The 57,671-nt window shown below is 62.7% G+C and carries 52 protein-coding genes (1 of these 52 running past the window's edge); 43 read left to right on the forward strand and 9 right to left on the reverse strand.

All coding sequences use genetic code 11. The features are described 5' to 3' along the window. The 34 genes from AC07X6_RS13910 to tatC form a co-directional block, all read left to right on the forward strand. Nucleotides 1–520: energy transducer TonB family protein (locus tag AC07X6_RS13910; protein ID WP_494791353.1), on the forward strand; the 520-nt coding region annotated here is incomplete at its 5' end. Nucleotides 521–557: 37 nt separating this feature from the next. Continuing rightward, nucleotides 558–2,291, forward strand: coding sequence for a putative porin (locus tag AC07X6_RS13915; RefSeq protein ID WP_494791354.1), 1,734 nt, complete (start codon nt 558–560; stop codon nt 2,289–2,291). A 9-nt stretch (nt 2,292–2,300) separates the two neighbouring features. Beyond that, nucleotides 2,301–2,996: a hypothetical protein gene (locus tag AC07X6_RS13920; protein WP_494791355.1), complete on the forward strand. Its 696-nt coding sequence runs from the start codon at nt 2,301–2,303 to the stop codon at nt 2,994–2,996. Nucleotides 2,997–3,025: 29 nt separating this feature from the next. Continuing rightward, nucleotides 3,026–3,514, forward strand: coding sequence for a YbjN domain-containing protein (locus AC07X6_RS13925; protein ID WP_494791356.1), 489 nt, complete (start codon nt 3,026–3,028; stop codon nt 3,512–3,514). 209 nt (nt 3,515–3,723) lie between these two features. After that, a complete protein-coding gene (locus AC07X6_RS13930; protein WP_230542033.1) occupies nt 3,724–6,828 on the forward strand; it encodes a DEAD/DEAH box helicase in 3,105 nt (1,034 codons plus the stop codon). A gap of 51 nt (nt 6,829–6,879) precedes the next feature. Beyond that, nucleotides 6,880–8,007, forward strand: coding sequence for a PAS domain-containing sensor histidine kinase (locus tag AC07X6_RS13935; protein WP_494791357.1), 1,128 nt, complete (start codon nt 6,880–6,882; stop codon nt 8,005–8,007). A gap of 137 nt (nt 8,008–8,144) precedes the next feature. Further along, nucleotides 8,145–8,825: a response regulator transcription factor gene (locus AC07X6_RS13940; protein WP_034753797.1), complete on the forward strand. Its 681-nt coding sequence runs from the start codon at nt 8,145–8,147 to the stop codon at nt 8,823–8,825. A gap of 155 nt (nt 8,826–8,980) precedes the next feature. Continuing rightward, on the forward strand, nt 8,981–9,688 hold the full coding sequence (locus AC07X6_RS13945) for a transposase (protein WP_494791358.1): 708 nt from the start codon (nt 8,981–8,983) through the stop codon (nt 9,686–9,688). A gap of 194 nt (nt 9,689–9,882) precedes the next feature. Beyond that, the gene (locus AC07X6_RS13950; RefSeq protein ID WP_494791359.1) at nt 9,883–14,583 is read left to right on the forward strand and encodes a glutamate synthase-related protein; all 4,701 of its coding nucleotides are present in this window, start codon (nt 9,883–9,885) and stop codon (nt 14,581–14,583) included. A 79-nt stretch (nt 14,584–14,662) separates the two neighbouring features. After that, nucleotides 14,663–16,126, forward strand: a complete 1,464-nt coding sequence (locus AC07X6_RS13955) for a glutamate synthase subunit beta (RefSeq protein ID WP_278317324.1) — start codon at nt 14,663–14,665, stop codon at nt 16,124–16,126. A 259-nt stretch (nt 16,127–16,385) separates the two neighbouring features. Continuing rightward, entirely contained in the window at nt 16,386–17,195 is an 810-nt protein-coding gene (locus AC07X6_RS13960) for an ABC transporter ATP-binding protein (protein WP_230542028.1), read from the forward strand. After that, on the forward strand, nt 17,192–17,974 hold the full coding sequence (gene mlaE, locus AC07X6_RS13965) for a lipid asymmetry maintenance ABC transporter permease subunit MlaE (RefSeq protein ID WP_152255879.1): 783 nt from the start codon (nt 17,192–17,194) through the stop codon (nt 17,972–17,974). The genes AC07X6_RS13960 and mlaE overlap by 4 nt, the downstream gene beginning before the upstream one ends. Nucleotides 17,975–18,053: 79 nt before the next feature. Beyond that, nucleotides 18,054–18,524 (forward strand): outer membrane lipid asymmetry maintenance protein MlaD, encoded by a 471-nt coding sequence (gene mlaD, locus AC07X6_RS13970; RefSeq protein WP_070219660.1) that lies wholly within the window; start codon nt 18,054–18,056, stop codon nt 18,522–18,524. Then, nucleotides 18,521–19,402, forward strand: coding sequence for an MlaA family lipoprotein (locus AC07X6_RS13975; RefSeq protein ID WP_230542026.1), 882 nt, complete (start codon nt 18,521–18,523; stop codon nt 19,400–19,402). The genes mlaD and AC07X6_RS13975 overlap by 4 nt, the downstream gene beginning before the upstream one ends. 72 nt (nt 19,403–19,474) lie before the next feature. Next, nucleotides 19,475–20,110 carry an MlaC/ttg2D family ABC transporter substrate-binding protein gene (locus AC07X6_RS13980; RefSeq protein ID WP_230542025.1) on the forward strand — a complete coding sequence of 212 codons (636 nt, stop codon included), beginning with the start codon at nt 19,475–19,477 and terminating at the stop codon, nt 20,108–20,110. Nucleotides 20,111–20,162: 52 nt separating this feature from the next. Continuing rightward, on the forward strand, nt 20,163–20,510 hold the full coding sequence (locus AC07X6_RS13985; protein ID WP_230542024.1) for an STAS domain-containing protein: 348 nt from the start codon (nt 20,163–20,165) through the stop codon (nt 20,508–20,510). Nucleotides 20,511–20,720: 210 nt separating this feature from the next. Next, entirely contained in the window at nt 20,721–21,638 is a 918-nt protein-coding gene (locus AC07X6_RS13990) for an ABC transporter ATP-binding protein (RefSeq protein ID WP_494791360.1), read from the forward strand. Next, nucleotides 21,635–22,396, forward strand: coding sequence for an ABC transporter permease (locus tag AC07X6_RS13995; protein WP_076569463.1), 762 nt, complete (start codon nt 21,635–21,637; stop codon nt 22,394–22,396). Before AC07X6_RS13990 ends, AC07X6_RS13995 begins: the two co-directional genes overlap by 4 nt. A 58-nt stretch (nt 22,397–22,454) precedes the next feature. Beyond that, nucleotides 22,455–22,691 carry a BolA family protein gene (locus AC07X6_RS14000; protein WP_034753824.1) on the forward strand — a complete coding sequence of 79 codons (237 nt, stop codon included), beginning with the start codon at nt 22,455–22,457 and terminating at the stop codon, nt 22,689–22,691. Nucleotides 22,692–22,695: 4 nt separating this feature from the next. Then, on the forward strand, nt 22,696–23,946 hold the full coding sequence (gene murA / locus AC07X6_RS14005; RefSeq protein WP_070257789.1) for a UDP-N-acetylglucosamine 1-carboxyvinyltransferase: 1,251 nt from the start codon (nt 22,696–22,698) through the stop codon (nt 23,944–23,946). Between the two features lie 12 nt (nt 23,947–23,958). Then, complete coding sequence (gene hisG, locus AC07X6_RS14010; protein WP_035823105.1) at nt 23,959–24,639, forward strand: ATP phosphoribosyltransferase; 681 nt, start codon at nt 23,959–23,961, stop codon at nt 24,637–24,639. 29 nt (nt 24,640–24,668) lie between these two features. Beyond that, a complete protein-coding gene (hisD, locus tag AC07X6_RS14015) occupies nt 24,669–25,994 on the forward strand; it encodes a histidinol dehydrogenase (RefSeq protein ID WP_230542022.1) in 1,326 nt (441 codons plus the stop codon). Then, nucleotides 25,991–26,959, forward strand: a complete 969-nt coding sequence (locus tag AC07X6_RS14020) for a DNA-methyltransferase (RefSeq protein ID WP_494791361.1) — start codon at nt 25,991–25,993, stop codon at nt 26,957–26,959. The genes hisD and AC07X6_RS14020 overlap by 4 nt, the downstream gene beginning before the upstream one ends. Before the next feature lie 33 nt (nt 26,960–26,992). Then, nucleotides 26,993–28,087 carry a histidinol-phosphate transaminase gene (hisC, locus tag AC07X6_RS14025; protein WP_494791362.1) on the forward strand — a complete coding sequence of 365 codons (1,095 nt, stop codon included), beginning with the start codon at nt 26,993–26,995 and terminating at the stop codon, nt 28,085–28,087. Between the two features lie 19 nt (nt 28,088–28,106). Next, a complete protein-coding gene (gene hisB / locus AC07X6_RS14030; RefSeq protein ID WP_010402123.1) occupies nt 28,107–28,697 on the forward strand; it encodes an imidazoleglycerol-phosphate dehydratase HisB in 591 nt (196 codons plus the stop codon). Between the two features lie 38 nt (nt 28,698–28,735). Beyond that, nucleotides 28,736–29,374 (forward strand): imidazole glycerol phosphate synthase subunit HisH, encoded by a 639-nt coding sequence (gene hisH, locus AC07X6_RS14035; RefSeq protein WP_230542020.1) that lies wholly within the window; start codon nt 28,736–28,738, stop codon nt 29,372–29,374. A 55-nt stretch (nt 29,375–29,429) separates the two neighbouring features. After that, entirely contained in the window at nt 29,430–30,203 is a 774-nt protein-coding gene (gene hisA, locus AC07X6_RS14040; RefSeq protein ID WP_230542019.1) for a 1-(5-phosphoribosyl)-5-[(5-phosphoribosylamino)methylideneamino]imidazole-4-carboxamide isomerase, read from the forward strand. Between the two features lie 60 nt (nt 30,204–30,263). Further along, nucleotides 30,264–31,025: an imidazole glycerol phosphate synthase subunit HisF gene (gene hisF, locus AC07X6_RS14045; protein ID WP_070290307.1), complete on the forward strand. Its 762-nt coding sequence runs from the start codon at nt 30,264–30,266 to the stop codon at nt 31,023–31,025. Nucleotides 31,026–31,051: 26 nt separating this feature from the next. Beyond that, entirely contained in the window at nt 31,052–31,489 is a 438-nt protein-coding gene (hisI, locus tag AC07X6_RS14050) for a phosphoribosyl-AMP cyclohydrolase (RefSeq protein ID WP_494791363.1), read from the forward strand. Further along, nucleotides 31,486–31,857, forward strand: a complete 372-nt coding sequence (locus AC07X6_RS14055; protein ID WP_034753849.1) for a phosphoribosyl-ATP diphosphatase — start codon at nt 31,486–31,488, stop codon at nt 31,855–31,857. Before hisI ends, AC07X6_RS14055 begins: the two co-directional genes overlap by 4 nt. 15 nt (nt 31,858–31,872) lie before the next feature. Beyond that, on the forward strand, nt 31,873–32,244 hold the full coding sequence (locus AC07X6_RS14060; protein WP_230542017.1) for a histidine triad nucleotide-binding protein: 372 nt from the start codon (nt 31,873–31,875) through the stop codon (nt 32,242–32,244). An 80-nt stretch (nt 32,245–32,324) separates the two neighbouring features. Beyond that, a complete protein-coding gene (gene tatA / locus AC07X6_RS14065) occupies nt 32,325–32,561 on the forward strand; it encodes a Sec-independent protein translocase subunit TatA (protein ID WP_230542016.1) in 237 nt (78 codons plus the stop codon). A 48-nt stretch (nt 32,562–32,609) separates the two neighbouring features. Continuing rightward, on the forward strand, nt 32,610–33,143 hold the full coding sequence (gene tatB, locus AC07X6_RS14070) for a Sec-independent protein translocase protein TatB (RefSeq protein WP_494791364.1): 534 nt from the start codon (nt 32,610–32,612) through the stop codon (nt 33,141–33,143). Next, complete coding sequence (gene tatC / locus AC07X6_RS14075; RefSeq protein ID WP_494791365.1) at nt 33,140–33,898, forward strand: twin-arginine translocase subunit TatC; 759 nt, start codon at nt 33,140–33,142, stop codon at nt 33,896–33,898. The genes tatB and tatC overlap by 4 nt, the downstream gene beginning before the upstream one ends. A gap of 83 nt (nt 33,899–33,981) precedes the next feature. On the opposite strand, the gene AC07X6_RS14080 is transcribed toward tatC, so the two are convergent. From AC07X6_RS14080 to AC07X6_RS14100, 5 genes are all read right to left on the reverse strand, one after another. After that, entirely contained in the window at nt 33,982–34,383 is a 402-nt protein-coding gene (locus AC07X6_RS14080; RefSeq protein ID WP_494791366.1) for a hypothetical protein, read from the reverse strand. A gap of 171 nt (nt 34,384–34,554) precedes the next feature. Further along, nucleotides 34,555–36,414: a DUF885 domain-containing protein gene (locus AC07X6_RS14085; RefSeq protein ID WP_494791444.1), complete on the reverse strand. Its 1,860-nt coding sequence runs from the start codon at nt 36,412–36,414 to the stop codon at nt 34,555–34,557. Between the two features lie 167 nt (nt 36,415–36,581). Then, the gene (locus AC07X6_RS14090) at nt 36,582–37,070 is read right to left on the reverse strand and encodes a hypothetical protein (RefSeq protein ID WP_494791367.1); all 489 of its coding nucleotides are present in this window, start codon (nt 37,068–37,070) and stop codon (nt 36,582–36,584) included. A 52-nt stretch (nt 37,071–37,122) separates the two neighbouring features. Next, nucleotides 37,123–41,304: a DEAD/DEAH box helicase gene (locus AC07X6_RS14095; RefSeq protein WP_494791368.1), complete on the reverse strand. Its 4,182-nt coding sequence runs from the start codon at nt 41,302–41,304 to the stop codon at nt 37,123–37,125. Beyond that, nucleotides 41,301–43,244 (reverse strand): dipeptidyl-peptidase 5, encoded by a 1,944-nt coding sequence (locus AC07X6_RS14100; RefSeq protein WP_494791369.1) that lies wholly within the window; start codon nt 43,242–43,244, stop codon nt 41,301–41,303. Before AC07X6_RS14100 ends, AC07X6_RS14095 begins: the two co-directional genes overlap by 4 nt. A 201-nt stretch (nt 43,245–43,445) precedes the next feature. Between AC07X6_RS14100 and hemE the strand changes: the two genes are divergently transcribed. The 3 genes from hemE to AC07X6_RS14115 all read left to right on the forward strand — a co-directional run bounded on the left by hemE (nt 43,446) and on the right by AC07X6_RS14115 (nt 47,428). Beyond that, nucleotides 43,446–44,531 carry a uroporphyrinogen decarboxylase gene (gene hemE, locus AC07X6_RS14105; RefSeq protein WP_072457493.1) on the forward strand — a complete coding sequence of 362 codons (1,086 nt, stop codon included), beginning with the start codon at nt 43,446–43,448 and terminating at the stop codon, nt 44,529–44,531. A gap of 372 nt (nt 44,532–44,903) precedes the next feature. Next, complete coding sequence (locus AC07X6_RS14110; RefSeq protein WP_230542009.1) at nt 44,904–45,185, forward strand: hypothetical protein; 282 nt, start codon at nt 44,904–44,906, stop codon at nt 45,183–45,185. A gap of 188 nt (nt 45,186–45,373) precedes the next feature. Continuing rightward, nucleotides 45,374–47,428, forward strand: a complete 2,055-nt coding sequence (locus AC07X6_RS14115; protein WP_494791370.1) for a primosomal protein N' — start codon at nt 45,374–45,376, stop codon at nt 47,426–47,428. Here the strand turns inward: AC07X6_RS14115 and AC07X6_RS14120 are convergent. Next, complete coding sequence (locus AC07X6_RS14120) at nt 47,425–48,315, reverse strand: ArgP/LysG family DNA-binding transcriptional regulator (protein ID WP_494791371.1); 891 nt, start codon at nt 48,313–48,315, stop codon at nt 47,425–47,427. The two genes, AC07X6_RS14115 and AC07X6_RS14120, sit on opposite strands and share 4 nt — an antisense overlap. Nucleotides 48,316–48,444: 129 nt before the next feature. Between AC07X6_RS14120 and AC07X6_RS14125 the strand changes: the two genes are divergently transcribed. Together AC07X6_RS14125 and AC07X6_RS14130 are read left to right on the forward strand one after the other, a co-directional pair. Next, a complete protein-coding gene (locus AC07X6_RS14125) occupies nt 48,445–49,893 on the forward strand; it encodes a dihydrolipoyl dehydrogenase (RefSeq protein WP_494791372.1) in 1,449 nt (482 codons plus the stop codon). Between the two features lie 164 nt (nt 49,894–50,057). After that, nucleotides 50,058–51,179 (forward strand): HD-GYP domain-containing protein, encoded by a 1,122-nt coding sequence (locus AC07X6_RS14130; protein ID WP_494791373.1) that lies wholly within the window; start codon nt 50,058–50,060, stop codon nt 51,177–51,179. 9 nt (nt 51,180–51,188) lie between these two features. Here the strand turns inward: AC07X6_RS14130 and AC07X6_RS14135 are convergent, their stop codons facing one another. Continuing rightward, nucleotides 51,189–51,674: an SRPBCC family protein gene (locus AC07X6_RS14135; protein WP_230542004.1), complete on the reverse strand. Its 486-nt coding sequence runs from the start codon at nt 51,672–51,674 to the stop codon at nt 51,189–51,191. A gap of 209 nt (nt 51,675–51,883) precedes the next feature. On the opposite strand from AC07X6_RS14135, the gene AC07X6_RS14140 reads away from it, so the two are divergent. Next, on the forward strand, nt 51,884–53,944 hold the full coding sequence (locus AC07X6_RS14140) for a UvrD-helicase domain-containing protein (RefSeq protein ID WP_070219613.1): 2,061 nt from the start codon (nt 51,884–51,886) through the stop codon (nt 53,942–53,944). A 7-nt stretch (nt 53,945–53,951) separates the two neighbouring features. Here the strand turns inward: AC07X6_RS14140 and AC07X6_RS14145 are convergent, their stop codons facing one another. Together AC07X6_RS14145 and AC07X6_RS14150 are read right to left on the reverse strand one after the other, a co-directional pair. Beyond that, complete coding sequence (locus AC07X6_RS14145; RefSeq protein ID WP_494791374.1) at nt 53,952–54,308, reverse strand: addiction module antidote protein; 357 nt, start codon at nt 54,306–54,308, stop codon at nt 53,952–53,954. Then, nucleotides 54,305–54,685: a type II toxin-antitoxin system RelE/ParE family toxin gene (locus AC07X6_RS14150; RefSeq protein WP_494791375.1), complete on the reverse strand. Its 381-nt coding sequence runs from the start codon at nt 54,683–54,685 to the stop codon at nt 54,305–54,307. Before AC07X6_RS14150 ends, AC07X6_RS14145 begins: the two co-directional genes overlap by 4 nt. Nucleotides 54,686–54,843: 158 nt before the next feature. Between AC07X6_RS14150 and AC07X6_RS14155 the strand changes: the two genes are divergently transcribed. From AC07X6_RS14155 to AC07X6_RS14165, 3 genes are all read left to right on the forward strand, one after another. After that, a complete protein-coding gene (locus tag AC07X6_RS14155) occupies nt 54,844–55,062 on the forward strand; it encodes a SlyX family protein (RefSeq protein ID WP_034753936.1) in 219 nt (72 codons plus the stop codon). A gap of 120 nt (nt 55,063–55,182) precedes the next feature. Further along, on the forward strand, nt 55,183–57,318 hold the full coding sequence (locus AC07X6_RS14160; RefSeq protein ID WP_494791376.1) for a M3 family metallopeptidase: 2,136 nt from the start codon (nt 55,183–55,185) through the stop codon (nt 57,316–57,318). 227 nt (nt 57,319–57,545) lie between these two features. Beyond that, nucleotides 57,546–57,671, forward strand: the beginning of a protein-coding gene (locus tag AC07X6_RS14165; protein WP_494791377.1) for a M3 family metallopeptidase. 2,028 nt of this gene lie beyond the right edge of the window; only the first 126 of its 2,154 coding nucleotides appear in the window; it begins with the start codon at nt 57,546–57,548; the stop codon falls past the right edge of the window.

A 57,671-nucleotide genomic window follows, 5' to 3' on the forward strand; every position in this document is an offset into this window, starting at 1 on the left:
GCCCCCGCCTCCGCCGGAACCGGAAAAGCTGCCGGAACCGACGCCCGACAAGGTGGTGCCGGAAGTGTCGGAACCGGAACCGACGCCGGCCGACAAGCCCATGGATGATGCGCCGGAAAGCCCGTCGCCGGACAAGGGCGACCCCGTCACCATCGACGGCGCGGCGCAGGCTGGCAGCGATGCGTTCGGCATCCAGGCCGGGCGCGGCGGCGGCATGACGGGCGGCGGCGGTGGCGGCGGTCTCGGTGCGGGATCGTATGGCCGCTATGTGGCCAACGCCCTGCAGATGGCCTTTGCCCGCGACCCGCGCACGCGCCAGCTGGCGTTTGCCGACATCCGCGTCGACCTGTGGCTCGATGCGGAAGGCAAGACGACGAAGGTGCAGCTGGTGCAGGGCACGGGCAATGCGCAGACGGATGAGCAAGTGCTGGCCATGGTGCGCGATTTCCGCGCCGATGAGCGGCCGCCCGCGTCCCTGCGTTTCCCGGCCCGCGTATCCATTAAAGGCCGCCGGCCATAGCGTCCTTAATTCATATTAATTTTTACCGAAAGAAGCGATGAACCTCATATTTTCTTCCCCACAGCGCCTGCGCCGCCTTCCGCTGGCGCTGGCCGCTTTCGCCCTGAGCGTGGCGGCAGGCGCGGTACAGGCGCAAGCGCCGGCCGACAGCACCATGGTCAAGCTGATTCGCGGCCTGATCCAGAGCGGCGCCCTGAACAAGGATGCCGGCGAAGCCTTGCTGGCGCAGGCGCAGAGCGAAGCGCTGGCCGCGGCGCAAGCCCGTCCGGCCGCCGCGCCGGCCGCCCTGGCGCAGGTGCAGCCTGGCGACGTGCGCGTGCCGTATATTTCGCAAACCGTGCGCGAGCAGATCCGCGACGAAATCAAGGGACAAGTGCTGGCCGAGGCCAAGGCGGGCGGCTGGGCGGCGCCGAATGAAACGCCGGCCTGGACCAAGCGCATCCGCCTGGAAGGCGACGTGCGCGCGCGCTACGAATCGCGCTACTACGACATGGCCAACAGCAATATCGAGATCGACTGGCGCTCGCTCAACAGCGGCAGCGGCTACGACGTCAATTCCAACACCAATTTGGCCCTGCCGGCGCTGCTCAACACGCGCGAAGACCGCAAGCACTTGCTGCGCGCGCGCGCCCGTCTGGGCATCCTGGCCGACATTTCCGACAGCACGCAAGCGGGCATCCGCCTGGCCAGCGGCAACGACGATAGCCCGGTCTCGACCACGCAAACCCTGGGCGGCGGCCTGGGCAAGAAAAACATCTGGCTGGACCAGGCCTGGCTGTCCTACCAGCCCGCTTCCTGGCTGAAACTGACGGCGGGCCGCTTCGATAACCCGTTTGTTTCCAGCGATGAACTGTTTTCCAGCGAACTCAATTTCGACGGCATCGCCGCCAAGGTGCAGCAGCCCGTCGGCGCGAGCAAGGACGTCACCGTATTCGGTACCCTGGGCCTGATTCCGCTCGAGTATTCGTCCGACAACGCGCCTAGCCGCAGCCAGGCAAAAATGTCCAGCGAAAACAAATGGCTGCTCGGTGCACAAGTGGGCGCGTCGTGGAAGATCAATAGTGACCATCAATTGCGCGGCGCCGTGGCCTACTACAACTTCCGCAACATCAACGGCGAATATTCGCAGCCGTGCGCGCTGTACGCGGGCGCCGATGGCTGCAGCACGGACTGGTCGCGTCCGTCGAGCATGCAAAAGGGCAATAGCTTGATGTTGCTGCGCAATATCGCCCTGAATCCGCTGGACCCGGCGAACACGCCGCAGCCGCAATTCGTGGGCCTGGCGTCGAAATTCCGCCTGGCCAACCTGAATGCGCGCTGGGATAGCAAGGTGGCCGGCGGCACGGACTTGCGCATCGAAGGCGATTATGTGCGCAACATGGCCTACGACAAGAATGAAATGTGGGCGCGCGCCAAGGGCGGCATCATGAACAACTTCGGCGGCACGGGCGGCGTCTCGCAAGCCGATTTCAGGAGCGGCGGCAACGCCTACATGCTGCAGGCGACCCTGGGCAAGGCGAATACGCAAGCGCGCGGCGACTGGAACGTGCTGCTTGGCTACAAGCGCATCGAACCGGATGCCTTGCCTGACGCCTACAACGATTCCACCTTCCACCTGGGCGGCACGAATGCGCGCGGCTACTACCTCGGTGGCGCGTATGCGCTCGACAAGAATACCTGGCTCAATGGCCGCTGGACGTCGAGCCGCGAAGTGTTCGGTTCGGCACTGTCGATCGACACCCTGCAAATCGAATTGAACGCGCGTTTTTAAGGAGCCATGATGTTGATATCCAACAAAATGCGCTTGCCGCTACTGCTGCTGAGCTTGCTGGCCGCCAGCACCGCCCAGGCGCAGGGACAGAAGGGGCAAAGCATGGAAGAGCGCTTGCGCGCCGAGTTGCGCAATGTCACGGCGCAGCTGCAGCAGACGCGCGGCGAGCTGGAATTGCTCAAAGCCAAGGGCGCGCCGGTCGCCACGGCCGCACCAGTCGCCGCGCCCGCCAGCGATGGCTTGAAGAAGGAACTGGCGCGCAGCCAGTCGCAACTGGCGCAGGAACGCGCGCAGCGGGAAAAACTGGCAGCCGAGCAACAGCGCGGCGCCGCCGCAGCGCAAGAGGCCAGCGCCAGTCTGGCGCAGTACCGCCAGGCCGGCGAACAGCTGGCCGCCACGGGCAAGCAGCTGGCAGCGGAGCGTGCGCGCCTGGACGGCGAAGTGGCGGCGCAGCGCGGCGCCCTGGCGCGCTGCGAGAGCAAGAATGCCCAGCTGTATGCGGCCGGGCAGGAAATCCTGCAAGCGTATGAAGGCCTCGACGTGCTGGACGTCATGAAGGCGCGCCAGCCGTTCGCCGCGCAAAGCAGGGTGAAACTCGAACAGATTGCCCAGCAGTACGGCGACCAGCTGTACCAGGGCCGCTTTGATGCGCGTCAAACCGACGCGGCAGCAACGCCGGCCGCCCCCGCGCCGGCCCCCCAATAATTTTACTTTTTGAAATGAATGGAATGACGATGGAAAACACGAACAGCTTGCTGACCACCCTGAATGCGGAACAAACGGCCGAGGCCATCAAGGCGGCCGGCTGCGCCGTCACCAGCATCGAGCACGACGGCGTCGTGCGCCTGCATAGCGCCAGCCATGGCATCGGCTTTCAGGTGCTGTGGGGTAACGAAGCTGCGCCGGGCCAGTACGCCGACCTGACCCTGAGCTGCCCGCTGCGCGTGCAGGGCGGCGACTTGCCGGCCGGCTTGCTGGCCGAATGGCACCGCAGCAAGCGCTTCGCCCGCGTGGCCCAGCATGGCGATTTCGTCGTGCTGGAAATGGATGTGCTGGTCGCCGGCGGCGTCAGCCGCGAGTACCTGAATATCAATCTGCAATTGTGGACGCAGATGATGGGCCAGTTTTTCTTGTTCTTGCGCAACTTTACCCCGGCCGATACGCGCACCGCACCGGTAGTCGAGGCCGCCAGCGTGGCCGAAGAAGAAACTGTGCCGGCCTGATAATCCCTCCACAGGCGGCGAAAAAAGGCCCATGACGGGCCTTTTTTGCCGTCAGCGAACCCCAAGTGTCGTATTAAATACTTATTTTTTAGGCATCGCGCATTAAAACTGCTCAAAGAGCGTGTGTGAATCAAGCCAGCAACGGCTGTATGGCGGATAATATTGCCTGTTGCCGATTTGGATACGACCTTTACACAAAAATGCGCCCCATGGATTTTACCCGCGACGAAACCAGTGAAACCCCAGTTGCCCCGGCCAGCGCGCCGGGAGCGCCTTTGCCGTACGCCGTCGCCACCTGGCTGCAGCGGGTGGAGGCTGCCGCCCATCCGAAGGCCGTGCTGACGATTGCCGAGCCCGATCCCAAACTCAACCAGCATCGCCTGATCTACGTGCTGGCGCCCACCAGCGGCGGCCGCCACGTGGCCCTGTGCCTGTACAAGGCGCGGCTGCGGCCGAATGGCGACGTGGCGGCGGCGTCTCCCATCAGCGAAATCTTTTCCCTGCTGTCGGCGCCGCCCACGTTTTTGACGCCGGCCGACGAAGACCTCGTGCGTTTCTTCGTGGCCATGCGCAGCGGACAGAATTCGCAGACGGGCAGCGCCACGGAGCCGAAGGGCAAGGTGGGCGCGGCCCTGCTGAAAATGCTGGCAGAGCAGGATAAATTGCTGTGGGCCAATTCCTGGGCCGACGTCGGCAATGGTCTCGTGTATCCATTGAAGGAAGGTCCCGTGCGTCCCGCCCGCCTGTTCTGGCGCGACGAGGGCAAGACCATGCGCCTGGGCTGGCAGGTGGACCCGCCGGAAGGCGCGAAGCACCATGGCGCCGACCAGATCGACTACATGCTGCCCACCGATCCGCCGTGGTATATCGACAATCTGTCGTGCGGCGTGCTGGAACTGAACCAGGGCGGCTCCGACATTTCCCTGGCCGACTTGCAGGCCCTGGTGGCGCAGGCGCCGCCGTTGAACGCGAACGACAAGGTGCGCGTGTCGCAGCTGCTGCTGGCGCAAGGCTTGCAGCATTTGATGCCGCTGCCGCAGCCGTTGCCGCAGCGCTTGCGCAAGGATGTGCCGGCGCAACCGGTCTTGCTGCTCGATAGCGCCATGCTGGCCGATGGCAGTGCGCAGCGCTGGAGCGACTTCGCCGTGCTGTCCTACGATTACGATGGCGAAAGGGTCTCGTTCGACCCGTCGCAGCGCGTGGTGCGGCAAGTGGGCGAGGTGACGGAAATTATCCAGAGAAACACGGTCGACGAAGCGCGCGCGCTGGCGACATTGGCCGAGCTGCAATTCAAGAAGCCCGGTTCCGCCCCCCTGAGCGGGCTGAAAGGCGCCTTGCTGCTGCCTTCCCAGGCGGAATGGCTGCGTTTTGCCGAGTCCGGCATCGATACCTTGCTGGCGCAGGGCTGGATCGTGGAAAAGACGGCCAAGTACCGCTACGACGTGAGCGACGTGGGCGACTGGTACGCGGAAATCGACGACCAGGACCCGGACAGCGGCAACGCCTGGTTCGAACTGGAACTGGGCATCGTCGTCAACCACGAGCGCGTGCCGCTGCTGCCCGTGCTGGTGCAGCTGATCCGCAACGCGCCCAACGATTTCAACCCGAAAGTCATCGAAGCGCATGCCGACGATGACCAGATGCTGGCGACCTTGCCGGACGGCACGCGCGTGGCCCTGCCGTGGGGCCGCGTGCGCCCGATTTTGAACACCCTGGGCGAACTGTATTTCGGCGACAAGATCAGGCATGCCGTGCGCATGTCGACGCTGGACGCGGCGCGCCTGGAAGAGCTGGCGCGGGGCCTGGAGATGCAGTGGACGGGCGGCGAGCAGCTGCGCGCCATGGGCCGCAAGCTGAGCCAGTTCGGTTCCGTGCAAAAAGTGGCGGCGCCGGCGGGCTTGCAGGCCACCCTGCGCGATTACCAGGCCGATGGCCTGGCGTGGATGCAATTCCTGCGCGACCATGACTTGGCGGGCATCCTGGCCGATGACATGGGCTTAGGTAAGACCGTGCAGACGCTGGCGCATATCCTCGTGGAAAAGGAAGCGGGCCGCCTCACGCATCCGGCCCTCGTTATCGCACCGACTAGCTTGATGGGCAACTGGCAGGACGAGGCGGCCAAGTTCGCGCCCAGCCTGAAGGTGTTGCTGCTGCAAGGCAAGGACCGCGCCCAGCAATTCGACCAGATCGATCAATGCGACCTGGTGCTGACCACGTACGCGCTGTTGCCGCGCGACGAGGAAACCTTGCGCGAGCATGATTTCCACCTGGTCATCCTCGACGAATCGCACTACATCAAGAATACGCGCAGCAAGGCGGCGCAAAGCGCGGGCCTGCTGCGCGCGCGCCACCGCCTGTGCCTGTCCGGCACGCCGCTGGAAAATCATCTGGGCGAACTGTGGTCGCAATTCCACTTCCTGCTGCCGGGCTTGCTGGGCGACGAGAAGACCTTCAATACCCAGTTCCGCCATCCGATCGAGCGCCAGGACGATCCGCTGCGCCGCATGCTGCTGAACCGCCGCATCAAGCCGTTCCTGCTGCGCCGCACGAAGGACAATGTCGCCAAGGAATTGCCGCCGAAGACGGAAATGGTGCGCAAGGTGGAGCTCACGGGACCGCAGCGCGACCTGTATGAAACCGTGCGTCTTGCGATGGATCAAAAAGTACGCGAAGAAATCGACAAGAAGGGCGTGGCGCGCAGCCAGATCGTCATCCTCGAAGCGCTGCTGAAACTGCGGCAAGTGTGCTGCGATCCGCGCCTCGTGAAATCCCTGCCGGCGAAGAAGCAGTCGGCCGGTTCGGCCAAGCTGCTCGACCTGATGCAGATGGTGGAAGACTTGCTCGACGAAGGGCGCAAGATCCTTGTCTTCTCGCAATTTACCAGCATGCTGGAGCTGATCGAGGAAGAGCTGGAATCGCGCGACATTCCCTACGCCTTGCTGACGGGCGAAACGAAGGACCGGGGCGCGCAAGTGGCGGCCTTCCAGCAGGGCGCCGTGCCGATCTTCCTGATCAGCCTGAAAGCGGGCGGCGTGGGCTTGAACCTGACGGCGGCCGACACGGTCATTCACTACGACCCGTGGTGGAATCCGGCGGCGGAAAACCAGGCCACGGACCGCGCCTGGCGCATCGGCCAGGACAAGCCCGTGTTCGTCTACAAATTGATCGCGAAGGGCACCCTGGAAGAAAAAATCCAGTTGCTGCAGCAAAAGAAATCGGAGCTGGCGCAATCGATCCTGGCCGAAGGCGAATCGCAGAAGATGGCCCTCACGCAGGAAGACTTGCAGCAGATTTTTGCTCCACTGGAAGATTAACGCAGCAGCACGCTTATACTTGGCGCATTCCATTCACGCCAGGTATAAAGCATGCTGCCCATTTTCCTCCTGCTGCTTGCCGGCGCCATCCTCATGGCGCTGCGTTTCGTCCAGTTGCGCCGCGCCCTGCTGCGCGCGCGCGCGGGCGAACAGCAGTTCCGCCTGCTGCTTGAACACGGCCGCGATGCCGCCTTTCTGCTCGACGCCGCTACCCTCGAATTACTCTACATCAGCCCCGCCGCGCAGCGCATGACCGGTTACGACCTGCCTGCCCTGCGCGCACACGCGGCGCAGCTGGCGGCGGATGTGCCGGCACGGCTGCAGCGCTGGCGCGATGGCGATACGAGCCGTTTGACCCTGCTGCGCGAAGCGGAATTGGCGCATGCCGACGGGCACCTGCTGGCGCTGGAAATCAGCTCAACCATCGTGCCTGCCGCGCAAGGGCGCGGCGTCACCGTGGCGGGCACGGTGCGCGACGTCAGCGCCGCCCAGGCCCAGGAAGCCGAGCGGGAAAAGGAGCAGAAGCGCTTTGCCTCGATGCTGTCGCATGAATTCCGCTCGCCGCTGGCCACCATCGACGGCGCCATCCAGCGCCTCGTCTCGACCTCCAGTGACGCCGACGAGGCCACGCGCAAGCGCTATGTGAAGATCCAGACGGCCGTCGACCGTTTGTTGGCCATGGTCGACGACTATCTGTCACCTGAACGCATGGCGGCCATCGGCCGCGAGCGGGCCGCCGACGGCATCGCGCCGCTGGCCTTGCTGCAGCAGGCAGCCGCCGGCGTGCCCGCCAGCCACCGCGTGCGGCTGGAACTCGACGAAGACTTGCCGGCCCGGCTGCGCTGCGACGTGCCCGGCATGGCCCTGTGCCTGAAAATCCTGCTGGACAACGCCGTCAAGTTCAGCCCGGCCGGCAGCAGCATCACCGTGGCGGGGCGGCGGGCCAGCGGCGGCGGCGTGGAGCTGTGCGTGCGCGACCAGGGTCCCGGCGTGCCGGAGGCGGAACTGGCGCATATCTTCGAAAAAAGTTTCCGTGGAACCCATGCCACGCATGCGGGCGCGGGCCTGGGACTGTACATGGCGCGCGCCGTCGTGGACGTGCATGGCGGGAGTTTGCAGGGGCATAATCTGCCCGAAGGCGGGGCAGTTTTCCGGATTTGGCTGCCGCTTCCTGTCTAGACAAGGAAAAGCCTTGCTTCCGCTGAAGTCAACCGTGATAATTCCTTGACGTAAACCTATCAGCCCGTCCATCATGGTGCAGAAGTGAATGGCATGGTTTGCCCACGGTTTGCTTACTAACAAAGAATGGCGTAGCAATGACGAAAATATTGATCGTCGAAGACAATCTGGACTACGCCGAAGACATGGCGGAATTCCTCGTTGAGCTCGAGCACGAAGTCCATATCACCAGCTCCGCTGGCGGCATGTGGACTGCATTGAGCCATGGTAATGTCGGCGTGGTGGTGCTGGACCTGGGCTTGCCCGATGAAGACGGCTTCAACGTCATTCCCCGCATGCGCCAGCTGTATCCGCAAATCGGCGTGCTGGTGCTGACGGGGCGTGTCGCCTTCGACAGCCGCATCCTCGGCTTGCGCCTGGGTGCCGACCACTATCTGACCAAGCCGATCAAGTTCCCCGAACTGGCCGCCCACATCGAGGCGCTCGACCGCCGCGTGGGGCCGCAAGACCCCGTGCCCGAGCCAGGCAAGTGGACTTTGAAAGTAAGCGCTCGCCAACTCGAGCTGATGGGCGCCGTGATCGCCCTGACGGAAAAGGAATTCAACTTCCTGCACTTGCTGACCATCAACACCCGTCCCGTGCCGCGCGACGTCATCGTGGCAGGCATGGGTGGCGAAGACCCCGATGCGGGCCGCCGCGTCGACATGCTCGTGTACCGGCTGCGCAAGAAAGCCAAGACGGGCCTGGGCCAGGACTTGCCGCTGCGCAGCGCGTATGGCGAGGGCTACAGCCTGTCGGCCAGTTTCAATCTGTCCTGATCGCGCATATTGCGCCGCCCGCGAGCGGGCGGCAGCATAAAAGGGACAGAGTCAACCGCTTTTTCCCGTATTTCAAATAAAACAGGGTCAGAGTCGCGTCTGCACTCCGGAGTGTGTAAAATCAAGGCCTTAGCCTTCATTTTACGACTTTTCCCATGGCCCGTTTGCCCCGCCTCATCATTCCCGCACTGCCCCATTACGTGATCCAGCGCGGCAGCAACCGCCAGCCCGTGTTCCAGGACGCGGCGGACTACGGGCAATTCCTGTCCTGGCTGAAAACGGGCGCGAAAATGTTCAAGGTGGCCATCCACGCCTATGTTTTATTGCCAGATCAATTACATTTATTGGCGACGCCAGCCGATGCGACGGGCCTGGGGCAGCTGATGCAGTGGCTGGGGCGCTATTACGTGCCGTATTTCAACCAGAAATACGGCCGCGAAGGGGCGTTGTGGCAGGGACGCTACAAAACCTCCGTCATCGATCCCGACAATTTCTTCCTTACTTGCTGCCGCTACCTGGAATGCGTGCCCGTGCAGACGGGCCTGGCGGGCCAGGCGCTCGATTACAGCTGGTCCAGCTATGCCCACCATGCGGGCGTGCGGCCCGATGCCGTGATCACCGACCATGCCTTGTACTGGGCGCTGGGCAATACGCCGTTCGACCGCGAGGCGGCCTATCTGCGCCTGTTCGAGCAAGGCCTGGGCAGCAGCCAGGTGAAAACCGTGGAACAGGCCGTGTTGAAGGGCTGGCCGCTGGGTTCCGACGCTTTCAAGCAGGCGCTGGAGCAGAAAATGCAGCGGCAAGTGCTGCCGGCCAAGCGGGGCCGTCCCCGCAAAATCGTCGCCGAGCCGGACGCCAATTGAAAAGCATTCGCATTTAAAACAAAAAATGGTTTCTTTCTGACGTTTTATTGAAATGGCTTCGACTATGTCCCTATTAAATTTTTAGAGCGACGGAATCGAATTTAATTCGACTCCGACCCTAATTATTCTAGTTGAGTTTTTTGTTGCGTTGCACTACTCTAGTTTTTCGATAGTCATATGCAGCGGAGAAGCCCATGAAAGCGCAAGGCCTGTACGACCCAGCCAATGAACACGATGCCTGCGGCGTCGGTTTCGTCGCCCATATCAAGGGCAACAAGACCCATTCGATCGTCGAGCAGGGTTTGCTGATTCTGAAAAACCTCGATCACCGGGGCGCCGTGGGCGCCGATGCGCTGATGGGCGATGGCGCCGGCATCCTGATCCAGATTCCCGACCAGTACTACCGCGAAGAAATGGCCAAGCAGGGCGTGGAATTGCCGCCGCCTGGCGAATACGGCGTGGGCATGGTCTTCCTGCCGAAGGAACACGCCTCGCGCATCGCTTGCGAACAGGAAATCGAACGGGCCGTGCGCATCGAGGGCCAGGTCGTGCTGGGCTGGCGCAACGTGCCCATCGATACGGACATGCCGATGTCGCCCACCGTGCGCGCCAAGGAACCCGTCATCCGCCAGATCTTCATCGGCCGCGGCCCGGACATCATGGTCACCGACGCGCTCGAGCGCAAACTGTATGTGATCCGCAAATCGTCGGGCCACGCCATCCAGGCCTTGAAACTGCTGCACGGCAAGGAATTCTTCGTGCCGTCGATGTCGGCCCGCACGATTGTCTATAAAGGCTTGCTGCTGGCCGACCAGGTGGGCGTGTACTACAAGGACTTGCAGGACGCGCGCTGCATCTCGGCCCTGGCCCTGGTGCACCAGCGTTTCTCGACGAATACTTTCCCGGAATGGCCGCTGGCCCACCCCTACCGTTTGATCGCGCACAATGGCGAGATCAACACGGTGAAAGGCAACTTCAACTGGATGCGCGCGCGCGAAGGCGTGATGAAGTCGGCCGTGCTGGGCGACGACCTGCAGAAACTGTTCCCGCTGATCTATGAAGGCCAGTCCGACACGGCATGCTTCGACAATGCGCTGGAGCTGCTGCTGATGGCCGGCTACCCGATCGCCCAGGCGATGATGATGATGATTCCGGAAGCGTGGGAAAACCACACGACGATGGATGACAACCGCCGCGCCTTCTATGAATACCACGCGGCCATGATGGAACCGTGGGACGGCCCCGCCGCCATGGCATTCACGGATGGCCGCCACATTGGCGGCACCCTGGACCGCAACGGTTTGCGTCCGGCCCGCTACATCGTCACGGACGACGACCTGGTGGTGATGGCGTCGGAATCGGGCGTATTGCCGATTCCCGAGTCGAAAATCATCCAGAAATGGCGCTTGCAGCCCGGTAAAATGTTCCTGATCGACCTGGAAGCGGGCCGCATCATCGACGACCAGGAACTGAAAAACACCTACGCCAACGCCAAGCCCTATAAAGCGTGGATCAACTCGGTGCGCATCAAGCTCGACGAGATCAAGCTGGCCGAAGGACAAGCGAAACAGGACCGCGCCCAGGGCGAAAAAGCCCAGCCGTCGCTGCTGGACCGCCAGCAGGCGTTCGGCTATACGCAGGAAGACTTGAAATTCCTCATGGCGCCGATGGCCGTGGCCGGCGAAGAGGCGACGGGTTCGATGGGCAATGACTCGCCGCTGGCCGTCATGTCGAACAAGCTCAAGCCGCTGTATAACTACTTCAAGCAATTGTTCGCGCAAGTGACGAACCCGCCGATCGATCCGATCCGCGAAGCGATGGTGATGTCGCTCGTGTCCTTCATCGGCCCGAAACCGAACTTGCTCGATACCAATAACGTCAACCCGCCGATGCGCCTGGAAGTGGCGCAGCCCGTGCTGGGCTTTGACGACATGGCGCGTCTGCGCAACATCAGCGCCCACACGGGCGGCAAGTTCAAGTCGTACGAACTGGACATCTGCTACCCGCTGGCCTGGGGCAAGGAAGGCGTGGAAGCGTGCCTGGCCTCGCTGTGCGCGGAAGCCGTCGACGCCGTGAAATCCGGCCACAACATTTTGATCGTCTCGGACCGCGCCATTTGCGCCGACCAGGTGGCGATCCCCGCGCTGCTGGCCACCTCCACCGTGCACCAGCACCTGGTGAGCAAGGGTTTGCGCGCCTCCACCGGCCTCGTCGTGGAAACGGGTTCGGCCCGCGAAACGCACCACTTCGCCTTGCTGGCCGGCTATGGCGCGGAAGCCGTCCACCCGTACCTGGCCATGGAAACCCTGGCCGAGATGGCGCACGGTTTGCCCGGCGACTTGTCGGCGGACAAAGCCATCTACAATTACACCAAGGCAGTGGGCAAAGGCTTGATGAAAGTCATGTCGAAGATGGGCATTTCCACGTATATGTCCTACTGCGGCGCGCAAATCTTCGAAGCCATCGGCTTGAACAAGTCGCTGGTGGACAAGTACTTCAAGGGCACGGCATCGAACGTGGAAGGCATCGGCGTGTTTGAAGTGGCGGAAGAAGCGCTGCGCCTGCACGCGCTGGCTTTCGGCAACGATCCCGTGCTGGCTGACAAGCTCGACGCGGGCGGCGAATACGCATTCCGCGTGCGCGGCGAAGACCATATGTGGACGCCGGACGCGATTGCCAAGCTGCAGCACTCCACGCGCAGCAACAATTTCTCCAGCTATAAGGAGTATGCGCAAATCATCAACGACCAGAGCCGTCGCCACCTGACCCTGCGCGGTCTGTTCGAGTTCAAGCTCGACCCGATCAAGGCCATCCCGCTCGACGAAGTGGAACCGGCCAAGGAAATCGTCAAGCGTTTCGCCACGGGCGCCATGTCGCTCGGCTCCATCAGCACGGAAGCGCACGCCACGCTGGCCGTGGCCATGAACCGCATCGGCGGCAAGTCGAACACGGGCGAGGGCGGCGAAGATCCGAACCGCTACACGCAGGAATTGAAGGGTATCCCGATCCGCCAGGGCGACACCATGGCGTCGGTGGTGGGCGCCGAGCAGATCGTCGTCGACATTCCGCTGCAGGAAGGCGATTCCATGCGCTCGCGCATCAAGCAGGTGGCGTCGGGACGTTTCGGCGTCACGGCCGCCTACCTGAACTCGGCCGACCAGATCCAGATCAAGATGGCGCAGGGCGCCAAACCGGGCGAGGGCGGCCAGTTGCCGGGCCATAAGGTGTCCGAATACATCGCCAGCCTGCGCTTTTCCGTGCCGGGCGTGGGCCTGATTTCGCCGCCGCCGCACCACGACATTTATTCCATCGAAGACCTGGCGCAGCTGATCCATGACTTGAAGAACGCCAATCCGCGCGCGTCGATTTCCGTGAAGCTGGTGTCGGAAGTGGGCATCGGCACGGTCGCCGCCGGCGTCACCAAGGCCAAGGCCGACCACGTGGTCGTCGCCGGCCATGACGGCGGCACGGGCGCTTCGCCATTGTCGTCCGTAAAACATGCGGGCACGCCGTGGGAGTTGGGCCTTGCTGAAACGCAACAAACCCTGGTCTTGAACGGCTTGCGCAGCCGCATCCGCGTGCAGGCCGACGGCCAGATGAAGACGGGCCGCGACGTGGTCATCGCCGCCTTGCTGGGCGCCGACGAGATCGGTTTCGCCACGGCGCCGCTGGTGGTCGAGGGCTGCATCATGATGCGCAAATGCCACTTGAACACGTGCCCTGTGGGCGTGGCCACGCAAGATCCGGTCCTGCGTGCCAAGTTCTCTGGCAAACCCGAGTATGTCGTCAATTACTTCTTCTTCGTGGCCGAAGAAGCCCGTCAATTGATGGCGCAGCTGGGCATCCGCACGTATGACGAACTGATCGGCCGCGTGGACTTGCTCGACAAATCGAAGGCGATTGCGCACTGGAAGGCGCAGGGGCTGGACTTCTCGTCCATCTTCTACAAGCCGGAAACCCCGGATGGCCAGGCTTGCCGCCACGTGGAATTCCAGGACCATGCGCTGGAAAAGGCGCTCGACCACAAGCTGATCGCGCAAGCGCGCGCGGCGCTGGAAAAGGGCGAACGCGTCTCCTTCATCTCGCCCGTGCGCAACCTGAACCGCACAGTGGGCACCATGCTGTCCGGCGAAGTGGCGAAGAAATACGGCCACGCCGGCTTGCCGGACGACACCATCCACATCCAGCTGCAAGGCACGGCGGGCCAGTCGGCCTGCGCCTTCCTGGCGCACGGCATTACGATCGACCTGGTGGGCGAGGGCAACGATTACGTGGGTAAAGGATTGTCGGGCGGGCGCATCATCGTGCGGCCGAATACGGAATTCCGTGGCTGGGCCGTGGACAACATCATCATCGGCAACACGGTGCTGTACGGCGCCATTGCCGGCGAAGCCTTCTTCAACGGCGTGGCCGGCGAACGCTTTGCCGTGCGCAACTCGGGCGCCACCACGGTGGTCGAGGGCCTGGGCGACCATGGCTGCGAATACATGACGGGCGGCACGGTGGTGGTGCTGGGCAACACGGGACGCAACTTCGCGGCCGGCATGTCGGGCGGCATCGCCTATGTGTATGACCCGGCGGGCGACTTTGCCAGCAAGTGCAACACGGCCATGGTCAGCCTGGACAAGGTCGTGTCGGCGGCGGAACAGCATCTGGACCGCGATGCCTGGCATACGCAGCACCGCGATGGCGTGCCGGAAGCGGACGAAGTCATCCTCAAGCGCCTGATCGAGCGTCACTTCAAGCACACGGGCAGCACCCGCGCCCGCGTCCTGCTCGACGACTGGGCCGCGGCGCGCGGCAAGTTCGTGAAAGTCTTCCCGAACGAATACAAGCGCGCACTGATCGAAATGGCGGCTGACGCCGCCATGGAAGTGCAAGCCGTCGCCGCCTGAGCCAGCTAAGCTCATTGCCAAATGAATGACCAGGGAGCGGCCTAGCCGCTCCCCGCCAGCCAAATACAAAGGAAACATCGTGGGTAAAATTACCGGCTTCATGGAATTCAAGCGCCAGGACGAACACTATCTGGAGCCTGCCGCGCGTCTGAAGAACTACAAGGAATTCGTGCTGCACCTGTCGGACGCGCAAGCGACCGTGCAGGGTGCGCGCTGCATGGATTGCGGCATCCCCTTCTGCACCACGGGTTGTCCCGTGAATAACATCATTCCCGACTGGAATGACCTGGTGTACCGCGGCGCCTACCGCGAAGCGCTCGACATCTTGCATTCGACGAATAACTTCCCGGAGTTTACGGGCCGCATCTGCCCGGCGCCGTGCGAGTCGGCCTGCACCCTGGGCATCCATGAAGATCCGGTCGGCATCAAGTCCATCGAACATAAAATCATCGACATGGGCTGGGAGCACGGCTGGGTCACGCCGCAGCCGGCGGGTTTTAGCACCGGCAAGAAAGTCGCCATCGTCGGTTCCGGCCCTGCCGGCCTGGCGGCGGCGCAGCAGCTGGCGCGCGCCGGCCATGCCGTCACCGTGTTCGAGAAGAGCGACCGGGTCGGTGGTTTGTTGCGTTATGGCATCCCCGACTTCAAGATGGAAAAGTCGCACATCGACCTGCGCGTAAAACAGATGGAAGCCGAAGGCGTGGTCTTCCGCACCAGCGTGCTGGTCGGCAAGGATTTCCCTGCGCATGTAAACAACTGGGCCAAGGAAACCATTTTCCCGGAAGACCTGGAAAAAGAATTCGACGCCGTCATCATGGCCGGCGGCGCCGAGCAGCCGCGCGACTTGCCCGTGCCGGGCCGCGAGCTGAAAGGCGTGCATTTCGCCATGGATTTCCTGCCGCTGCAAAACAAGGTCAACGCGGGCGACAAGCTCAAGGACCAGATCAAGGCCACGGGCAAGCATGTGGTGGTGATCGGCGGCGGCGACACGGGTTCCGACTGCGTCGGCACCTCGAACCGCCATGGCGCCGCCTCCGTGGCCCAGTTCGAACTGATGCCGCAGCCGCCGGAACAGGAAAACAAGCCGCTGGTCTGGCCGTACTGGCCGACCAAGCTGCGCACCTCGTCCTCGCACGAGGAAGGCTGCGAGCGCGACTGGGCCGTGGCCACCAAGCGTTTCGAAGGCAAGGGCGGCAAGGTGGAAAAGCTGATCGCCTGCCGCGTCGAGTGGAAAGACGGCAAGATGAGCGAAGTGCCGAACTCGGAATTCGAGATGAAGGCCGACCTGGTCTTCCTGGCCATGGGTTTTGTTTCCCCCGTGCAACAAGTGCTGGAAGCGTTTGGCGTCGATACGGATGCGCGCGGCAATGTCAAGGCGACAACAGATGGCGCCGGCTGCTACCAGACCTCGGTGCCGAAAGTCTTTGCGGCCGGCGACATGCGCCGTGGCCAGTCGCTGGTGGTGTGGGCCATCCGCGAAGGGCGCCAGTGCGCGCGTGCCGTCGATGAGTTCCTGATGGGGGCATCGCTGCTGCCGCGCTAAAAAACGAGCAATTGTTCGTTTTTTGACAGGGCCACGGCGCGGAGCGCGCCGTGGCCTTTCTTATTTTTACTTGTCAAGTCGACAGCCGTGAGTGCCATCGGATGGGTGCGCGATGCGCAGGTCAAATTTCCACTACAATATCTGACTTTCGATTCATTAGTGTTGTATTCTTCCCCTTTACGGGGCTGTCCCAAGGGGTGTCTCAGCAGAGGTTGGCGTTTCTGCACTACAATACGCCATTAAAATAGTGAGCTTCGTCGTGCCAAATCTTGTTGAGATCCGTGATTTACACTTTGCCTATGGAGAACGTTCGATTTTATCGGGCCTTCAAATGGATTTCCCACGTGGAAAAGTTGTGGCCGTCATGGGTGGCTCCGGCAGTGGCAAGACGACCGTACTGCGCCTGATCGGCGGGCAGCTGCGTCCCAGTTCCGGTTCCGTGAATGTGGACGGCCAGATCGTGCATACGCTGGGCACCGACGAGCTGTATCAGTTGCGCCGCAAGATGGGCATGCTGTTCCAGCACGGCGCGCTGTTTACGGACTTGACGGCGTTCGAGAACGTGGCCTTCCCCCTGCGCGAACACACGGACTTGAATGAAGAGCTGATCCGCACCCTGGTGCTGATGAAGCTGCACGCCGTGGGACTGCGCAATGCGGCGCAATTGAAGCCGGCCGAGATCTCGGGCGGCATGGGCCGCCGCGTCGCGCTGGCGCGCGCCATCGCGCTCGACCCCGAACTGATCATGTACGACGAGCCGTTCGCCGGCCTGGACCCGATTTCCATGGGCGTGACGGCCAATTTGATCCGCAATCTGAACGATGCGCTGGGCTCCACGTCTATCCTGGTATCGCACGATGTGAAGGAGTGTTTCGCCATCGCTGATTACGTCTATTTTCTGTCATCGGGCAAGATCGTGGCGCACGGCACGCCGGCCGAGATGGCCGTGTCGACGCATCCGTACGTCAAGCAGTTCGTCAATGCCGAGGCCGATGGCCCCGTACCGTTCCATTATCCGGGCAAGTCGCTGGCCGACGACCTGGGTCTGCACGCGGGGGGCGGCCGATGATCGCGCGTTTCCTGGCGGCGATCGGAGCATGGTTGCGCAATGCGGTACAAGACCTCGGCTTTGCCGTGCGTTCGTTCTTTATCATCATCGCCTCGTCGGGCGGCCTGTGGCGCCGTCCGCGCCTGGTGATCGAGCAACTGTTTTTTATCGGTAACCGCTCGCTGGTGATTACCGCCGTCTCCGGCCTGTTTGTCGGCATGGTGCTGGGTTTGCAAGGTTATTACACCTTGACCACGTATGGCGCCGAGCAGTCGCTGGGCTTGCTGGTGGCGCTGTCGCTGACGCGCGAACTGGGCCCCGTCGTGACGGCGCTGCTGTTCGCCGGCCGCGCCGGCACCTCGCTGACGGCGGAAATCGGCCTGATGAAGGCGGGCGAGCAATTGTCGGCCATGGAAATGATGGCCGTGAACCCGATCCAGCGCGTGCTGGCGCCCCGTTTCTGGGCCGGCGTGATCGCCATGCCTATCCTGGGCGCCATCTTCACGGCCGTCGGCATCATCGGCAGCTACCTGGTCGGCGTGGTGCTGATCGGCGTCGATGAAGGCTCGTTCTGGTCGCAGATGCAAGGCGGCGTGGATGTCTGGAAAGAGGTCGGCAACGGCACCATCAAGAGCCTGGTGTTCGGCATCGCGGTGACCTTCATCGCGCTGTTCCAGGGTTACCAGGCGCAGCCGACGCCGGAAGACGTCTCCGGCGCCACCACGCGCACGGTGGTGATTTCGTCGTTGATGGTGTGGTGGCTCGATTTCATGATGACAGCGTTGATGTTTAGCAAGTAATTGCTCATCAGCGACAAACAGCGGGCCTGGGCAGGATATTGCGCAGGCGGCAACAAGTAAAAATTATTTAGGATTGTTTATGCAACGTAAATCTTTGGATGTCTGGGTCGGCTTGTTCGTCTTGCTCGGTGTAGCGGCATTGATGTTTCTGGCGCTCAAGGCCGGCAATATGAGCTCGCTGTCTTTCAGCAAGACGTATACCATTACGGCCAAGTTCGACAATATTGGCGGGCTCAAGCCGCAGGCGCCCGTCAAGGGCGCTGGCGTGGTGGTGGGGCGCGTGGCGGAGATCCGCTTTGACGACAAGACCTACCAGGCGCTGGTGAAACTCGACATCGAAGATGGCTACAAATTTCCGAAAGACAGCTCGGCCAAGATTCTGACGGCCGGTTTGCTGGGTGAGCAATATATCGGCCTGGAAGCAGGCGGCGATCTGGCGAACCTGGCAGAGGGCGACAAGATCGCCCGTACTCAATCGGCCACAGTGCTGGAAGACCTGATCAATCAGTTCATCTACAGCAAGGCAGCGGAAGGAAAGGACAGCAAATGAGCGAGTCGACCAAGCAATCCCAAGGCAGCCTGGCGCGTATCGGCCTGGCCCTGGCCATCGCCGCCAGCGTGAGCGCTTGCGCCACCGGCACCAATCCGCGCGACCCGCTCGAGGGTTACAACCGCGCGATGTTCAAGTTCAACGATACCGTCGACCAGGTGGCCCTGAAACCGGTCGCCACGGCCTACAAGACGGTCACGCCATCGTTCGTGCAAACGGGCGTGGGCAACTTCTTCGGCAACTTGTCCGACGTGTGGAGCGCCGTGAACAACTTGCTGCAAGGCAAGGGCGAAGCGGGCTTGCAGGACGTCGTGCGCGTCAGCATGAACTCGACCTTCGGCATCTTCGGCCTGATCGACATCGCCTCGCAGGCCGGCATTCCCAAGCACAGCGAAGACTTTGGCCAGACCCTGGGCTGGTATGGCGTGCAGCCTGGTCCGTACGTGATGCTGCCGCTGCTGGGCCCATCGACCGTGCGCGACACGGTAGCCCTGCCGCTCGATATCACGGGCGACCCATGGCGCTACAAGGATCCTGTCTCGGTGCGCAATATCGGCACGGTGACGCGCGTGGTCGACAAGCGCGCCGCGCTGCTCGACGCGACCAACTTGATGGAAGCGGCCGCGCTGGACCGTTATGAATTCATCCGCGACGGCTTCCTGCAAGCGCGCGAAAGCAAGGTCTTCGATGGCGATACGGACCGCCGCGACCGCAAAGTGCCAAAAAACGACACCAGCGATTACGAGCCGGAGTACGAAGCCAAACCGCAGCCTGCCAATGACGCGCCTGCGGCCACGGCCGCCGCCGAGGTGGCGCCAGCGGACCTCGTAACATCTGGTAGCAATACCGTTGCCTCCGAGGCCAGGCCTCAGGAGTAAACTCCGGTACAAGAACACCACGGCTGCGATCAACGCCAGCCGGTGCATAGCAACACCATGAAAGGTAGAACCATGAAATTGATGAAACAACTGCTGGCGATGGCGACCATCGCCTTTGCCACCGCGGCCCAGGCCGCACCCGCTGCCGAAGCGCCGGATGCCCTGGTCAAACGTATCAGCCAGGACGTGATCGACACGGCCAAGGCCGACAAGGCCATCCAGGCGGGCGATATCAAGCGCGTTACCGAATTGGTGGAAAGCAAGATCTTGCCGTACGTGGATTTCCAGCGCATGACCTCGCTGGCCGCCGGCCGCCACTGGCGCGACGCTACGCCCGACCAGCAAAAGCAGCTGGCCGCGGAATTCCGCACCTTGCTGATCTACACGTATTCGGGCGCCTTGTCGCAGATCAAGAACGAAACCGTGGAATTCAAGCCGCTGCGCGCCGACCCGGCCGACACGGAAGTGGAAGTGCGCTCGCAAGTGAATGTGGCGCGCGGCGAACCCGTGCCCCTGAACTACCGCGTGGCGAAAACCCCGTCCGGCTGGAAGATCTATGACATCAACGTGCTGGGCGCGTGGCTGGTGGAAACGTACAAAAGCAGCTTCGCCAGCGAGATCAGCAAGGGCGGCATTGATGGCCTGATCAAGACCTTGCAGGCAAAAAACAAGGCCCTGGCCAGCCGTCCCGCCGCCAAAGCCAAATAATCGGCTATCATATAGCTCCTGACCCAGCTCCAGACCAGCGCAGCCCGACGCCATGCCCGACTCTCTCGACACCTTGCAGTCCCTGACTTCCCTGACCGTGCACAATGCCACTTCGGCCTTGGAGCAGGGTCTGGACGCCATCCGCTCGGGTCAGACGAAGTTCGACTTGCGCAACGTCAAGGCCGTCGATTCGGCCGCCGTTTCCGTCATGCTGACGTGGCAGCGCGCCGCGCAGGAAGCGGGCGGCGTGCTGGAGCTGAAAAACCTGCCGAACAACCTGAAAAACCTCACCAAGCTGTATGGCGTCTGCTCGCTCGTGTCGAGCACCCTGACGGCCGACGACTGCGCCAGCGCCGGCGGCCACGCCGAGCGCAGCCCGTCCGACCTGCATCATCATTGATCCTGTCCCACTCCCCGCATCAGCAGTAGCTTTCAAGCCGGCAGGCCAGCAGCGCCGCCGGATTGATCTCCAAGTGTTCCACGAAGTTTCCAACTATAATTGACTGTTGCGCCACCCTCCACGGAAGGGGCGCCCTGCGCCGGCCTGCCAGCCTGGCTTTCCCCGGCAGCCGGCGCATCACACCAGACGCATTACACTTGAAACAAGCACATGACCGCAATTCAAATCACGAATGTAGAAAAGAGCTATAAATCGCTCAAGGCGCTGGGCGGCGTGTCGCTGGCCATCGAGGAAGGCGAGTTTTTCGGCCTGCTCGGCCCGAATGGCGCCGGCAAGACCACCCTCATTTCCATCATCGCCGGCCTGATACGCCCCGACGCGGGCACCGTCAAGATCCATGGCCACGACGTGGTCACGGACTTCCGCAACGCGCGCCGCAACCTGGGCGTGGTGCCGCAGGAGCTGGTGTTCGACCCGTTCTTCACTGTGCGCGAAACCCTGCGCCTGCAGTCCGGCTATTTCGGCCTGCCGAACAACGACAAGTGGATCGACGAGGTCATGGAAAACCTCGACCTGACCGGCAAGGCCGACACCAATATGCGCGCGCTGTCCGGCGGCATGAAGCGCCGCGTGCTGGTGGCCCAGGCGCTGGTGCACAAGCCGCCCGTCATCGTGCTCGATGAGCCGACGGCCGGCGTCGACGTGGAACTGCGCCAGACCCTGTGGAAGTTCATCTCGCGCCTGAACCGCGAAGGCGGCCACACGGTGGTGCTGACCACGCACTACCTGGAAGAGGCGCAAGCCATGTGCCAGCGCGTGGCCATGCTGAAGACGGGCAAGGTGGTGGCGCTCGACACCATGTCGGCCCTGATCCGCCGCATCGCCGGCTCGCAGCTGCAGCTGCACCTGAAACACGGCGCCTTGCCGGCCGACCTGCGGCACCTGGTGCTGCACCCGGAAGAACAGCAGGCGCCGAACAAATTCAGCCTGCGCGTCAACGAATACAGCGAAGTCGAGAAAATCCTCGCCCGCCTGCGCGAGGCGGGCGTCGACATCGATGAAATGCAATTGCAACAAGCCGACCTGGAAGATATCTTCTTGCAGATCATGGATAAAGGTACCGTATGATTTCGACAGGATTTCGCACCCTCGTCTACAAAGAGACGCTGCGCTTCTGGAAAGTGGCGACGCAAACCGTGGCCGCGCCCGTGCTCACGTCGATGCTGTACCTGCTGGTGTTCGGCCATGTGCTCGACGGCCGCGTCGAGCCCAGCCCCGGCGTCAGCTACACGGCCTTCCTGATTCCCGGCCTGGTGATGATGAGCGTGCTGCAAAACGCGTTTGCCAACTCCTCGTCCTCGCTGATCCAGTCGAAGATCACGGGCAACCTGGTGTTCGTGCTGCTCACGCCTTTGTCGCACTGGGAAATCTTTTCGGCGTATGTACTCGCTTCCGTCGCGCGCGGCCTGGCCGTGGGCTTTGGCGTGTTTGCCATCACCTGCTGGTTCGCCGACCTGTCGTTTGTCGCGCCCCTGTGGATCGTCATTTTCGCGTTTCTCGGCGCCGCCATGCTGGGCACCATGGGCCTGATCGCCGGCATCTGGGCCGAAAAATTCGACCAGCTGGCCGCCTTCCAGAATTTCCTGATCATGCCGGCCACCTTCTTGTCGGGCGTGTTCTATTCGATCCACTCGCTGCCCGCCTTCTGGCAGACGGTATCGCACCTGAACCCTTTCTTTTACATGATCGACGGCTTCCGCTACGGCTTCTTCGGCACGTCCGACGTCAGCCCATGGCTCAGCCTTTCCATCGTCGCCGGCTTCCTCGTGATCCTGGCGCTGGCATCGATCCGCCTGCTGAAAAGCGGCTACAGACTGCGACACTAATTGCGCCATTGATTGCGGCACATCACATCACTACATTATTCAATATCAAGGACTTATCGTGACCACCACTCCAGAACTGATCCACGGCTACCTGTCGGCCGGCCTCGAATGCACGCACCTCGAAGTGGAGGGCGATGGCCAGCACTTCCAGGCCGTGATCGTTTCGCCCGCGTTTGCCGGCAAGCGCCTGATCCAGCGTCACCAGATCGTCTACGCGGCGCTGGGCGACCGCATGCGCGAGGAAATCCACGCGCTGTCGATGAAAACCCTGACACCTGAAGAATTCCAAGGATAAGCACATGGACAAGCTCCTCATCAACGGCGGCAACCGCCTGAACGGCGACATCGCCATCTCCGGCGCGAAGAACGCCGCCCTGCCCATCCTGTGCGCGGGCCTGCTGACCGCGGGCGACCTGGACCTGACCAACGTGCCGCATTTGCACGACGTGGCCACCATGCTCAAATTGCTGGGCCAGACGGGCCTGAAAGTGCAGCAGGACGGCGACCGCGTGGTCTTGAATGGCAGCGCCATCGACACCCTGGAAGCGCCGTATGAACTGGTGAAGACCATGCGCGCCTCGATCCTCGTGCTGGGCCCCATGCTGGCGCGCTTCGGCGAAGCCAAGGTGTCCTTGCCGGGCGGCTGCGCCATCGGTTCGCGCCCCGTCGACCAGCACATCAAGGGCCTGGAAGCGCTGGGCGCCGAGATCCGCATCGAAGCGGGCTACATCTACGCCAAGTGCGCCAAGCTGAAAGGCGCGCGCATCGTCACCGACATGATCACCGTCACCGGCACCGAGAACCTCTTGATGGCCGCGACCCTGGCCGAAGGCGAGACCATCCTGGAAAACGCCGCCTGCGAACCGGAAGTGACCGACCTGGCGCACCTGCTGGTGGCCATGGGCGCGAAGATCGACGGCATCGGCACCAGCCGCCTGGTGATCCAGGGCGTCGACGCCCTGCACGGCGCCTCGCACGCGGTGATCGCCGACCGTATCGAAACGGGTACCTTCCTGTGCGCCGTGGCGGCCACCGGCGGCGACATCACCCTGCGCAACGTGCGCACCGATATTCTCGACGCGGCGCTCGACAAGCTGCGCGCCATGGGCCTGACGATGACCTTCGGCGCCGACTGGATCCGCGCCGAAATGTCGGCCCGTCCGAACCCCGTCAGCTTCCGCACCACGGAATACCCGGGCTTCCCGACCGACATGCAGGCGCAGTTCATGGCCGTGAATACGATCGCGAATGGCGCCAGCCGCGTCACCGAGACGATTTTCGAGAACCGCTTCATGCACGTGCAGGAAATGAACCGCCTGGGCGCCGATATCACCATCGAGGGCAACACGGCCATCATCGCCGGCGTCAAGCAGCTGCGCGGCGCGCCCGTGATGGCGACCGACCTGCGCGCCTCGGCGTCGCTGGTGATCGCGGCCCTGGCGGCCGACGGCGAAACGCTGATCGACCGCATCTATCACCTCGACCGCGGCTACGACCGCATGGAAGTCAAATTGTCGGCCGTCGGCGCGAACATCGTACGTATTAAATAACAAGGAACGAGCATGAACGGATCGAACAACGGCGACAGCTCCCAGCTGATCCTGGCGCTGTCAAAAGGCCGCATTTTTGAGGACACCATGCCGCTGCTGGAAGCGGCCGGCATCAAGGTGCTGGAAAACCCGGAGACCTCGCGCAAGCTGATTTTGGCCACCAACGATCCGAACGTGCGCGTCATCATCGTGCGCGCCAGCGACGTGCCGACCTATGTGCAGTACGGCGCGGCCGATTTCGGCGTGGCGGGCAAGGACGTGCTGCTGGAACACGGCGGCGAAGGCCTGTACCAGCCGATCGACCTGAATATCGCCTCCTGCCGCATGTCGGTGGCGGTGCAGGCCGGCTTCGACTACGAAAAGGCCGTGCACCAGGGCGCGCGCTTGCGCGTGGCCACCAAATTCGTGCACACGGCGCGCGAGCATTTCGCCGCCAAGGGCGTGCACGTCGACCTGATCAAGCTGTATGGCTCGATGGAGCTGGCGCCTTTGGTCGGCCTGTCCGACGCCATCGTCGACCTGGTCAGCACGGGCAGCACCTTGCGCGCGAACAACCTCGTCGAGGTCGAGCACATCATGGAAATTTCATCGCGCTTGGTGGTCAACCAGGCGGCATTAAAGCTCAAGCGCGAGCGCTTGCAGCCGATTATCGAGGCATTTGAGCGCGCTTCGCAAACTGCCTCGCAAGCCTAGACAACACATTCAGTAGCAGAAAGCCGATTATGCCGATACAGATACGCAAGCTCGATTCAAGCCAGGATGGTTTCCAACAATCGCTCGATACGCTGCTGGCGTTCGAGGCGGGCACCGATGCAGCGATTGAAACGTCGGTCGCAAAAATCCTGGCCGACGTGAAAACGCGCGGCGATGCCGCCGTACTGGAATACACCAACCGTTTCGACCGCATCCCGCATGGCGGCGCGGCGGAAATGGCGGCGTTTGATATTTCGCAAGCCGAACTGCAGGCGGCCCTGAACGGCTTGCCGTCGGCGCAGCGCGAGGCGCTGCAGATCGCCGCCCAGCGCATCCGCGCCTTCCACGAACGCCAGCGCGAGGAATTGCGCGGTTTTAGCTACACCGAGCCCGATGGCACGGTGCTGGGGCAAAAGATCACGCCGCTGGACCGCGTCGGCATCTACGTCCCGGGCGGCAAGGCGGCGTATCCGTCGTCCGTGCTGATGAACGCGATTCCCGCGCACGTGGCGGGCGTGGGCGAAATCACCATGGTGGTGCCGACACCGGACGGCGTGAAAAACCAGATGGTGCTGGCCGCTGCCGCGATCGCCGGCGTGACGCGCGTGATCACCATCGGCGGCGCGCAAGCCGTCGGCGCGCTGGCCTATGGCACGCAGACGATCGCCGCCGTGGATAAAATCGTCGGCCCCGGCAACGCCTATGTGGCCGCCGCCAAGCGCCGCGTATTCGGCATCGTCGGCATCGACATGATCGCGGGGCCTTCCGAAATCCTCGTGCTGTGCGACGGCACGACGGACCCCGACTGGGTTGCGATGGACCTGTTTTCGCAAGCCGAGCACGACGAACTGGCGCAGGCCATTTTGCTGTGCCCCGACGCAGACTACATCGCGAAAGTCGAGGAGAGCATCGCCAGGCTGCTGCCGACGATGCCGCGCCAGGCCACCATCAGCACCTCGCTGGCCGACCGCGGCGCGCTGATCAAGGTGCGCAGCATGGCAGAGGCGTGCGAAATCGCCAACAGCATCGCGGCCGAGCACCTGGAAATCTCGGCGGACAACCCGCAGCAGTGGGCCGAGCAGATCCGCCACGCGGGCGCCATGTTCCTGGGCCGTTTTTCGTCCGAATCGCTGGGCGACTATTGCTGCGGTCCCAATCACGTGCTGCCGACCTCGCGCACGGCACGCTTTTCGTCGCCGCTGGGCGTGTACGACTTCCAGAAGCGCTCGTCCATCATCCACGTCAGCGAAGCGGGCGCGCAAACTCTGGGCCGTGTCGCCGCCACCCTGGCGTATGGCGAAGGCTTGCAGGCGCACGCGCGCAGCGCCGAACTGCGTCTGAAGCCGCAGCCATGACGACGATGGCGGACCAGCCGGACTGGGTCAACCGGGTCTATTGCGAAGATGCGCTGGCAGGCCTGGCGCGCATTCCCGATGGCTCCGTGGACCTGATCCTGACGGACCCGCCGTACAACCTGGGCAAGGATTACGGCAATGCCTCGGACCAGCAGTCGGTGGCCGACTACCTGCGCTGGACGGAACAGTGGATCGATGCGGCGCTGCCCAAGCTGAAAGCCAACGGCAGCCTGTATATCTTCCTCACCTGGCGCTATTCGCCGGAGATCTTCGTCATGCTGAAACAGCGCATGGCGATGATGAATGAAATCATCTGGGATCGCCGCGTGCCGTCCATGGGCGGCAGCGTGCGCAGCTTTTCATCGGTGCACGACACCATCGGCTTCTTCGTCAAGCGCAAGGATTACTACTTCGACCTTGACGCGGTGCGCATCGCCTACGACGCGGCCACCAAGAAAGCCCGTTCGCGCTCGATCTTCATCGGCGCGAAATGGCTGGAAGTGGGCTACAACCCGAAAGACTTGTGGAGCGTGTCGCGCCTGCACAAGGAACACCCGGAACGGGCCGACCACCCGACGCAAAAGCCGCTGGAAATCATCGAGCGCATGCTCAAGGCCTCGTGCCCGCCCGGCGGCGTGGTGCTCGACCTGTTCATGGGCAGCGGCACCACGGCCCTGGCGGCCAAGCGCTGCGGGCGCGATTTCGTCGGCTTCGAACTGAACCCCGACTACTGCGCCATCATCGAACAGCGATTGGCGGCATTGACCCAGGAGCTGGCCGCGCCGGCCGCGCCGCAGCCTGAGAAAAAGGCGCCGGCCAAGCGCCGTGCCGCAGCGACAGGCGCCGCGGCGAAACCCGCCAAGGCGGTGAAAAAGCCGGCGGCGGTCAAAAAACCGGCTGCCGTGAAAAAAGCACCGGCCCGCAAGGCGCGCAGCGCCAGCGTGCCGGAAGACGTCGTCGTTTAGTCTCCCTTTAATTCCATCAGGAGTGTTTGCAGCATGTCTTTCCTCGATCAGTTAATCAGCAACACCGTGCGCGCCGATGTGCGCGCCGTCAAAAGCTACCAGGTCGCCGATGCCAGCGGTTACATCAAGCTCGATGCGATGGAAAACCCGTATCCGCTGCCGCAGCAGCTGCGCGAGGAACTGGGCGCGCGCCTGGCCGGCGTGGCGCTGAACCGCTATCCGCCGTCGTACGCCAGCCTGCAGCAAGCCATTTGCGCCAATCTGGGCGTGCCCGCCGGCTTTGACGTCATGCTGGGCAACGGCTCCGATGAGCTCATTTCCATCCTGGCCATGGCGTGCGCCCGCCAGGAGCCGGGCCAGCGCGCCGTGCTGCTGGCGCCCGTGCCGGCCTTCGTCATGTATGCCCGTTCGGCGCAGTTTGCCGGCATGGATTTCGTCGGCGTGCCGTTGAATCCGGACTTCAGCCTGGACATGCCGGCCATGCTGGCGGCCATCGAAGCGCACCGCCCGGCGCTGGTCTTCCTCGCGTACCCGAACAACCCGACGGGCAACCTGTTTGCCACTGCCGACATCGAACGCATCCTCGCCGCCCTCGGCGACACGGGCATCGCCGTCGTCGACGAAGCGTATGAGCCGTTCGCGCAGCACAGTTTCATGGGCCGCCTGCCTGAATATGAAAACCTGGTGGTGATGCGCACCGTGTCGAAGCTGGGCCTGGCGGGCATCCGCCTCGGCTACATGTCGGCCGCGCCGGCCCTGCTGGCGCAATTCGAGAAAGTGCGCCCGCCGTATAACGTGAATGTGCTGACGCAGGCGGCGGCCGAATTCGCGCTCGAGCACCTCGACGTGCTCAACGCGCAGGCGGACTTGCTCAACAGCGCGCGCGATGCGCTGGCTCGACGCCTGGCAGAGCTGCCCGGCGTGACCGTGTTCCCTTCGAAGGCAAATTTTCTTCTGATTCGTGTGGCAGATTCCGACGATGTTTGCGCAAAACTGCTTGCCCGCAGGGTTTTAATTAAAAATATGAGTAAAATGCATGCTGCGCTGGCCAATTGCCTGCGCATCAGCGTCAGCACCCCGGAAGAAAATTCCCTTTTTTACGATGCCTTCAAGGCATCCCTCGTTTAGCCTATCGCCAGAGCCTCCCATGAACCGCACCGCAGAAATCACGCGCAACACCAATGAGACGCAAGTTCGCGTCGCCCTCAACCTGGACGGCACGGGCCAGCAAAAGCTGAATACCGGCGTGCCCTTCCTCGACCATATGCTGGACCAGATCGCCCGCCACGGCTTGATCGACCTGGATATCGAAGCGACGGGCGACGTGCATATCGACAACCACCATACGGTGGAAGACGTGGGCATCACCCTGGGCATGGCCGTGGCCAAGGCCATCGGCGACAAGAAGGGCATCCGCCGCTACGGCCACGCCTACGTGCCGCTGGACGAGGCGCTGTCGCGCGTGGTGCTCGATTTCTCGGGCCGCCCTGGCATCGAATACCACATCCCGTTTACGCGCGCCATGATCGCCGGCTTCGACGTCGACCTGACCCTGGAATTTTTCCGCGGCTTCGTCAACCATGCGGGCGTGACATTGCATATCGACAACTTGCGCGGCACGAATGCCCACCACCAGTGCGAAACCGTGTTCAAGGCCTTTGGCCGCGCGCTGCGCATGGCTGCCGAGCTCGACGAGCGCGCGGCCGGCATCATTCCATCGACCAAGGGCAGCCTGTGAGCGCCGCTCTCGCTATATTGTAGATTCCGGGATCAAACATGAATAAAATTGTGGTGGTGGATTACGGCATGGGCAATTTGCGCTCGGTGGCGCAGGCGCTGCGTGCCGTGGCGCCGGAAGCCGACGTGCGCATTTCCGGTGTCGCTGCCGACATCGACAGCGCCGACCGCATCGTCTTGCCGGGCCAGGGCGCCATGCCCGACTGCATGCGCAGCCTGCGCGAATCGGGCGTGTTGGAGGCGCTGCTGCGCGCCGCCGACAGCAAGCCCGTGCTGGGCGTGTGCATCGGCGAGCAAATGCTGTTCGACGGCAGCGAAGAGGGCGATGCGGCCGGTTTGGGCTTGCTTCCAGGCAAAGTCGTGCGCTTCCAGCTCGACGGCCAGGTACAGGAAGACGGCTCGCGCTTCAAGGTGCCGCAAATGGGCTGGAACCAAGTGCGGCAAACGGCGTCCCATGTCATGTGGGATGGCATTGCCGACAACGCCTATTTTTACTTTGTGCACAGCTATTTTGCTCAACCTCAAGAAGCGGCGCACACGGTGGGCGAGACTATCTATGGCGCGCCGTTCGCTTGCGCCGTCGCCCGTGATAATATTTTCGCGACACAGTTTCACCCTGAAAAAAGTGCTGCCGCTGGCTTGCAGCTGTACAAGAACTTCGTTCACTGGCAACCTTAACGTTGGCTCTCCGGCTTTTTTTCCGCCTCTCACTCACTTTTAAATCACACTGACCATGCTGCTTATTCCCGCCATCGACCTGAAAGACGGTCACTGCGTACGCCTGAAACAAGGCGATATGGAACTTGCCACCGTATTTTCCGAAGACCCGGCCGAGATGGCCCGCCATTGGCTGATGCAAGGCGCGCGCCGGCTGCACCTGGTCGACTTGAACGGCGCCTTTGCCGGCAAGCCAAAGAATGAAGGCGCCGTGAAAGCCATCCTGAAGGCGGTGCAGGATTTCGCCGTGGAAAACGACATCGAGGAAATCCCCGTGCAGCTGGGCGGCGGCATCCGCGACCTCGACACCATCGAGCGCTACCTGGACGCCGGCATCACCTACATCATCATCGGCACGGCGGCCGTGAAAAGCCCCGGCTTCCTGCACGATGCCTGCGGCGCCTTCCCGGGCCACATCATCGTCGGCCTCGATGCCAAGGATGGCAAAGTGGCAACGGATGGCTGGAGCAAGATGTCGGGCCACGAAGTGATCGACCTGGCGAAAAAATTCGAAGCCTACGGCGTCGAGTCGATCATCTACACGGACATCGGCCGCGACGGCATGATGGGCGGCATCAATATCGACGCCACCGTCAAGCTGGCGCAAGCCGTCAAGATCCCCGTCATCGCCTCGGGCGGCCTGCACAATATCGGTGACGTGGAAGCGCTGTGCGCGGTCCAGGCCGAAGGCATCGAAGGCGTGATCTGCGGCCGTTCCATCTATGAAGGCACGATCGACCTGGCGCAGGCGCAGGAACGCGCCGACGAACTGACCGACGCCGCCGTTTAAGCCTGCCCGGCCGGGGCGCGCCTGCGCGTGTCCTGGCCTGGCGACAATCTGGAACCCATCATGCTTGCAAAACGTATCATCCCCTGCCTCGACGTGACGAATGGCCGCGTCGTCAAAGGCGTCAATTTCACGGAATTGCGCGACGCGGGCGACCCCGTGGAAATTGCCCGCCGTTATGACGAGCAGGGCGCCGATGAAATCACTTTCCTCGATATTACCGCCTCGAGCGACAACCGCGGTTTGATCTTCGACATCATCGAAGCCGTGGCATCGCAAGTATTCATTCCGCTGACCGTGGGCGGCGGCGTGCGCGTGGTGGAAGATGTGCGCCGCCTGCTCAACGCGGGCGCCGACAAGGTCAGCATCAACACGTCGGCCGTGACGAACCCGCAGCTGGTGTTTGAGGCATCGCAAAAGCACGGCTCGCAATGCATCGTCGTCGCCATCGACGCCAAGCAGGTGTCGCCCGGCAAGTGGGAAGTGTTTACCCATGGCGGGCGCACTGCCACGGGCCTGGACGCATTCGAGTGGGCGCGTAAAATGGAAAGCCTGGGCGCCGGAGAAATCTTGCTCACCAGCATGGACCGCGACGGCACCAAGGTGGGCTTCGACCTGGGCCTGACGCGCGGCGTGTCCGATGCCGTCAGCATCCCCGTCATCGCCTCGGGCGGCGTGGGCGGCTTGCAAGACCTGGTCGATGGCATCAAGGTGGGGCGCGCGGATGCCGTGCTGGCCGCCAGCATCTTCCACTATGGCCAGCACACGGTGCAGGAAGCCAAGCAGTTCATGGCGCAGCAGGGCATTCCCATGCGCCTGGCGTAAAGTACATACAAGCAGGATAGAAGAACATGCAAAACGGAACCATCGTAGCAAGCAATGCCAAGTGGCTGAAAAAGGTCAAATGGGACGAGCACGGCCTGGTGCCCGTGATCGCGCAGGAAGCGGGCAGCAATGACGTGCTGATGTTCGCCTGGATGAACCGCGACGCGCTGGCGCGCACGGTGGAGCTGGGCGAAGCCGTGTACTGGAGCCGTTCGCGCAAGAAACTGTGGCACAAGGGCGAAGAGTCGGGCCACACGCAAAAGGTGCTGGAAATCCGCCTCGATTGCGACGAAGACGTGGTCTTGCTGAAAATCGTGCAAGCCGGCGGCATCGCCTGCCATACGGGCCGCCACTCGTGCTTCTTCCAGAAGTTCGAAGGCGACGAAAAAACGGGCGAATGGCAAGTCACCGACCCCGTCCTGAAAGACCCTGAGGCGATTTACGCGGAAAGCAAGAGCAAATGAGCGAAACGTTAAAACGCCTGGCCGCCGTGATTGAATCGCGCAAGCTGGCCAATGGCGGCGACCCCGCCACCTCGTATGTCGCGCGCCTGTTCGCCAAGGGCGATGATGCGATTCTGAAAAAAATCGGCGAGGAAGCGACGGAAACCGTGATGGCCGCCAAGGATGCGCGGCGCGACAACGACCCGTCGAAAGTGCTGTACGAGTGCGCCGACCTGTGGTTTCACAGCCTGGTGATGCTGGCGCAGTTCGACCTGACGCCGCAGCAGGTGCTCGACGAGCTGGCGCGCCGCGAAGGCTTGTCCGGCCTGGAAGAAAAGGCGGCGCGCAAGGATGAATTGCGCGACGCTGGCGAAACAGACAAACACTGACCTACTGGAGCGTGCGTGGATAACTGTATTTTTTGCAAGATTGCTGCGAAACAAATTCCTTCTTCCATCGTGTATGAAGACGACGACTTGCTGGCCTTCAAGGACATCAACCCGGCCGCCCCCGTGCACCTGCTGCTGATCCCGAAGCGCCATGTGGCCAGCCTGTCCGACTGCGACGACAGCCATACGGAAATACTGGGCAAGCTGCTGCGCCTGGCGCCGAAACTCGCTGCCGAGTTCGGCTGCGCCGTCAGCTATGACGCCGATGGGGTGCCGTCCGGCGGCTTCAAGACCATGATCAACAGCGGCCCGAACGGCGGGCAAGAGGTGTATCACCTGCACATGCATGTGTACGGCGGTCCCCGTCCCTGGCGCGGCCAGCACTGATTTCGCCGTGCGCCGGGTTCGCGTGTATACTACCGGCATTGGTTGACGCTATTCGGGCACCGTCCCGCAAGGAGAATGTGATGGGTTCATTGAGTATTTGGCACTGGGTGATCGTTCTGGTTATCGTGATGCTGGTCTTCGGCACCAAGAAACTGGGCAATATCGGCGGTGATATCGGCAAGGCCGTCAAAGGCTTCAAGGATGGCGTCAAGGGCGACGATGACGCCCCGGCAGCCAGCACCCCTCCTGCTGCGCCATCGCAAGTGGCCGACAAAAGCACCATCGACGTCGAAACGAAAGAGAAAAGCAAGTCCTGATAGCGTGGCGGGGCCCTTGCCTCGTCCGGTAACAGCCCTTGTCCGCTTATGATCGATCTCGGTCTCTCTAAAATCGCCATCATCGGCGTGGTTGCGTTGATAGTCATCGGTCCTGAAAAGTTGCCGAAGGTGGCGCGCATGGCCGGCACCCTGTATGGCCGCGCGCAACGCTATCTGAACCAGGTGAAATCCGAAGTTTCGCGCGAAATCGAAATGGAAGAGCTGAAAAACCTGCAGAAGGAAGTGCAGGAGGCAGCCCATTCCGTCAAGCAAAGCGTGGAGAAATCCATGCATGGCGTGGAAAACTCGATCTCCGGCAACCTGGCCGAGGTGGAAAACGCCTGGCGCGGTGATTCCAGTGCATATGATGGGCATCACGATGCCCATGAAGCCATGCTGCGCGCCACCAACGATGACCTGGCCCGCAAGGCGCGCGAATTTCGCCGCAAGAAGCTGGTGCGCAATTCCGCCGTTCCTGGCTGGTACAAGCAGCGCCATGGCGGCAAGCAGCACGTGCAGTCGGCGGCCGCCCGCGTGGCGCGTTTCCGTCCGCGCGCCAGTTCCTCCTCCTTTTACTCATGAGTAGCAAATCCCCCGTGGAAGAAACTTTTATCTCGCATCTGGTCGAGCTGCGCAACCGCCTCGTCAAGGCCTCGATCGGCATTGCCGTGGTGTGCGCGTTGCTGTTCTGGTGGCCTGGCCCGGATAAAGTCTACGACATCATCGCCCAGCCGATGCTCAGTTCGCTGACCGGAAAAGATTCAAAAATGATTGCCACCGGCGTCATTTCGCCGTTCCTGATACCGATGAAGGTGACCCTGCTGGTGGCCTTTGTCTTCTCCTTGCCCTGGGTGCTGTACCAGCTGTGGGCGTTTATCGCACCAGGCCTGTACGCGCATGAAAAACGCCTGATCGCGCCACTGGTGATTTCCTCCTCATTATTGTTCATGAGTGGAGTTGCCTTCTGTTATTTCTTTGTCTTTGGCAGGGTATTTCACTTCATCAACCAGTTCTCGCCCGACTCCATCACCCTCATGCCCGATATCGAAAATTACCTCGATTTCGTCATGTCGATGTGCCTGGCCTTCGGCGCCACGTTTGAGGTGCCCGTGGTGGTAGTGATCCTCGTGCGCATGGGACTGGTTTCCATCGCGAAACTCAAGGAAGTGCGTCCCTACATCATCGTCGGCGCCTTCGTGATTGCCGCCATCGTCACGCCGCCGGACGTCGTCAGCCAGTTCTCGCTGGCCATCCCGATGTGCCTGCTGTTCGAGCTGGGCTTGCTGGTGGCGCCCATCTTCGTCAAGGCCACGCAGGCGCCGGAAGAAGCGTCCTAGACGTAAGCAAGACGCACAGGCAAAAGCCGCTGAGCTCCCCCGGGAGCAGCGGCTTTTTTGTTGCTAGGAAAGTTAGTGTGCGCTTACTGCAGCATCAGTTTACTGAGGATGCCCAGGTTGAGCAGGATCAAAGTACTCATCATCCAGTACACGTGTTTCATGTCTGCGCCATGGCGCAAGTCCAGGCGTTCCAGGCGGGCGTCGAATTTGTGCTCCAGGGCGTCTATTTTGGTGTCGAGCCTGAGTTCCAGCGCATCGATCTTCACCGCCAGGGCGCCCACCTTGGTATCGACCTGTTGCGACACCAGCTTGATTTCCCCCAGTACATTGCGCTCCAGCGCCGCCAGTTCGCCATGCACGACGACGGCCGAGCCCAGCACTTCGCCCAGCGCCATCGCATGGGCCTCCGCCTGCTGTGTGGGCACGCCGGCCGAGGCGAGGCGTTTGGCGTAATCGAGGGTGTCGAACTGGATGGGCATATGCATGGACGCTCCTATATCCAGCCTAGCAGGAAAATCGGCAATTGCCAGTGAGGAGTGCGGTGGCGCCTGCCTTCCCATGAGCTTAATGGATCGGCACGCCGGTGGTTTGCGGTAGCGCAAACGCATGCAAAAAGGGCGCCGCGGCGCCCTTTGCAAGCTGACGGTGAACGTCGCTTAATTCATCAATTCCTTGATGACTTTCACGGGGGCGCTGCCGTAGCTGAGGAATTGCTCGTGGAAATCCTTCAGCACGAATTTGTTGCCCAGCGCCTGCTTGCGCTGTTCGCGCAAGTCCATGATTTCGCTGTAGCCGCTGAAATAGCTGGTCAGCTGAACCGAGCTCAACTGCACGCGGCGCCATTTTTCCGTGGCTTCGCGCTTGGTCTGGAAAGCCTGGCGCGTCAGCAGGTCGAGCGCTTGCGCTTCCGTCATGCCCAGCACGTGCACGCTGTAGTCAAGGATGGTATTGGTGACGCTGCGCAAGTTCCACTTCGAATACATCAGCCACATTTCCGGCGCGTTGTTGCCATAACCCGATTCGAGCATCATGCGCTCGCCGTACACGGCCCAGCCCTCGATCATGGCGCCGTTGCCGAAGATGGACTTGACCAGCGACGGCGACTTGTTGGCGTACACGAGCTGTGTGTAATGGCCGGGGATGGCTTCGTGGATATTTAGAATCTGCAAGATCCAGTGGTTGTATTCGCGCAAGCTGCTTTCCGCCTGTTCCGGCGTTTCGCCGTCGAGCGGCGTCACGTTGTAATACGTGCGGTCTTGCGGGCGGTAGGGGCCGGGCGCCTCGATGCTGGCGCCGGCCACGCCGCGCTGGTAGGCGGGCGTTTCACGCACGACCAGGGGCTTTTTCGGGTCCATGGTCAGCAGGTTGTGGCTGGTCACCCATTCCTGCAATTCCGGGATCTGGCGGCGGATTTCCGGCACGAAATTGGCGGGCGCCACGTGGTTGCTCGACAGCTTGTCGATCACCATGCCGATCTTTGCCGTGCGGTCCGCCGGCTTGGCCGTGTTGCCCATGGTTTTGCTCCACAGCTCGTCGGACAGGCTGTCCATGTGCTCAAGCAGCTTTTCGCGCGCGGCCAGGGCTTTCTGGTACATCTGCTCGGCGCTGACGCTGGCCTGGATATCGTAGGCGAATTTCTGTTCATATAAATCCTTGCCGATGCGGAAGGAGCGCGCATTGCCGTTCTGCGCCAGCGCGGCATCCTGCTCCGTCAGCCAGGCCGCATAGCCTTGCACGGCCGTGCGGGCGGCGGCGATGCGGGCGTTGTACAGCTGCTTTTCCACTGGCGTCAGGATGGAGCTCTGTGCCGTCTTGTTCAGGTCATCGAGCACGCTGAGCACGCCGGCGCTCTGGGCGATGGCCAGCTGCGTGTGTTCGCGCGTGGGGTTGACGATGCTGGCGCGGGCGGCCGCGTAGTATTGCGGCACGCTGGCGATGCGCTTGAGCAAGGTGCGCAGGCGCTGCGGCTGCGAGGCGTACTCCGTGTTCAGGATGAAATCGATGGAGCCGGCCACGTTGTACTGGGCGGGGTTCCATTCGAATTCGCGGAAGGTGGTCAGATACCAGCGGTCCGATTGCAGCTTGTTCGTCAGCAAGGCCAGGTCGGTGCGTTGCTTGTCCGACATTTTGCTCGCATTCAGCTTGCCGAACTTGCCCAGCCATTCCTCGATGAAGGCCAGCTGTTTCTGGCGGCTGGCCGCATCGGGAATGCTCAGGTTGGCGGCGCCATCATACTTGCCGACGGAAATCGCGCTTTCCGGGTCCAGGCGCCACAGGGCCGTGAGGAACTGGCCGCTGAGGTTATTCATGGAGCGGTCGCTGCTGTTCTCGCTGGCGACGGCGGCGACCGTGGCTGCCGTGGCCGCCGTGACGACGGCCGCCTTTTTTGCGACGGTTTTTTTCTTGCTGCTGCTGGTGCCGGCCTTGCCGCTTTTTTGCGGTTTCTTGGCGGCGCTGGCCGGCGTCAGGGTAAATGCCATCATCAATGCGGCGAGCGCAATTTTGTTTCTTGTCAGCATAGTTAATCTCTTGAATATCTGGCTGTTTGTTAAAATCACTAAATAATAAACTGATAATGTAAGTAACAAACAACTATTGAAAGGTTGGCCTTGCTTGCCTGGGCAGCCCAAAGATTAGCATTAATTGCCGCGCTTGCGCAGTTTTTTGCCGCCCGTCCGCCGGGCTAGACGACGATGGCGCTGCCGCGCAGCATGTCCTGGTGGCGCGCATTCAGCTCCGCCACGGCATCCTTGCCGCGCGCCATGCCGGTGGCGTGGATTTCCGTTTCTTGCGTGTAGCGCTGGCTGACGCGCACTGTGTAGGACTGGAACAGCCAGCTCCAGAAGTTCGTTTCATAGACGGCTTCATCCATGTCGCGCCATTTGACGCCCGTGAGTTTCTTTTTCCACGGCAAGATGCCGGATGCCAGCCACACGCCTGCCTCGTCGTAGTACAGCTGATAGCTGCGGATGGTCAGCAGGCGGTAGCCGACGATCAGGGCCGAGCCGAGCAGCACCACGAAGGCGGCTCGCGTGTTGTACTTGAAGGCCAGCGGCAGGGCGGCAAAGAACAGCAGCACGGCGATGAGGAAGGTGCTGACATAAGCCGTCCAGGATTTGCCGCACAAAAAGGTGGCGCGCTGGCCGGCGCTGGTGGCGATGAAGTCGGTCATGAGCAAGGAGGGCAAAGAAACAGGAATAATCGCATGGAACGGGACTCGCTGTTCATTTTTTCAAGCCCTCCTGCAGCATGCCCAGCATGTCACTGGCCGACATGCGCGCGGCCGCGTCGCTGCCTTCCAGCAGACTGTCGGCCAGGTCGCGCTTGTGCTGGTGCAATTCGACGATGCCTTCCTCGATCGTGTGTTTCGCCACCAGCCGGTAAATGGTGACGGGGCGCAATTGCCCCATGCGGTGGGCGCGGTCCGAGGCCTGGTCTTCCACGGCCGGGTTCCACCACGGGTCCATGTGGATCACGTAATCGGCCGCCGTCAGGTTGATGCCCATGCCGCCCGCCTTCAGGCTGATCAGGAAGACATCGCCCTCTCCCGCCTGGAAGGCGTCGACCCGGCGCTTGCGCTCCTGCATGGGCGTGCTGCCATCGAGATACTGGTAGCTGACGCCATGCTGCTCCAGGTGCTTGCGGATGAGTGTTAAATGGTCGACGAACTGGCTGAAGACGAGCACCTTGTGGCGGTTTTCCAGCAAGCCCGACAGCAGTTCGGCGAAGGCCGCCAGCTTGCTGCTGGCCAAGCCCAGCTCGGGCGCCACCAACTGCGGATTGCAGCAGGCGCGGCGCAGTTTCATGATTTCCGCCAGGATCTGGATGGCTTTTTTCGATGCCGGCCCTTCCACCATGGCCAGCTTTTCCAGCGCTTCGCGGCGCAGGGATTCGTACAGCGCCGTTTCCTGCGGCGACAGTTCCACCTCCAGCACGATTTCCGTGCGCGAAGGCAATTCCGACAGCACTTGCGTCTTCGTCCGGCGCAGGATGAACGGCGCGATCAGGCGGCGCAGCCGCAGGCGCGCGCCGGCCGCCGCCCGTTTATCTTGATCTTTCTCAATGGGGCCGGCAAAGCGCAAATTAAACTGGTCGAGGGTGCCCAGCAAACCCGGGTTGATGAAGCGGAACAGATTCCACAATTCGCCCAGGTGGTTTTCCAGCGGCGTACCGCTGGCCACCATGCGGAAATCGCCTTGCAAGGCCATCACGGCTTGCGAGCGCTTGGTGGCGCCATTCTTGATCGCCTGCGCTTCGTCGAGCACGATCGTATGCCAGCGCACGCCGGCAAACATGGTGGCTTCCTGCTGCAGCAAGCCATAGCTGGCCACCACCACGTCGAACGGCTGCAAGGTGTCGAGCATGTCGGCGCGGTCGCCGCTGCCGAACAGTTTGATGTTCAACGTCGGCGCGAAGCGCTGCGCCTCGCTGATCCAGTTCATGCACACGGAGGTGGGCGCGACGACGAGGGTGGGACCGTTCGGCGCGCGCGCCAGGATCAGGGCCAGCGCCTGCAAGGTCTTGCCGAGTCCCATGTCGTCGGCCAGGCAGGCGCCCACGCCCCAGTGCGCCAATCGTGCCAGCCATTCGTAGCCGGCCAGCTGGTAGTCGCGCAGGTCGGCCTGCAAGGTGCTGGGCAGCTGCGGCTGATAGTCGTCGAGGGCGCGCAGGCGCAGCAAGTGTTCGCGCCACAATTTGTCGGCCTTGACGCCGCCCGCATCGTTGGCGAGCTCTTCCAGCGCAAACGCGGCCAGCGGGTGGATGTGCACGCCATCGGCATGCGCTTCGCCATACGCGGCCAGCTCGGACAGGCGGCGGTGCAGCTCGTCGCTGAGCGCGAGGAACTGGTTATCGCCCAGGGCCACGAAGCGGCTTTTATTGTTCTGCATCAAATCGAGCAGGGCGCGCAAATCCATCACCTTGTCTTCGTCGATCTGCACTTCGCCGCTGGCGGCAAACCAGTCTTTTTCGCTCTTGATATTCAGGCGCATCTGGCCGCTGTCGATGCGTTTTGATACGCGCATGGTTTCGCCTTCCGGCCACGCCAATACCATGCCGGCGGGATCGAGCGCCTGCAGCTCCACCAGCAGTTGCAAGCCCAGCGCAGGCTGGCCCAGCAGCCACTCGCCATGCTCTTCTTCCGCCTCTTCCAGCACCAGGCATTTTCCAATGAGCTGGCGCTGCGCTTCGCGTTCCGCGTTCAGGTCGCGCCGCGCTTGCACGGCCCGGCCCGCCACATCGGCAAACACGCTTTCGGCGCCGCTGCCCGGCGCGTAATAGGCGCCGTTGTCGAGCAGCGGCCGGACCAGAATCTGCATCTTCAAACCCTGCTGGTAGGGCAGCAGGTGCACGTGCAGGCGGTGGTCGGCCGTGATCGCTTCCGCGTCGCCCGCGCCGCCTCCGATGTCCGATTGCACGGTGACCATGGACGAGATGGCGCCGATGGCCTGCATCACCTGTTTTTCCGCATGCAGCGGCACGGACAGGCCCAGGCCCACGATGGCGCCGATGCGCCGGTGCTCGTCGAGGATGTGCACCACGCGCAGGCGCGTCGGCGTCTCCCTCTGCACCACCACGTTGCCGCCGTTGTCGGGCAAGGGCGGCTGCATGCCCAGCCACAGCTGCCCCTCGTGCGACTTGATCAGGAGCTCGGGCGCGCCGGCGATCAGTTCCACGCGCGTCTCGGGCGCATCCAGCCAGAAGACGAGCGGGTGGCCCACCAGCAGCACGGCGGCCTTGTCCAGCTCGACTTCATAGCGCGGCGCCGACGAATAGTACTGCTTGAACGGCGCGATGCTGCCCGCCGCGCGGGCGTCCTGCGGCGTGAGGAAATCGATGTCGCCCGCCTCTTCGGCCAGGCGTTTGAGGCCCATGGCGCGGCCCTTGCTCCAGCCGCCCCGAGCATCGCGCTTCTGCTCGCGCACTTCCACGGCCGTCAAGCCGAAGCGCGGGTCGAACGCCACCAGCCACACGAGGCGCGAGACGCCGCCCAGCGCTTCGGCGGGCGCGTTCTGCTGCAGGTTGATCAGCGCGCTCAGCTGGCGCTGCCACGCTTCCTGGCGCTCGAACCACGGCGCCATGTCCGTCAAGCCATGCTGCGCCCGTTTTGAGGTGGCATAGCGCTCCTGCTGCGGCTCGCCCAGCAAGCCCAGCAATCCGGCCGCCTGTGCGGCGATCAGGTCGTAGCCGGCCGCGTCCGCTTGCTGCACCAGCGATCGCAACTGGTCTTTGCGTTCGCTCAATTGCGGCAGCGCCAGCCAGTAGTACAACAAGGCCTGGAACAGCTGCGCCTGCAGTGCCGTTTCCCAGTTGCGCGTAGGGATGCTTTCCGCCTGCTGCACGCCGGCGCGCACCAGGCGCAAGGTATTCAATTGCTGGTAGACGATGCTGTCGTGATTCGGCTGCGCGTGCAGGGCGATATCGAGATAGGTTTCCGCGCTCTTCAGCAGCTTGGCGTCGTTGCCGCGCAGCAGGGCCAGCACGTACAGGTGGCCGCCGATGCCCGTAAAGCACAGCTTGCGCTTGCCTGTTTCCTTGCGCAAGCCCTTCAAGGCCGTTTCGAAGCCCGCCACGGCGTGCGCATGTTCGCCGCGCAAGAGGGCGATGCTGCTGTCGACAAACAGCGCCTGCGGCCCCTGCTGGCCCGCCAGGTAGCGCGCGGCCGTGTCGAGTTCGCCGCACAGCAGCGCGTCCTCGGCCAGGGCCAGCGGCAGGGCGGCGCCGATGTGGTCGCCGGCGGCCGTCTGGCGCGCATGATGGGCGCGCGCGTACGCGCGGATGGCGTGCGCCGTGGCCGGCTCGCGCGGGGCGTTGCCCAGCAGCACGGCGAGGATGTCATCCTGCAGTTGCGGCATGACGAAAGACAACATTTCCGGCTCGAACGGGCGGCCGAAGATCTCGATCAGCGGATGCAGCTGCTGCGCTTCATAGCAGGCCATGCAGGCGGCCAGGATGGCGGCCACCTGGCGCACTTCGTCATTGCGCAACAGGGCGATGCGCAGGCGCGCCACGCCCTGGCGGTAGCTGCGCAATTCCACATAGCCATCCCAGTTGCGGCGCACGGGGTTGATCAGCTCGATGGCCTGGCACAGGTCGCGGAACACCAGGTGCTCGATGGCGGCGCGCATGGCGGGCCAGCGCAGCCTGGCTTCGCAGGCATAGCCCCGTCCCACCACCTCGCTGGCCAGCGCCAGACGCGTCAGCCGTTGCAGCATGTTGGTCACTACCAACAGGGAAAACGGCGTGCCGTCCGGCTCGACGACGTTGGCGCGCTGCAAGTGTTCGTACACGGCATGCTTGCCCACCGGTTCGCCCGCGATGGCCAGCAAGGCCAGGATCATCTGTTCGTGCTGTTCCAGGGCGGCGAATTCGTCCAGCAAGCGCTGGTCTGCATGCGGATCGGTCATGCGGGCAAGTTGGCGATATGCACGGGCGGTTCGCCGGCCGCCACAGGCAGGCCGAATACGCGCTGGTAGAAATACAGTTCCGCGTCCAGCGTGCGCACGATGTTTTCCGCCTTGCGGAAGCCGTGTCCCTCGCCTTCGAGCGGCACGTAGGCGACGGGCACGCCGCGCGCCTGCAGGGCGTCGACCATCAGCTGCGACTGCTGCGGCGGCACGACCTTGTCATCGAGGCCCTGGAAGAAGATCATCGGGCGCGACAATTTATCCGTGTGGTGGATGGGCGAGCGCTCAAGGTACAGCGCCTCGGCTTGCGGCTGCGGGGCGATCAGGTAATCGGTGTAGCGCGATTCGAACTTGTGCGAATCGTCGTCCAGGCCCTTCAGGTCGGACACGCCATAGTAGCTGGCGCCGGCCTTGAAGACGTCGTGGAACGTCAATGCGCACAGGGTCGTCAGGCCGCCCGCGCTGCCGCCGCGCACGATCAGGCGCTCGGGGTCGGCCAGGCCGTTGGCGGCCAGGTAGCGGGCGCCAGCGATGCAGTCTTCCACGTCGACGATGCCCCATTGTCCGCGCAGCGCGTCGCGGTATTCGCGGCCGAAGCCGCTGCTGCCGCCGTAATTGACGTCAAGCACGCCGATGCCGCGGCTGGTCCAGTACTGCGTCGCCAGCTTTAATGTATTGCTGGCCATGCTGGTGGGGCCGCCATGGCTGATGACGATGACGGGCGGCAAGGTTCCCGCGGGCGCCTGCACGTCGCCATTGGTGGGCGCATAAAAGAAGGCGTGCGCCGTGCGGCCATTGCTGCTGGTAAAACTCAAGCTGCGCGGCACGGACAGGTAGTCGAGCGCGGGCAAGGCCGTGATCGACTGCGCCAGCACTTCCAGCTCATGGTTAGCCAAATCGATGCGCGCCAGTTCCAGCGCGATGGTGGGGCTGCCGCCGAGCAGCGCGACGAAGCCGGGGCCCACGCGCAGTTCGCGGATTTCCTGGTACGGGTGGGGAATCGGTTCCAGCTTGGCCGCCGCCACGCTCAGCTGCGCCAGGTAGCTGACGCCGGCCTGGATGTACGTGCAGACGATCTCGTCGTCGGACAGGAAACCGTACATGCTGCCGCCGAAAGTCCAGTGCGGCGTGGCAAATTCCGCTTCCATCGGGCACAGCGCCTCGATATCGGCGCCATGCAGGCGGTACAAATTCCACCAGCCGCTGCTGTCGGAAACGAAGTGCAGCAAGCCGTTCGGCGACCATTCCGGCTGGCAAATCGATTCGCGCGCGCCGCCGGCGATCAGGCGCGGAGAGCCCAGCGTGCCGTCCGCGTGCACGTCGGCCAGCCACAGTTCCGTGCCTTGCCACGGCAGGCGCGGGTGGTCCCAGCTGATCCAGGCCAGCTGGCTGCCGTCCGGCGACAGGCGCGGCGCCGCATAAAAATCGTGGCCCCGTGCCAGCACCGTTTCGCGCCCGTCGAAGCCGACGGCCGCCAGGCAGTTTTCCGGCTGCGCGTGGCCTTGCTCCGGGTGTTGTTCGCGCACGGCGATCAGGCGGGCACGGGCCGCATCGACGACGAAGTCCGCGTGGCGCGTGTTGCCGCCCGTGGTGAAGGCTTCGGGCGCGCCGTCGCCGCTCACGCGGTACAGGCAATTGTCGGCGAAATGCGAGAAATACACGCTATCGCCGGCCACGGCATAGGCGCCGCCGCCGTATTCATGCACGCGGCTGCGCACATTGAACGGTGCCGGCGTCAGTTCATCGACACGCGCGCCGCGCTGGCGCAGCAGGGTGTTGCGGCCCGCCTCGCTGGCGCGTCCGGCCAGCCAGTACACATCGCTGCCATCCGCGCCGCCCAGGGCCAGCTGCGTCAGCGGCGAGGCGCCGGCGGCGACGAGGGCCGCGCTGATCGGCGATGGCCAGATGCCATAAGGGGTGCTGGATGCGGTCGAGGTCATGCGGGCTCCGTGTCGTGGTGGAAAGAGGGGGCCTCCAGGCGGCGTCAGGCAGCGCGGCGGCGTTCATCATCATAATGGAAGGGCAGGCACAACGAAAGTCATCGCTGTGCGTGGCAAATGCTGCAAAGCGGCACCGGAATCAATGAAATGGCGGCGATTGGATGCGATAATACCGCTTCTCCAAGCTATTGATTGCCTTCCATGCCACAATTTGCTCCGCTCCAGAACGACACTTTCCTGCGCGCCCTGCTGCGCCAGCCGACCGAGCACACCCCTGTCTGGCTGATGCGCCAGGCGGGCCGCTACCTGCCCGAATACCGCGCCACGCGCGAGCGGGCCGGCTCCTTCCTGGGCCTGGCAAAGAATCCCGATTACGCCACCGAAGTGACCTTGCAGCCCCTGGAGCGCTTCCCGCTCGACGCGGCGATTTTGTTTTCCGACATCCTGACGGTGCCTGACGCGATGGGCCTGGGCCTGTATTTCGCCGATGGCGAAGGCCCGAAGTTCGAGCGTCCGCTGCGCACGGAACAGGATGTGAAGGCCTTGCAGGTGCCGGACCTGGAATCGCTCGACTACGTCTTCAAGGCCGTCACGCAGATCCGCACGGAACTCAATGGCCGTGTGCCGCTGATCGGTTTTTCCGGCAGCCCGTGGACCCTGGCGTGCTACATGGTCGAAGGCGGCGGCTCGAAAGAGTTCCACACCATCAAGAAGATGCTGTACAACCGTCCTGACCTGATGCATCACATCCTGGCGATTAACGCCACTTCCGTGGCGCAGTATCTGAATGCGCAGATCGATGCCGGCGCGCAAGCCGTGATGATTTTCGATTCCTGGGGCGGTGCGCTGGCCGATGGCGCCTACCAGGAATTCTCGCTGGCCTACATGCAGCAAGTGGTGGCGCAGCTGAAACGCGACAAGGATGGCGTCAAGATTCCCGCCATCGTGTTTACCAAGGGCGGCGGCCAGTGGATCGAGCAGATCGCCGACATCGGCGCCGATGCCGTGGGCCTGGACTGGACCGTCAACCTGACGCGCGCGCGCCAGCTGGTGGGCCATAAAGTGGGCTTGCAGGGCAATCTCGACCCCGCCATCCTGTTCGCCAGCCCCGAGCAGATCCGCGCCGAAGTGGCGAAAGTGCTCAATGCGTTCGGTGCGCCATCGGCAGGCACGGGCCACGTGTTCAACCTGGGCCATGGCATTTCCCAGTTCACGCCGCCGGAATCGGTCGAAGCGATGGTGGAAGCCGTGCACAGCATGAGCCGCGCCATGCGCAGCGGCCAGTAAGTATTCGTTTTCCCCTGGCGCAGGGGCAGAAAAGGCAGGCTTTCCAGCGGAAGCCTGCCTTTTTCTTTGCTGCGCCTTAGCAAGAAATACCGACTTATGCACAATTTTTTTTGCTGCGGAAATAAGAGGCAGTGTCAAAGCCATGCCCGGGGGCGCTTTGCAAGTGCTTGATTATTAAGAAATAAAAAATGCCTTGTTTGGCGGACTTTGTTGCAATTGATAAGGTTATTCTTTCGTCCGCTCGCCTTATTCCTTCATTGTCCACAAAGTTATCAACAGATTCTGTGGATAAAATTGAAAAGTAATTTGTTAACCGATACTTAGCGCCGATGTTCAGGTTTCACCTGAAGTGCATGTTGCACTGCATGATAATTGAACAATGTTTCGCCGCCCGTCAGGCAAAAGCGAACGCTTGCCCGGCAATTGTCAATTTTGCCGCGTGCCGCCCGTGTTTTTCCGAATCTGGCGCATCAAAATGGTGCGGATTTCTGTATAAATAAATTACAAATGGTTCAGTTATGCACAGCGGCGGAAATGTGCTGTGGATTTCTAGCCTCCCGGGCATCAATTTTTAAGCCATTGATTTTAAATGCTTTATTTTTCTTGCGTGCCGCTCTTGACGGCGAACGAAATTTTCTATCCACATTTTTCTGAAAGTTAATTTTGCTTTGTCCACAAAGTTATCCACAGAATTTTCTTCTGGCACGAGGACACGCCTTGCTGTCTGCCGTTAGGCGTTTGACGGACGAAACAAGTATCATGGCCCGCTGGCTTGACGCCTGACATCCCGCCGCGCCATCGACCCTGCGGCGCGCTTTTTTATTGAGATAGGCCATACCCCCATGCCGCAGTGCCTTTTGACGCCGTGCATCCTGAAAATCGCGCTCGACACGCCCCTGAACGCCCTGTTCGACTATCGCTGGAACGGGGCGGCGGCGGACGGCGTCGCGGACGCGCCGCTGCCGCAAGTGGGGCAGCTGGCGCTGGTGTCGTTCGGCCGGCGCGAAGTGATGGGGCTGATCGTCGGCGTGTCCGACAGCACCGACGTGCCCGCCGCGAAATTGAAGGACGTGCTGGCCGTGCGCAGCCAGCTGGCGCCCCTGTCGGAGCAGTGGCTGGCGCTGGCCGCCTTCGCCGCCGATTACTACCAGCGCCCGCTCGGTGAAGTGGCCTTGCCGGGCTTGCCGAAGAACTTGCGCGTGCTGACCACCGTGGCGCTGGACCGCGCCATCAAGAAGCTGGGCAAGCTGGCCGACGCGCACGACGGCACGCCGCTGAACATGCCGGCCCTGAATGCCGCCCAGCAAGAAGCTGCGGACGCCATCGGCGGCGCCCAGGGTTTCAAGCCGACCCTGCTGTACGGCGTGACGGGCAGCGGCAAGACGGAAGTGTATCTGCAAGCCTGCGCCCAGGTGCTGGCGCGCGAGGACGATGCGCAAATCCTGATCCTGGTGCCGGAAATCAATTTGACGCCCCAGCTGGAAGGCAATATCCGCGCGCGCTTTCCCGGCGTCATGCTGGCCACCCTGCACAGCAGCCTGTCCGAAGGCGAGCGCATGCTGCACTGGCTGGCCGCGCACCAGGGCCAGGCGCGCATCGTGCTCGGCACGCGCTTGGCCATCCTGGCGTCCTTGCCGAAATTGAAATTGATCGTCATCGACGAAGAGCACGATCCTTCCTACAAGCAGCAGGAAGGCTTGCGCTATTCCGCGCGCGACCTGGCCGTGTGGCGCGCCTGGCAATTGCAGATTCCCATCGTGCTCGGTTCGGCCACGCCCTCGCTGGAAAGCTGGCACCACGCGCAGACGGGGCGCTACCGCAAGCTGGAATTGCGCGAGCGGGCCGTGAAAAATGCTGTGTTGCCGCGCGTCAAGATCCTCGACATGGAGCGCGACAAGCCGAAGGATGGCTTGACGTCGCACCTGGTGGCGGCATTAAAACTGCGCATGGAGCGGGGCGAGCAGTCGCTGCTGTTCCTGAACCGGCGCGGCTATTCGCCCGTGATCTGCTGCGAATCGTGCGGCTGGATCAGCAATTGCACGCGCTGCACCTCGTTCATGGTGCTGCACAAGCCCGAGCACCGGCTGCGCTGCCACCATTGCAGCCTGGAACTGCGCATTCCCCGCCATTGCCCCACGTGCGGCAACGTCGACCTGCAGCCGCTGGGACGCGGCACGCAGCGTGTGGAAGAGGGCTTGCAGCAATTGTTTCCCGAGGCGAGGATTTTGCGCATCGATGCCGATTCCACGCGCAAGAAGGGCAGCGCGCAGGAAGCGTTCGACACCGTGCACCGGGGCGAAGTGGATATTCTGATCGGCACGCAGATGGTGGCCAAGGGCCACGATTTCAAAAAGCTGACCCTGGTCGGCATTTTGAATCCGGACACGGCCCTGTTTTCGCAGGATTACCGGGCCAGCGAACGGCTGTTCGCCCAGCTGATGCAGGTGGCGGGCCGGGCCGGGCGGGCTGCGCAGACGCAAGGCGGCAGCGTGTCCGAAGTGCTGATCCAGACGCGCTATGCGCGCCATCCGCTGTACGACGCCGTCGTCAACCACGATTACGACCATTTCGCCACCACCTTGCTGGAAGAGCGGGCCCAGGCGGCGCTGCCGCCGTATCTGTTTCAGGCCCTGCTGCGCGCGGAAGCCCCGGAGCTGGCGACGGCCATCGAATTCCTGCAGGCGGCGAAAGAGTGCATGGAACACCCGCAAGTGACCATCAATGACCCGATTCCCATGAGCATGACGCGCGTCTACAACGTGGACCGCGCCCAGCTGCTGCTGGAATCGCCCTCGCGGCCCGCCCTGCAGGCGTTCCTGAAGGAATGGCTGATGGAATTGCGCGCCATGAAGACGCGCGTGAAATGGTCGCTGGAAGTGGACCCGCTGGACATTTAAGCCAGGTAGTCGCGCCCGGCTTTGACGATCTGTTCCGATAGCAGCTTGGTAAACGGCGTGTCCAGGGTCCACGCATGCCAGCTCAGCGGTACGTCCAGGGTGCTGCCCGGCATCAGATCCACGAGACGGTCCGTCGCCAGCGCCTGCGCGGCCAGGCGCTGCGGCATCAGGCCGTAGGCCAGGCCATCCTGGACGCAGGCGCGGCGCGCCGCTTCTACGGGTAAGGTGTGGTGCGGAAACGGTTCGCGCATGCTCAATTGTTCCGCGAGGAAACGTGCCAGCAAGCCGTGCTGGCCCACCACGGCCGGCGCCAGTTGTACCGCCTCGGCAATAAAACCATCGCCGAACCAGTGCCCGGCAAACACGGGCGTGGCCACGCAGACATAGCGCAAGGTGCCCAGCGGCGTGACGCTGGTGGCGGCCGCCGCGTCGATCGCCGTGCCGGACTCTGCCGCCACGCAGCCGAACACGGAGCCGTCGCGCACCATCTGCAAGGCGCTGTCGCTGTCGGCCAGGCGCACGTCGAGCTGGCAGCGGGGCGGCGCCAGCAGGGTGGACAAGGTGTCGGGAAACCACGTGGCTAGGCTGTCGGCATCGATGGCGATGGCGATTTCCGGCATGCTGACGCTGTTGCCCAGGTCGATGTCGAGCGACGCTTCCATCAGCTTGACGTTGCGGTGATGCACGATCAATCGCTGGCCCAGGCCCGTCGGCACGGCCGGCTGGCCACGGATGATCAGCAAGCGCCCGCTGGCGTCTTCCAGCGCCTTGATGCGCTGCGAGACGGCCGACTGGGTGATGCCCAGCGCCAGGGCGGCCTTGTCGAAACTGCCATGGCTGGCGACGGCGTCCAGCACGGCCAGCGCGCGATAATCGAGTGATCCCATTAGCTCAGCTTATAAATTTTGAAAACGATTAGTTATACTAATGCATATATTGCTGCAAAGTAAAACCTTATTTTCGGCAAACGGGTAGTATCGAACACTGTGAGCAACCTCAGTGGGATGGACAGCACCATGAAGACGATACAAGTGGATGTGGCCGTGATCGGCGGCGGCACGGCCGGCATGACGGCGCGCAAGGCGGCGAGCATGCAGGGCAAGCGCGTGCTGATGATCGAAAGCGGGCCGTACGGCACGACCTGCGCCAGGGTCGGCTGCATGCCCAGCAAACTCCTGATCGCGGCGGCCGAGGCGGCCCATGCGGTGGCCGCCGCGCCCGCGTTTGGCGTGCATCCGGGCCCCGTGCGCATCGACGGCCGGCAAGTCATGGCCCGGGTGCGCAGCGAGCGCGACCGCTTTGTCGGCTTCGTGCTCGACGGCGTCAACGCCATACCCGACGAAGAAAAGCTGCGCGGCCATGCGCGGTTTATTTCCCCCGGCAAACTGCAGGTCGATGAACACACGATTGTCGAAGCCGCCAGCGTGGTCATCGCCACCGGTTCTACGCCCATCGTGCCGCCCGAGTGGCAGGCGGCGGGCCAGCGCGTCATCACCAGCGACGCCGTGTTTGAATGGACGGATTTGCCAACGTCCGTCGCCGTGGTCGGCAGCGGCGTGATCGGCCTGGAACTGGGCCAGGCGCTGGCGCGGCTGGGCGTGCGCGTGACGGTGTTTGCGCGCGGCAATAAGGTCGCGCAGCTGACGGACCCGCTGGTGCTGCGGGAGGCCGATGCCGTGCTGGCGCGCGAATTCGATATCCGTTTCATGACCCAGGTCGCGCACATGGCAACAACGCCGGACGGCAGCGGCATCGCGCTCACCAGCCGCGACGGCGCGGGCGCGGAAAAAACCGAGCAGTTCGAGTATGTGCTGGCCGCCATCGGCCGCCGTCCGAACGTGGACAAGATCGGCCTGGAGACGGCGCAAATCGAGCTCGACCGTCACGGCATCCCCCTGCATGACCCGCACACCATGCAGTGCGGCAAGAGCGCCATCTTCATCGCGGGCGATGCCGACAACGCCTTGCCGCTGCTGCCCGAAGCGGCCGACGAGGGCCGCATCGCGGGCGAGAACGCGGCGCGCTTTCCTGACGTCAAGCCTGGCTTGCGCCGCACGCCGCTGGCGATCGCCTTCACGGAGCCGCAGATCGCCACCGTGGGCGCCACCTACCAGCAGCTGTGCGTGAGCCACGCGGGCCGCTTCGCCGTCGGCGCCGTGTCGTTCGGCAACCAGGGCCGCAGCCGCGTCATGCTGCAAAACCAGGGCTTGCTGCGCGTGTATGCGGAATTCGGCAGCAAGCGCTTTCTTGGCGCCGAGCTGATCGGCCCCCGGGCGGAACACCTGGGCCATTTGCTGGCCTGGGCATGCCAGGCGCAGCTGACGGTGCCCGCCATGCTCGACATGCCGTTCTACCACCCCGTCATCGAGGAAGGCGTGCGCACGGCCTTGCGCGAACTGGCCCTGCACCTGGAAAAAGACCCGGAACACGCGCCCGGCTGCGCCGACTGCTCGCCTGGCGTCTGATGCAATTTTGATATTTACACAATTTTGTAGACAAGCGCACATGATTGCGCGATCATCGCTGCCACATTGAAATATTGATTAAAAGCAAAAAACATTTCAATTGGTACATGCCGCTGATGCCACGATGGTAAAAACAAGCGGGTGCAGGCGATGATGGAGACGATGTGAAAATTCGGCGCATTTACGCGGGAGAACTCGCCCTGGGCGTGGCCCTGCCCTGGGACGTGCACAGTGAAACGGGCGGCTTGCTGGCCAGGCTGGGCCATGTCATCAGCAGCGAGAACCAGATCGCATTGCTGCTGGCGCGCGGCGTCATCGCCGATACCAGCGCCGACGTGCCGCGCACGGCCACGGAAGCGCCGTCGGCCCTGCGCATGCTGAACCTCGTCACGGCGGGGCTGGCCCTCGTCTTGCCATCCATCGCGGCCGGGCAAGCGGGCAGCCACGCACCGCTGGCCGCGCTGGCGCAGCTGGTGGAAGAGGCCGTTGTTCTGGACGCCGACGTGGCGCTGGCCTGCATCCTGCACAACCAGGGCGCGGGCGATTTTGCCGTGCGGCACAGCGTCGATACGGCCGTCATCGCGGCCCTGCTGGCGCGCGCCCTGAAACTCGAGGACGCTGTCGTGCGCAGCGTGGTGCTGGCCGCGCTGAGCATGAATGTGGGCATGCTGGAACGCCATGCGGATTTCCAGCACAAGGCCGGGCCGCTGGACGCGCAGGAACGCGCCTATTTGCGCGCCCATCCGCAAGCCGGTGTCGACTTGCTGCGCGCGGCGGGCGTGACGGACGCCGTCTGGCTGCAAGCCGTGCTGCAGCACCATGAAAATATCGATGGCAGCGGCTATCCGCTGGGCACGCAAGGCGAGGCGATCGGCATCGGTGCCCGCCTGATCATGCTGGCCGACCGCTATTGCGCGCGCGTGTCGAAGCGCAGCTACCGTCAGCCCTTGCTGCCGAACGTGGCCCTGCGCGAAATGTTGATGGCCGACAAGGCCACCCTGGATGCGCCGCTGGCATCCTTGCTGGTGCGCGAGCTGGGCATCTATCCCGTCGGCACCTTCGTGAAACTGTTGAATGGAGAAATCGGCGTCGTCACGCGCAAGGGCTTGAATGCCACCACGCCCCACGTGCAATCGCTGATCGGCCCGCGCGGCGCGCGCCTGGACGTGCCGCTGCGGCGCGATACGCGCGTGGACTTGCACGCCATCCGCGAAGTGCTCAGCGCGGAGCAGGCGGGACTGCAATTTCGCCCCGACCAGTTATGGGGCCGCAGCGCAAGAATTTAGCGCGGGAGGTTAATTCAGCAGACCCGCATCCAGCCGTCCCTCAAGCGCCAGCTCGCGCATGATGCGCACGGTGTCGATGTCGGACTCCTTGTAGGCGGAGCGGCGGAAGTCGTCGTACAGGGCGTTGGCCGCATCGGTGGCCGCGTCGTGGCCGTCGTCGTACTGGAAGCGCACCCACAGGCTCGCTTCGTCGGGCATCTCGATGGTCATCACCAGCGAGGAGGCGCTGATGTCTTTCTGCGCCGGCACTTCGTAGCGCACCTGCAGTTGCGGCACCAGCACCACCTTGTCGTTGATGACCAGCTCGCCATAGCGCAGGCTGCGCGCGAAACCGGCATCGCAGCGCTCGCTGATCCGGCATTCATCGAGGTGCGGCACGAACAGCTTGGGCGACTCGGCGCGCAAGACGAGGCCGCGCCAGACCTGTTCCAGGGTCAGGGTGTCGATCAGCGGGTTCAAGGGATCGTTGATTTCAATCAGGTGTTCAAATTTCATGGGACTGCCATTCGGTAAGTGGGCGCGCGCGGGCGATATAGGCGGAATGGTACTCCAGGCGTGGCCGCGCCGCACGCATTGCAGCGGCCAAGATGGCGGCATATGGCGATATATCAATGCCGTTGCCTGTTTTTCATGCAGATCTCGCCGTGCAAATGGCGGGCGCGACGCTGTTACAATGGGCTGCTGTTCCCTGCGGAAATACCCTGATGTCCAAAGCACCACAGTTCGGTCTGAATGCGCCCCAAAGCGAAGCGGTAACCTATCTCGACGGCCCTTGCCTCGTGCTGGCGGGCGCCGGTTCGGGCAAGACGCGCGTGATCACGCAAAAGATCGCCCATCTGATCGAAGACCGGGGCTACGACCCGCGCACCATCGCCGCGCTGACCTTCACCAACAAGGCGGCGCTGGAAATGCAGGAACGCATCGCCAAGCTCTTGAAGCAGCCGCGCCAGGCCAAGCAGTTGACGGTATCGACCTTCCACTCGCTGGGCGTGAAAATCCTGCGCCAGGAAGCCAATGGCGTGGGCTTGAAAGACCGCTTTTCCATCATGGATAGCGACGATTGTTTTTCCTTGGTGCAAGACCTCGCCATTACCACCGATAAACAGGTGATCCGCGGCATCCAGAATGCCATGTCCCTGTGGAAAAACGGCTTGATCGATCCGGACATGGCGCTGGCGCAAGCCAAGGATGAAGATGAAGCGAACGCGGCGCGCATCTACCGCAGCTATGTGGCCACCCTGTCCGCCTACCAGGCCGTCGATTTCGACGATCTGATCCGCTTGCCCGTGGAATTGTTCCGCAACAATGGCCCCGTGCGCGACAAGTGGCAGCGGCGTTTGCGCTACCTGCTCGTCGATGAATACCAGGATACGAATACCTGCCAGTACGAACTGGTGAAACTGATGGTGACGGGTATCGGCAAGAAACCGATGTTTACGGCCGTGGGCGACGACGACCAGGCGATCTATGCGTGGCGCGGCGCCACGGTGGAAAATCTGAAAACGCTGGAAACGGATTTCCCCGATTTGCGCGTGATCAAACTGGAGCAGAATTACCGCTCCACCATGCGCGTGCTCAATGCGGCCAATGCCGTCATCGGCAATAATCCGAAATTGTTCGAAAAGTCGCTGTGGTCGGAGCACGGCCTGGGCGAGCCGATCAAGGTGCTGGGCATGCAGACGGACGAGCAGGAGGCGGAGCAGGTCGCCATCATGATCTCGGCCGACCATTTCGAGCGCAAGAACAAATTTTCCGATTACGCGATTCTGTACCGGGGCAACCATCAGGCGCGCATCATCGAGCAATGTCTGCGCAAGGAACGCATTCCATACACGATTTCGGGCGGCCAGAGCTTTTTCGACAAGGCCGAGATCAAGGACATCATCAGCTACCTGCGCTTGCTGGCGAACGAAGACGACGACCCGGCCTTCATTCGCGCCGTGACGACGCCGCGCCGCGGCGTGGGGCAGTCGACCCTGGAAGTGCTGGGCGCGTTTTCGGGGCAGTGGCAGTGCTCGCTGTTCCAGGCCGTCTTTAAAGGCGGCATCGAGGCCAAGCTGACGGACCGCCAGCTGGGACCGCTGCGCGACTTCTGCAACTTCATCAACGACCTCGAGTCGCGCGCCAGCCGCCCCGGCGCGGCCGGCAGCGGCGACAACGCGGCCGAAGTGCTGGACGACATGATGAAGGAAATCCACTACGAATCGTATCTGTACGATGCCTTCGAGGAACGGCAAGCGCAAAGCAAGTGGCAGAACGTGCTCGAATTCGTCAACTGGCTCAAGGAGCGTGGCCGGGGCGGCAAGGACCGCGATGGCGAAGAAAAGAACGTGCTGGAACTGACGCAGATGGTGGCCCTGATGACCATGCTGGAAGGCAAGGACGAGGAGCAGGACGCCGTGCGCATGTCCACCCTGCACGCGTCGAAAGGGCTCGAGTTTCCGCACGTGTTTCTCGTTGGCGTGGAAGAGGGCATCTTGCCGCACAAGGGCGACCCTGACGCGCCCGCCGAAACCATCGCCGCGCGCATCCAGGAAGAGCGGCGGCTGATGTATGTGGGCATTACGCGCGCCCAGCGCACTCTGCACGTCACCTGGTGCAAGAAGCGCAAGCGGGCGGGCGAGCAAGTCCATTGCGATCCGTCGCGCTTCATCAAGGAAATGCAACTCGACGTGGGCGACGCCGTGCCGACGGAAGCGGAAGTGATTTCGCCGAAAGAACGTCTGGCGCGCATGAAGGCCTTGCTGGCCGCGCCGAAGGCTTAAGCAGCGTTCACGTTTCCACTGCGCCGTCGGGCGTGGTTTTCGGCACGATGGCCAGCTGCATGCCCAGCGCATCGAGCATCTTTAAAATGGTTTCAAAGCGCGGCTTGCTGCCTTCGCGCAAGGCTTTATATGCGCCTTCGCGCGTGATGTCGGCCCTGGCTGCCACCTTGCCCATGCCGTAGGCGCGCACCACGTCGTTCATGGCCGACTGGAACAGTTCCGCGTTGCCGGTGGCGACGATTTCGCTCATGTAGGCGGCCACGGCGGCCTTGCTGGTCAGATGTTGCGTTGGGTCAAATTTGCTCAGGCCTAATGCTTCCAGGTCGTCGAGGTCGAAGGTGTCATGGTCGATATGTTGGTTCATTGCTTTCGTGCTCCTGTGGATGCCGCCGCTTTCCGGATGGCCGCCTGCCGGGCTTTCAGTTCCCTGAGGATCGCTTGCGCCTGCTTGATGTCGCGTTGCTGGCTGGATTTGTTGCCACCGAGCAGCAGCAAGATCAGGGTGCCCCGATTCGTTTCATGAAAATACACGCGCCAGCCCGGCCCCGTCTGTAAAAAGCGCAGTTCGCACACGCCTTCGCCCACAGGGCGCCAGTCGCCCTTCTTACCGTGCTGCAAATGCTTGATGCGGGCATCGATGGCGGCGGCCGCCACATCGTGCAAACCATCTTCCCAGCGCCGGTATTCGGCCGTCTTGCGCGTATCGATCAGTACCGGTTCGGGCGGCGTTGGTGTGTTCATTGTAATCGTTTGTTCTCATTCGTCAAGCGGTTTGAGCCCATACAGGAAGAATAAACAGAAATCGCAGCCCGTCCGGCGGGGAATGGAGGGAGTTTGTCCTGGCTCACGCCGCTGCGGCGGTAGAATGCCGCTTTCAGTCAGGAATCACCGAGAGCACCATGGACAATGCAGAACAGATGGAAGTACGTTTCGTCGATATCGAAATCAAGCTGGCGCAGCAGGAAGACCTGGTCGAGTCGCTGAACCAGATGGTGTACCAGCAGGGCAAGCGCATCGATCAATTGGAAGCGATGTTGCACAAGCTGGGCGAGCACGTGCGCGACGGGGCGCAGCAGGCGAATGGCGGGCTGGTCAACGAACGTCCGCCGCATTACTAACGCTGTACGGGCGTATCGCTACCATCGGTAGTTGCGGGTGACGCAAGTGTTTCTGGCTGTTATTATTTCAGGCTGGCCCGCGACACAATCGCGGCTCTCTTGCGTTCCTTGAAAGAAGACATGACCCGTCCAACAATGCTCGTCATCGCCGCCAGCCTGATGCTGGCGCCAGCCGCCGCCGCTTTTGCCGCCACCGCGGCCGCAGCGCTGCCTGCTTCGAACCCGTTTGCGCAGGCCAGCAGCCTGCCCTTCCACTATCCGCCGTTCGACAAGGTGCAGGATGCCGACTACGCGCCCGCCTTTACGGCAGGCATGGCCGCCAACCTGGCGGAAATCGACGCGATTGCGAATAACAAGCAGCCAGCGACCTTCGACAACACCATCGTGGCCATGGAACGCTCGGGCCAGCTGCTGAGCCGCGTGCGCACCGTGTTTTCCGTGATGTCCGGCTCCAACACGAATGAGACGATCCAGGGCCTGGAACGCGAACTGGCGCCGAAAATGGCGGCCCACAGCGACGCCATCATGCTCAACGACAAGCTTTTCAAGCGCATCGACAGCCTGTACGCCAAGCGCGACAAGCTGGGCCTGGATGCCGAATCGACACGCTTGCTGGAACGCTATCACACCGATTTTGTCCGCGCGGGCGCCAAGCTGTCGGCGGCCGACAAGCAAAAGCTGCGCGCCTACAATGGCCAGTTGGCTGCCCTGTCGACCAAGTTCGCGCAGAACGTGCTGAAGGAATTGAACGCCTCGGCTGTTGTCGTCGATACGCGCGAAGAGCTGGACGGCCTGTCGCCGGCCGCCATCGAAGTGGCCGCCGGCCTGGCCAAGAAGCGCGGCCTGGACGGTAAATACGTGATCGCCCTCGTCAACACGACGGGCCAGGCGCCGCTGTCGCTGCTGACCAACCGCGCCGTGCGCGAACGCATCATGGCCGCTTCGCAAGCGCGCGGCAGCCGTGGCGGCGAGTTCGACAACACCCAGGAAGTGCTGGAACTGGCAAAGCTGCGCGCCGAACGTGCCGCGCTGATGGGCTACCCGAACTACGCGGCCTACTCGCTGGAAGACCAGACGGCGCACGACACGACCGCCGTGAACGCTTTGCTGGGCGAACTGGCAAAGCCGGCCGTCGTCAATGCGCGCCGTGAAGCGGACGATATCCAGAAGGTCATCGATGCGGGCAAGGGCGGCTTCAAGGTAGGCGCCGCCGACTGGGCCTTCTACAGCGACAAGGTGCGCGCCGAACGCTACAACTTTGACGAAACGCAACTCAAACCGTACTTTGAGATGCACAGCGTATTGACCCGTGGCGTGTTCTTTGCCGCCGGTAAATTGTACGGCCTCACCTTCAAGCAGCGCACCGACTTGCCTGTCTACACGTCCGACATGCTGGTGTACGATGTCTTCAATGAAGACGGCACGCAGCTGGCCATCTTTACGCTCGACCCTTACGCGCGCAGCAACAAGCGCGGCGGCGCCTGGGCGAATGCCTACGTGGGCCAGTCGACCTTGCTGAACCGCAAGCCCGTCATCGCGAATAACCTGAACATTCCAAAGCCGGAAGCGGGCCAGCCGACCCTGATGACGTTTGACGAAGTCAACACCATGTTCCACGAATTCGGCCATGCGCTGCACGGCATGTTTTCGAACGTGAAGTACCCGCGCTTTGCCGGCACCAGCGTGCCGCGCGACTTCGTCGAATACCCGTCGCAAGTCAATGAAATGTGGGCGCTGTGGCCGGAAGTGCTGCAAAACTACGCGAAGCACTACCAGACGGGCGCGGCCATTCCGGCCGAACTGCTGGCCAAGGTGACGGCGGCCGACAATTTCAACCAGGGCTACAAGACCACGGAATACCTGGCATCGGCCCTGCTGGACCAGCGCTGGCACCAGCTGACCCCGGCGCAGATCCCCACCGACGTGCTGGCGTTTGAAAAAACCGCCTTGAGCGACGCGGGCGTCGATTTCGCCCCGGCGCCGCCGCGCTACCGCACCACGTACTTCTCGCATGCGTTCGCGGGCGGCTATTCGGCCGGCTACTACGCCTACCTGTGGTCGGAAAAGCTCGACGCCGACACGGTCGAGTGGTTCAAGGAAAACGGCGGCCTGACGCGCAAGAACGGCGACTGGTTCCGTCAGAAACTGCTGTCGCGCGGCGGCAGCGCCGATGCGCTCGACATCTACCGCAACTTCCGCGGCCGCGATGCGAAGATCGAACCGCTGCTGGAACGCCGTGGCTTGAACGGCAAGTAATTTCTCCCCAGTACCGGCCTCGCCGGTGCTGAACATCAATGGCCGCCCGGCAATGGGCGGCCATTTTTATTTGGGGATTTTGATTGTACGCCGTGGTAAACCGCGCATTTGGCGTGCTGCACCACAGGATCGCCCATGTTGGATGACGCCTGTGTGACAGGCTGCTATGATCTGCCACTGGCCCGCGACGCGATCGCGGTTCTTCCCCGCGCTTCCTGAAAGATGTCATGATCCGTCCACAACTGCTCGTCATCGCCGCCAGCGTCATGCTGGCCCACGCCGTTCCATCCGCCATGGCTGCCGCCACCGCAAAATCCGCGCCTGCCGCCGCCGTCAGCGCCCAGAATCCCCTG

The organism is Janthinobacterium sp. GW460-12-1-14-LB5 (genome assembly GCF_059423585.1).

Excerpts from the sequence above, each read along its gene's own strand:
- AC07X6_RS13935 (WP_494791357.1), top strand. The coding sequence starts at position 6,880 with ATGCTGCCCATTTTCCTCCTGCTGCTTGCCGGCGCCATCCTCATGGCG.
- AC07X6_RS13915 (WP_494791354.1), top strand. The coding sequence starts at position 558 with ATGAACCTCATATTTTCTTCCCCACAGCGCCTGCGCCGCCTTCCGCTG.
- hisG (WP_035823105.1), top strand. The coding sequence starts at position 23,959 with ATGAACGGATCGAACAACGGCGACAGCTCCCAGCTGATCCTGGCGCTG.
- mlaD (WP_070219660.1), top strand. The coding sequence starts at position 18,054 with ATGCAACGTAAATCTTTGGATGTCTGGGTCGGCTTGTTCGTCTTGCTC.
- AC07X6_RS13945 (WP_494791358.1), top strand. The coding sequence starts at position 8,981 with ATGGCCCGTTTGCCCCGCCTCATCATTCCCGCACTGCCCCATTACGTG.
- hisI (WP_494791363.1), top strand. The coding sequence starts at position 31,052 with ATGCAAAACGGAACCATCGTAGCAAGCAATGCCAAGTGGCTGAAAAAG.
- AC07X6_RS14160 (WP_494791376.1), top strand. The coding sequence starts at position 55,183 with ATGACCCGTCCAACAATGCTCGTCATCGCCGCCAGCCTGATGCTGGCG.
- AC07X6_RS14055 (WP_034753849.1), top strand. The coding sequence starts at position 31,486 with ATGAGCGAAACGTTAAAACGCCTGGCCGCCGTGATTGAATCGCGCAAG.
- hemE (WP_072457493.1), top strand. The coding sequence starts at position 43,446 with ATGCCACAATTTGCTCCGCTCCAGAACGACACTTTCCTGCGCGCCCTG.
- hisB (WP_010402123.1), top strand. The coding sequence starts at position 28,107 with ATGAACCGCACCGCAGAAATCACGCGCAACACCAATGAGACGCAAGTT.
- AC07X6_RS14145 (WP_494791374.1), bottom strand. The coding sequence starts at position 54,308 with ATGAACCAACATATCGACCATGACACCTTCGACCTCGACGACCTGGAA.
- AC07X6_RS14100 (WP_494791369.1), bottom strand. The coding sequence starts at position 43,244 with ATGACCTCGACCGCATCCAGCACCCCTTATGGCATCTGGCCATCGCCG.
- AC07X6_RS13930 (WP_230542033.1), top strand. The coding sequence starts at position 3,724 with ATGGATTTTACCCGCGACGAAACCAGTGAAACCCCAGTTGCCCCGGCC.
- tatB (WP_494791364.1), top strand. The coding sequence starts at position 32,610 with ATGATCGATCTCGGTCTCTCTAAAATCGCCATCATCGGCGTGGTTGCG.
- AC07X6_RS14140 (WP_070219613.1), top strand. The coding sequence starts at position 51,884 with ATGTCCAAAGCACCACAGTTCGGTCTGAATGCGCCCCAAAGCGAAGCG.
- AC07X6_RS13940 (WP_034753797.1), top strand. The coding sequence starts at position 8,145 with ATGACGAAAATATTGATCGTCGAAGACAATCTGGACTACGCCGAAGAC.
- AC07X6_RS13925 (WP_494791356.1), top strand. The coding sequence starts at position 3,026 with ATGGAAAACACGAACAGCTTGCTGACCACCCTGAATGCGGAACAAACG.
- AC07X6_RS13980 (WP_230542025.1), top strand. The coding sequence starts at position 19,475 with ATGAAATTGATGAAACAACTGCTGGCGATGGCGACCATCGCCTTTGCC.
- AC07X6_RS14150 (WP_494791375.1), bottom strand. The coding sequence starts at position 54,685 with ATGAACACACCAACGCCGCCCGAACCGGTACTGATCGATACGCGCAAG.
- AC07X6_RS13995 (WP_076569463.1), top strand. The coding sequence starts at position 21,635 with ATGATTTCGACAGGATTTCGCACCCTCGTCTACAAAGAGACGCTGCGC.
- AC07X6_RS14020 (WP_494791361.1), top strand. The coding sequence starts at position 25,991 with ATGACGACGATGGCGGACCAGCCGGACTGGGTCAACCGGGTCTATTGC.
- AC07X6_RS14095 (WP_494791368.1), bottom strand. The coding sequence starts at position 41,304 with ATGACCGATCCGCATGCAGACCAGCGCTTGCTGGACGAATTCGCCGCC.
- AC07X6_RS14125 (WP_494791372.1), top strand. The coding sequence starts at position 48,445 with ATGAAGACGATACAAGTGGATGTGGCCGTGATCGGCGGCGGCACGGCC.
- AC07X6_RS13950 (WP_494791359.1), top strand. The coding sequence starts at position 9,883 with ATGAAAGCGCAAGGCCTGTACGACCCAGCCAATGAACACGATGCCTGC.
- murA (WP_070257789.1), top strand. The coding sequence starts at position 22,696 with ATGGACAAGCTCCTCATCAACGGCGGCAACCGCCTGAACGGCGACATC.
- AC07X6_RS13975 (WP_230542026.1), top strand. The coding sequence starts at position 18,521 with ATGAGCGAGTCGACCAAGCAATCCCAAGGCAGCCTGGCGCGTATCGGC.
- hisA (WP_230542019.1), top strand. The coding sequence starts at position 29,430 with ATGCTGCTTATTCCCGCCATCGACCTGAAAGACGGTCACTGCGTACGC.
- AC07X6_RS13920 (WP_494791355.1), top strand. The coding sequence starts at position 2,301 with ATGTTGATATCCAACAAAATGCGCTTGCCGCTACTGCTGCTGAGCTTG.
- mlaE (WP_152255879.1), top strand. The coding sequence starts at position 17,192 with ATGATCGCGCGTTTCCTGGCGGCGATCGGAGCATGGTTGCGCAATGCG.
- AC07X6_RS14135 (WP_230542004.1), bottom strand. The coding sequence starts at position 51,674 with ATGAAATTTGAACACCTGATTGAAATCAACGATCCCTTGAACCCGCTG.
- AC07X6_RS13990 (WP_494791360.1), top strand. The coding sequence starts at position 20,721 with ATGACCGCAATTCAAATCACGAATGTAGAAAAGAGCTATAAATCGCTC.
- AC07X6_RS14120 (WP_494791371.1), bottom strand. The coding sequence starts at position 48,315 with ATGGGATCACTCGATTATCGCGCGCTGGCCGTGCTGGACGCCGTCGCC.
- AC07X6_RS13985 (WP_230542024.1), top strand. The coding sequence starts at position 20,163 with ATGCCCGACTCTCTCGACACCTTGCAGTCCCTGACTTCCCTGACCGTG.
- AC07X6_RS14155 (WP_034753936.1), top strand. The coding sequence starts at position 54,844 with ATGGACAATGCAGAACAGATGGAAGTACGTTTCGTCGATATCGAAATC.
- tatC (WP_494791365.1), top strand. The coding sequence starts at position 33,140 with ATGAGTAGCAAATCCCCCGTGGAAGAAACTTTTATCTCGCATCTGGTC.
- tatA (WP_230542016.1), top strand. The coding sequence starts at position 32,325 with ATGGGTTCATTGAGTATTTGGCACTGGGTGATCGTTCTGGTTATCGTG.
- hisH (WP_230542020.1), top strand. The coding sequence starts at position 28,736 with ATGAATAAAATTGTGGTGGTGGATTACGGCATGGGCAATTTGCGCTCG.
- AC07X6_RS14090 (WP_494791367.1), bottom strand. The coding sequence starts at position 37,070 with ATGACCGACTTCATCGCCACCAGCGCCGGCCAGCGCGCCACCTTTTTG.
- hisD (WP_230542022.1), top strand. The coding sequence starts at position 24,669 with ATGCCGATACAGATACGCAAGCTCGATTCAAGCCAGGATGGTTTCCAA.
- hisC (WP_494791362.1), top strand. The coding sequence starts at position 26,993 with ATGTCTTTCCTCGATCAGTTAATCAGCAACACCGTGCGCGCCGATGTG.
- AC07X6_RS14080 (WP_494791366.1), bottom strand. The coding sequence starts at position 34,383 with ATGCATATGCCCATCCAGTTCGACACCCTCGATTACGCCAAACGCCTC.
- AC07X6_RS14115 (WP_494791370.1), top strand. The coding sequence starts at position 45,374 with ATGCCGCAGTGCCTTTTGACGCCGTGCATCCTGAAAATCGCGCTCGAC.
- hisF (WP_070290307.1), top strand. The coding sequence starts at position 30,264 with ATGCTTGCAAAACGTATCATCCCCTGCCTCGACGTGACGAATGGCCGC.